At 72.1% G+C, this 55,511-nt stretch carries 58 protein-coding genes and 1 riboswitch (1 of these 59 running past the window's edge); of the genes, 39 read left to right on the top strand and 19 right to left on the bottom strand.

Going from position 1 to position 55,511, the window contains the following annotated elements:
- The 7 genes from ACIBMZ_RS27790 to ACIBMZ_RS27760 form a co-directional block, all read left to right on the top strand.
- Positions 1 to 479: the 3' portion of a histidine phosphatase family protein gene (locus ACIBMZ_RS27790; protein ID WP_396698800.1), read on the top strand. 187 nt of this gene lie to the left of the window's left edge; the window shows 479 of its 666 coding nt (coding positions 188-666); the start codon falls outside the window, past its left edge; the stop codon is at positions 477 to 479.
- 34 nt (positions 480 to 513) lie between these two features.
- The gene (locus ACIBMZ_RS27785; protein ID WP_396698799.1) at positions 514 to 1,362 is read left to right on the top strand and encodes a DegV family protein; all 849 of its coding nucleotides are present in this window, start codon (positions 514 to 516) and stop codon (positions 1,360 to 1,362) included.
- Between the two features lie 216 nt (positions 1,363 to 1,578).
- On the top strand, positions 1,579 to 2,346 hold the full coding sequence (locus ACIBMZ_RS27780) for an SDR family NAD(P)-dependent oxidoreductase (protein ID WP_396698798.1): 768 nt from the start codon (positions 1,579 to 1,581) through the stop codon (positions 2,344 to 2,346).
- Between the two features lie 1,130 nt (positions 2,347 to 3,476).
- Entirely contained in the window at positions 3,477 to 4,181 is a 705-nt protein-coding gene (locus ACIBMZ_RS27775) for a helix-hairpin-helix domain-containing protein (protein WP_396698844.1), read from the top strand.
- A complete protein-coding gene (locus ACIBMZ_RS27770; RefSeq protein ID WP_396698796.1) occupies positions 4,178 to 6,553 on the top strand; it encodes a ComEC/Rec2 family competence protein in 2,376 nt (791 codons plus the stop codon). Before ACIBMZ_RS27775 ends, ACIBMZ_RS27770 begins: the two co-directional genes overlap by 4 nt.
- Positions 6,554 to 6,673: 120 nt before the next feature.
- Entirely contained in the window at positions 6,674 to 7,657 is a 984-nt protein-coding gene (gene holA / locus ACIBMZ_RS27765; protein ID WP_396698794.1) for a DNA polymerase III subunit delta, read from the top strand.
- Positions 7,654 to 8,199: a hypothetical protein gene (locus tag ACIBMZ_RS27760; protein WP_396698792.1), complete on the top strand. Its 546-nt coding sequence runs from the start codon at positions 7,654 to 7,656 to the stop codon at positions 8,197 to 8,199. The genes holA and ACIBMZ_RS27760 overlap by 4 nt, the downstream gene beginning before the upstream one ends.
- Positions 8,200 to 8,286: 87 nt before the next feature.
- Here the strand turns inward: ACIBMZ_RS27760 and rpsT are convergent, their stop codons facing one another.
- Positions 8,287 to 8,553, bottom strand: coding sequence for a 30S ribosomal protein S20 (gene rpsT, locus ACIBMZ_RS27755; RefSeq protein WP_117229515.1), 267 nt, complete (start codon positions 8,551 to 8,553; stop codon positions 8,287 to 8,289).
- Between the two features lie 146 nt (positions 8,554 to 8,699).
- The gene (locus tag ACIBMZ_RS27750) at positions 8,700 to 9,686 is read right to left on the bottom strand and encodes a phosphotransferase (protein WP_396698790.1); all 987 of its coding nucleotides are present in this window, start codon (positions 9,684 to 9,686) and stop codon (positions 8,700 to 8,702) included.
- 85 nt (positions 9,687 to 9,771) lie between these two features.
- On the opposite strand from ACIBMZ_RS27750, the gene ACIBMZ_RS27745 reads away from it, so the two are divergent.
- From ACIBMZ_RS27745 to ACIBMZ_RS27710, 8 genes are all read left to right on the top strand, one after another.
- On the top strand, positions 9,772 to 10,305 hold the full coding sequence (locus ACIBMZ_RS27745) for a DUF4240 domain-containing protein (protein WP_396698788.1): 534 nt from the start codon (positions 9,772 to 9,774) through the stop codon (positions 10,303 to 10,305).
- A 102-nt stretch (positions 10,306 to 10,407) separates the two neighbouring features.
- Complete coding sequence (gene lepA, locus ACIBMZ_RS27740) at positions 10,408 to 12,285, top strand: translation elongation factor 4 (protein WP_396698786.1); 1,878 nt, start codon at positions 10,408 to 10,410, stop codon at positions 12,283 to 12,285.
- 192 nt (positions 12,286 to 12,477) lie between these two features.
- On the top strand, positions 12,478 to 12,768 hold the full coding sequence (locus tag ACIBMZ_RS27735) for a GlsB/YeaQ/YmgE family stress response membrane protein (RefSeq protein ID WP_350699747.1): 291 nt from the start codon (positions 12,478 to 12,480) through the stop codon (positions 12,766 to 12,768).
- Positions 12,769 to 13,096: 328 nt separating this feature from the next.
- Positions 13,097 to 13,381 (top strand): GlsB/YeaQ/YmgE family stress response membrane protein, encoded by a 285-nt coding sequence (locus tag ACIBMZ_RS27730; protein WP_396698784.1) that lies wholly within the window; start codon positions 13,097 to 13,099, stop codon positions 13,379 to 13,381.
- A 193-nt stretch (positions 13,382 to 13,574) separates the two neighbouring features.
- Complete coding sequence (locus ACIBMZ_RS27725) at positions 13,575 to 14,861, top strand: sugar ABC transporter substrate-binding protein (protein WP_396698782.1); 1,287 nt, start codon at positions 13,575 to 13,577, stop codon at positions 14,859 to 14,861.
- Complete coding sequence (locus ACIBMZ_RS27720) at positions 14,858 to 15,844, top strand: carbohydrate ABC transporter permease (protein WP_396698780.1); 987 nt, start codon at positions 14,858 to 14,860, stop codon at positions 15,842 to 15,844. The genes ACIBMZ_RS27725 and ACIBMZ_RS27720 overlap by 4 nt, the downstream gene beginning before the upstream one ends.
- 107 nt (positions 15,845 to 15,951) lie before the next feature.
- Entirely contained in the window at positions 15,952 to 16,773 is an 822-nt protein-coding gene (locus ACIBMZ_RS27715) for a carbohydrate ABC transporter permease (RefSeq protein ID WP_396698842.1), read from the top strand.
- Between the two features lie 21 nt (positions 16,774 to 16,794).
- Positions 16,795 to 17,439 carry an MOSC domain-containing protein gene (locus ACIBMZ_RS27710; RefSeq protein ID WP_396698778.1) on the top strand — a complete coding sequence of 215 codons (645 nt, stop codon included), beginning with the start codon at positions 16,795 to 16,797 and terminating at the stop codon, positions 17,437 to 17,439.
- 136 nt (positions 17,440 to 17,575) lie between these two features.
- On the opposite strand, the gene ACIBMZ_RS27705 is transcribed toward ACIBMZ_RS27710, so the two are convergent.
- From ACIBMZ_RS27705 to ACIBMZ_RS27695, 3 genes are all read right to left on the bottom strand, one after another.
- Positions 17,576 to 18,481 (bottom strand): phytanoyl-CoA dioxygenase family protein, encoded by a 906-nt coding sequence (locus ACIBMZ_RS27705; protein WP_396698776.1) that lies wholly within the window; start codon positions 18,479 to 18,481, stop codon positions 17,576 to 17,578.
- A gap of 219 nt (positions 18,482 to 18,700) precedes the next feature.
- Positions 18,701 to 19,558 carry a hypothetical protein gene (locus ACIBMZ_RS27700; RefSeq protein WP_396698774.1) on the bottom strand — a complete coding sequence of 286 codons (858 nt, stop codon included), beginning with the start codon at positions 19,556 to 19,558 and terminating at the stop codon, positions 18,701 to 18,703.
- 109 nt (positions 19,559 to 19,667) lie between these two features.
- Positions 19,668 to 20,456: an enoyl-CoA hydratase-related protein gene (locus tag ACIBMZ_RS27695; RefSeq protein ID WP_396698772.1), complete on the bottom strand. Its 789-nt coding sequence runs from the start codon at positions 20,454 to 20,456 to the stop codon at positions 19,668 to 19,670.
- A gap of 20 nt (positions 20,457 to 20,476) precedes the next feature.
- Between ACIBMZ_RS27695 and hemW the strand changes: the two genes are divergently transcribed.
- Positions 20,477 to 21,700 carry a radical SAM family heme chaperone HemW gene (gene hemW, locus ACIBMZ_RS27690; RefSeq protein ID WP_396698770.1) on the top strand — a complete coding sequence of 408 codons (1,224 nt, stop codon included), beginning with the start codon at positions 20,477 to 20,479 and terminating at the stop codon, positions 21,698 to 21,700.
- A 20-nt stretch (positions 21,701 to 21,720) separates the two neighbouring features.
- Here the strand turns inward: hemW and ACIBMZ_RS27685 are convergent, their stop codons facing one another.
- Positions 21,721 to 22,371 carry a DUF4870 domain-containing protein gene (locus ACIBMZ_RS27685; protein ID WP_396698768.1) on the bottom strand — a complete coding sequence of 217 codons (651 nt, stop codon included), beginning with the start codon at positions 22,369 to 22,371 and terminating at the stop codon, positions 21,721 to 21,723.
- Between the two features lie 209 nt (positions 22,372 to 22,580).
- On the opposite strand from ACIBMZ_RS27685, the gene hrcA reads away from it, so the two are divergent.
- From hrcA to ACIBMZ_RS27630, 11 genes are all read left to right on the top strand, one after another.
- Positions 22,581 to 23,603, top strand: coding sequence for a heat-inducible transcriptional repressor HrcA (hrcA, locus tag ACIBMZ_RS27680; protein ID WP_396698766.1), 1,023 nt, complete (start codon positions 22,581 to 22,583; stop codon positions 23,601 to 23,603).
- Between the two features lie 73 nt (positions 23,604 to 23,676).
- The gene (gene dnaJ, locus ACIBMZ_RS27675; RefSeq protein ID WP_396698764.1) at positions 23,677 to 24,822 is read left to right on the top strand and encodes a molecular chaperone DnaJ; all 1,146 of its coding nucleotides are present in this window, start codon (positions 23,677 to 23,679) and stop codon (positions 24,820 to 24,822) included.
- 1 nt (position 24,823) lies between these two features.
- Entirely contained in the window at positions 24,824 to 25,558 is a 735-nt protein-coding gene (locus ACIBMZ_RS27670) for a 16S rRNA (uracil(1498)-N(3))-methyltransferase (RefSeq protein ID WP_396698762.1), read from the top strand.
- A 71-nt stretch (positions 25,559 to 25,629) separates the two neighbouring features.
- The gene (locus tag ACIBMZ_RS27665; RefSeq protein ID WP_396698760.1) at positions 25,630 to 25,992 is read left to right on the top strand and encodes a histidine triad nucleotide-binding protein; all 363 of its coding nucleotides are present in this window, start codon (positions 25,630 to 25,632) and stop codon (positions 25,990 to 25,992) included.
- A gap of 29 nt (positions 25,993 to 26,021) precedes the next feature.
- Positions 26,022 to 27,368, top strand: coding sequence for a serine hydrolase domain-containing protein (locus ACIBMZ_RS27660; RefSeq protein ID WP_396698840.1), 1,347 nt, complete (start codon positions 26,022 to 26,024; stop codon positions 27,366 to 27,368).
- Between the two features lie 224 nt (positions 27,369 to 27,592).
- On the top strand, positions 27,593 to 28,651 hold the full coding sequence (locus tag ACIBMZ_RS27655) for a PhoH family protein (RefSeq protein WP_396698758.1): 1,059 nt from the start codon (positions 27,593 to 27,595) through the stop codon (positions 28,649 to 28,651).
- 15 nt (positions 28,652 to 28,666) lie between these two features.
- Positions 28,667 to 29,140, top strand: coding sequence for an rRNA maturation RNase YbeY (ybeY, locus tag ACIBMZ_RS27650; protein WP_396698756.1), 474 nt, complete (start codon positions 28,667 to 28,669; stop codon positions 29,138 to 29,140).
- Positions 29,116 to 30,522, top strand: a complete 1,407-nt coding sequence (locus tag ACIBMZ_RS27645) for a hemolysin family protein (protein ID WP_396698754.1) — start codon at positions 29,116 to 29,118, stop codon at positions 30,520 to 30,522. Before ybeY ends, ACIBMZ_RS27645 begins: the two co-directional genes overlap by 25 nt.
- The gene (locus ACIBMZ_RS27640) at positions 30,515 to 30,892 is read left to right on the top strand and encodes a cytidine deaminase (protein WP_396698752.1); all 378 of its coding nucleotides are present in this window, start codon (positions 30,515 to 30,517) and stop codon (positions 30,890 to 30,892) included. The genes ACIBMZ_RS27645 and ACIBMZ_RS27640 overlap by 8 nt, the downstream gene beginning before the upstream one ends.
- Positions 30,893 to 30,968: 76 nt before the next feature.
- Positions 30,969 to 31,856, top strand: a complete 888-nt coding sequence (gene era, locus ACIBMZ_RS27635) for a GTPase Era (protein WP_396698750.1) — start codon at positions 30,969 to 30,971, stop codon at positions 31,854 to 31,856.
- 171 nt (positions 31,857 to 32,027) lie between these two features.
- On the top strand, positions 32,028 to 33,278 hold the full coding sequence (locus tag ACIBMZ_RS27630) for an acyltransferase (protein WP_396698748.1): 1,251 nt from the start codon (positions 32,028 to 32,030) through the stop codon (positions 33,276 to 33,278).
- Here the strand turns inward: ACIBMZ_RS27630 and ACIBMZ_RS27625 are convergent.
- Positions 33,265 to 34,128 carry a DUF4097 family beta strand repeat-containing protein gene (locus tag ACIBMZ_RS27625; protein ID WP_396698746.1) on the bottom strand — a complete coding sequence of 288 codons (864 nt, stop codon included), beginning with the start codon at positions 34,126 to 34,128 and terminating at the stop codon, positions 33,265 to 33,267. The two genes, ACIBMZ_RS27630 and ACIBMZ_RS27625, sit on opposite strands and share 14 nt — an antisense overlap.
- Positions 34,129 to 34,254: 126 nt before the next feature.
- Between ACIBMZ_RS27625 and recO the strand changes: the two genes are divergently transcribed.
- The 3 genes from recO to ACIBMZ_RS27610 all read left to right on the top strand — a co-directional run bounded on the left by recO (position 34,255) and on the right by ACIBMZ_RS27610 (position 36,201).
- Complete coding sequence (gene recO / locus ACIBMZ_RS27620; RefSeq protein ID WP_396698744.1) at positions 34,255 to 35,097, top strand: DNA repair protein RecO; 843 nt, start codon at positions 34,255 to 34,257, stop codon at positions 35,095 to 35,097.
- Between the two features lie 77 nt (positions 35,098 to 35,174).
- Entirely contained in the window at positions 35,175 to 35,951 is a 777-nt protein-coding gene (locus ACIBMZ_RS27615; protein ID WP_396698838.1) for an isoprenyl transferase, read from the top strand.
- 67 nt (positions 35,952 to 36,018) lie between these two features.
- Positions 36,019 to 36,201 (top strand): hypothetical protein, encoded by a 183-nt coding sequence (locus ACIBMZ_RS27610; RefSeq protein ID WP_396698742.1) that lies wholly within the window; start codon positions 36,019 to 36,021, stop codon positions 36,199 to 36,201.
- 132 nt (positions 36,202 to 36,333) lie between these two features.
- On the opposite strand, the gene gndA is transcribed toward ACIBMZ_RS27610, so the two are convergent.
- From gndA to ACIBMZ_RS27590, 4 genes are all read right to left on the bottom strand, one after another.
- Entirely contained in the window at positions 36,334 to 37,779 is a 1,446-nt protein-coding gene (gene gndA, locus ACIBMZ_RS27605; protein ID WP_396698740.1) for an NADP-dependent phosphogluconate dehydrogenase, read from the bottom strand.
- A 362-nt stretch (positions 37,780 to 38,141) separates the two neighbouring features.
- A complete protein-coding gene (locus tag ACIBMZ_RS27600) occupies positions 38,142 to 38,942 on the bottom strand; it encodes an energy-coupling factor transporter transmembrane component T family protein (RefSeq protein WP_396698738.1) in 801 nt (266 codons plus the stop codon).
- Positions 38,939 to 40,402 (bottom strand): ABC transporter ATP-binding protein, encoded by a 1,464-nt coding sequence (locus tag ACIBMZ_RS27595; RefSeq protein WP_396698736.1) that lies wholly within the window; start codon positions 40,400 to 40,402, stop codon positions 38,939 to 38,941. Before ACIBMZ_RS27595 ends, ACIBMZ_RS27600 begins: the two co-directional genes overlap by 4 nt.
- 71 nt (positions 40,403 to 40,473) lie before the next feature.
- Positions 40,474 to 41,064 (bottom strand): ECF transporter S component, encoded by a 591-nt coding sequence (locus ACIBMZ_RS27590; protein ID WP_396698734.1) that lies wholly within the window; start codon positions 41,062 to 41,064, stop codon positions 40,474 to 40,476.
- 68 nt (positions 41,065 to 41,132) lie between these two features.
- A riboswitch (TPP riboswitch) is annotated at positions 41,133 to 41,238 on the bottom strand.
- 199 nt (positions 41,239 to 41,437) lie between these two features.
- Between ACIBMZ_RS27590 and ACIBMZ_RS27585 the strand changes: the two genes are divergently transcribed.
- From ACIBMZ_RS27585 to ACIBMZ_RS27565, 5 genes are all read left to right on the top strand, one after another.
- A complete protein-coding gene (locus ACIBMZ_RS27585) occupies positions 41,438 to 42,508 on the top strand; it encodes a permease (RefSeq protein ID WP_396698732.1) in 1,071 nt (356 codons plus the stop codon).
- Positions 42,505 to 43,284, top strand: coding sequence for a TIGR03943 family putative permease subunit (locus tag ACIBMZ_RS27580; protein ID WP_396698730.1), 780 nt, complete (start codon positions 42,505 to 42,507; stop codon positions 43,282 to 43,284). Before ACIBMZ_RS27585 ends, ACIBMZ_RS27580 begins: the two co-directional genes overlap by 4 nt.
- A gap of 10 nt (positions 43,285 to 43,294) precedes the next feature.
- Positions 43,295 to 44,125: an alpha/beta fold hydrolase gene (locus tag ACIBMZ_RS27575; protein ID WP_396698728.1), complete on the top strand. Its 831-nt coding sequence runs from the start codon at positions 43,295 to 43,297 to the stop codon at positions 44,123 to 44,125.
- 133 nt (positions 44,126 to 44,258) lie between these two features.
- Complete coding sequence (locus ACIBMZ_RS27570) at positions 44,259 to 45,008, top strand: sugar isomerase domain-containing protein (RefSeq protein ID WP_396698726.1); 750 nt, start codon at positions 44,259 to 44,261, stop codon at positions 45,006 to 45,008.
- An 89-nt stretch (positions 45,009 to 45,097) separates the two neighbouring features.
- Positions 45,098 to 45,598: a DUF6328 family protein gene (locus ACIBMZ_RS27565; protein ID WP_396698725.1), complete on the top strand. Its 501-nt coding sequence runs from the start codon at positions 45,098 to 45,100 to the stop codon at positions 45,596 to 45,598.
- 182 nt (positions 45,599 to 45,780) lie between these two features.
- On the opposite strand, the gene ACIBMZ_RS27560 is transcribed toward ACIBMZ_RS27565, so the two are convergent.
- The 7 genes from ACIBMZ_RS27560 to ACIBMZ_RS27530 form a co-directional block, all read right to left on the bottom strand.
- The gene (locus tag ACIBMZ_RS27560) at positions 45,781 to 46,395 is read right to left on the bottom strand and encodes a hypothetical protein (RefSeq protein WP_396698723.1); all 615 of its coding nucleotides are present in this window, start codon (positions 46,393 to 46,395) and stop codon (positions 45,781 to 45,783) included.
- 70 nt (positions 46,396 to 46,465) lie between these two features.
- Positions 46,466 to 46,861 carry a Fur family transcriptional regulator gene (locus ACIBMZ_RS27555; RefSeq protein ID WP_396698721.1) on the bottom strand — a complete coding sequence of 132 codons (396 nt, stop codon included), beginning with the start codon at positions 46,859 to 46,861 and terminating at the stop codon, positions 46,466 to 46,468.
- A 129-nt stretch (positions 46,862 to 46,990) separates the two neighbouring features.
- Positions 46,991 to 47,290, bottom strand: coding sequence for a metalloregulator ArsR/SmtB family transcription factor (locus tag ACIBMZ_RS27550; RefSeq protein WP_350699805.1), 300 nt, complete (start codon positions 47,288 to 47,290; stop codon positions 46,991 to 46,993).
- 37 nt (positions 47,291 to 47,327) lie between these two features.
- Positions 47,328 to 48,197, bottom strand: a complete 870-nt coding sequence (locus ACIBMZ_RS27545) for a metal ABC transporter permease (protein ID WP_396698718.1) — start codon at positions 48,195 to 48,197, stop codon at positions 47,328 to 47,330.
- The gene (locus ACIBMZ_RS27540) at positions 48,194 to 48,958 is read right to left on the bottom strand and encodes a metal ABC transporter ATP-binding protein (RefSeq protein WP_396698716.1); all 765 of its coding nucleotides are present in this window, start codon (positions 48,956 to 48,958) and stop codon (positions 48,194 to 48,196) included. Before ACIBMZ_RS27540 ends, ACIBMZ_RS27545 begins: the two co-directional genes overlap by 4 nt.
- The gene (locus tag ACIBMZ_RS27535; protein ID WP_396698714.1) at positions 48,955 to 49,980 is read right to left on the bottom strand and encodes a metal ABC transporter substrate-binding protein; all 1,026 of its coding nucleotides are present in this window, start codon (positions 49,978 to 49,980) and stop codon (positions 48,955 to 48,957) included. Before ACIBMZ_RS27535 ends, ACIBMZ_RS27540 begins: the two co-directional genes overlap by 4 nt.
- Before the next feature lie 54 nt (positions 49,981 to 50,034).
- A complete protein-coding gene (locus ACIBMZ_RS27530) occupies positions 50,035 to 50,292 on the bottom strand; it encodes a hypothetical protein (RefSeq protein ID WP_396698712.1) in 258 nt (85 codons plus the stop codon).
- A 29-nt stretch (positions 50,293 to 50,321) separates the two neighbouring features.
- Here ACIBMZ_RS27530 and ACIBMZ_RS27525 point away from each other — a divergent pair, with 29 nt between their 5' ends.
- From ACIBMZ_RS27525 to ACIBMZ_RS27515, 3 genes are all read left to right on the top strand, one after another.
- Positions 50,322 to 50,663 carry an antibiotic biosynthesis monooxygenase family protein gene (locus ACIBMZ_RS27525; protein WP_396698710.1) on the top strand — a complete coding sequence of 114 codons (342 nt, stop codon included), beginning with the start codon at positions 50,322 to 50,324 and terminating at the stop codon, positions 50,661 to 50,663.
- A gap of 235 nt (positions 50,664 to 50,898) precedes the next feature.
- Entirely contained in the window at positions 50,899 to 51,408 is a 510-nt protein-coding gene (locus ACIBMZ_RS27520; RefSeq protein WP_396698836.1) for a hypothetical protein, read from the top strand.
- 113 nt (positions 51,409 to 51,521) lie between these two features.
- Positions 51,522 to 52,901 carry a glycine--tRNA ligase gene (locus tag ACIBMZ_RS27515; RefSeq protein WP_396698708.1) on the top strand — a complete coding sequence of 460 codons (1,380 nt, stop codon included), beginning with the start codon at positions 51,522 to 51,524 and terminating at the stop codon, positions 52,899 to 52,901.
- Positions 52,902 to 53,045: 144 nt separating this feature from the next.
- On the opposite strand, the gene ACIBMZ_RS27510 is transcribed toward ACIBMZ_RS27515, so the two are convergent.
- Positions 53,046 to 54,035, bottom strand: coding sequence for a type IV toxin-antitoxin system AbiEi family antitoxin domain-containing protein (locus ACIBMZ_RS27510; RefSeq protein ID WP_396698706.1), 990 nt, complete (start codon positions 54,033 to 54,035; stop codon positions 53,046 to 53,048).
- A 179-nt stretch (positions 54,036 to 54,214) separates the two neighbouring features.
- On the opposite strand from ACIBMZ_RS27510, the gene dusB reads away from it, so the two are divergent.
- On the top strand, positions 54,215 to 55,384 hold the full coding sequence (gene dusB / locus ACIBMZ_RS27505) for a tRNA dihydrouridine synthase DusB (RefSeq protein ID WP_396698704.1): 1,170 nt from the start codon (positions 54,215 to 54,217) through the stop codon (positions 55,382 to 55,384).
- Positions 55,385 to 55,511 lie beyond the last annotated feature (127 nt).

Below are 55,511 nucleotides of genomic sequence, written 5' to 3'. Positions count from 1 at the left end.
CCGGTGCGCTGTCCGCGCTGACCGGTCTGCCGGTACGCTCCGACGCCCGACTGCGCGAACGCCACTTCGGCCGTTGGCAGGGCCTCCTGCTCGCCGAGGCGTCGGCACAGTTCCCGGCGGAGTTCGCCCGCTGGCGGGCCGGTGACCCCGACCCGGGCGCGGAGATCGAACCGCTGGGCGAGCTGGGCAAGCGGATGGGCACCGCCCTCCAGGAGCTCGCCGACGACCTGGCCGGCCGGACGATCGTCGTGGCCACCCACGGCGGTGCCGCCCGGCAGGGCTGCGGCCAACTCCTCGGCTGGGAGCCGAGCGTGCTGCGCGCCGTCGGCGCGCTGCGCAACTGCCACTGGACCGAGCTGCGGCACGACGCCGACCGTGGCTGGCAGATGCGGACACACAACGTCGGCGCGGTCGACGTACCGCCGGTCACCCCCGGCGGCACCGCATCCGCCCGGCCCGGCTCCGCCGAAGCGGTCTGACGCCGCACCACGCCGATCGGCTACCGTGCCGGGCATGCCCGTCGCGGTCGTGACCGACTCCACCGCCTATCTGCCGCCCGAGCTGGTGCCCGCGCACCAGCTCACGGTGGTGCCACTGACCGTGGTGCTCAACGGGGTCGAGGGGCTGGAAGGCGTCCAGACCTCCCCGGCGGACGCCACCCGGGCGTTGAGCGCCCGACGGGTCGCGGTGAGTACGTCCCGTCCGTCCCCGGAACAGTTCGTCCGGACGTACCGGCGGCTGCTGGACGCCGGTGCGGACGGCGTCGTGTCGGTGCACCTGTCGGCGGGGCTCTCCGGCACCGTGGAGGCCGCCGACCTGGCCGCCGCAGAGTTCGGTGACCGGGTGACGGTGGTGGACAGCCGCTCCTGCGGCATGGGCCTCGGCTTCCCGGTGCTCGCCGCCGCCCGCGCCGCCCAGGGCGGTGCCGACCTGGCCGACGTACGCGCCGAGGCCGTCGCCGCGATCGACCGCACCACCATCTACTTCTATGTCGACACCCTGGAGTTCCTGCGCCGGGGCGGCCGGATCAACGCGGCCGAGGCACTGCTCGGCACGGCACTGTCGGTCAAACCGATCCTCTACATGCCGGACGGCGTCATCGTGTTGTGCGACAAGGTGCGCACGGCCAGCCGTGGCCTGGCCCGCCTGGTCGACCTGGCCGTCGAGGCGGCCGGGGATGCGGAGATCGACCTGGCCGTGCACCACCTGGCCGCACCCCAGCGCGCCGAGACCCTGCTCGACGCGCTCACCACCCGGTTGGGTCCGCGCCTGCACGACACGTACGTCTCCGAGGCCGGTGCCGCCGTCGCCGCCCACGCCGGCCCCGGCCTGGCCTGCGTCGTCACCCACCACCGCCCCTGACCCCCCTGCGTCGTCCTCAGCACGGTCCCGTGCGTCGCTGTGCTGCGTTGCCTGTGTGCGTTGCCTGTGCGGGCGGCCCGCTGTTCTGGGCGCCGATCATGGAGTTGTGGTCCGTACTCCGTGCTTGTCTGTCCTGGTCTGCCGGTGCCATAAGTCGCTGATCGACGGGGTGAGTGCGGGGATGCGGAAAGATGGGTGGGGGTGGGAGGAGGGCGGATGTCCTGTGTGGTGACCGGTGGTGGGCGCGGGGTCGGGCGGGGGATCGTGGAGCGGCTGCTCACCGCGGGTGAGACGGTCGTCGTCGTCGAGCGCGACGGCGACGCGGTGTCCTGGGTGGAGCGTCATGCGGAGAACGGGCGACTCATGGCGGTGGTCGGTGACGCGGCCGACGAGGGCGTCGCCGGGCGCGCGGCCGACCTCGCCGAACGAGCCGGGCCGCTCACCGGCTGGGTGAACAACGCGGCGGTGTTCCGGGACGCGTCCGTGCACGACGCCCCCGTCGGCGAGGTGGTCGACCTGATCACCCGCAACCTGCGCCCCGCCGTGGTCGGCGCGGCCACCGCGGTACGCCGATTCCTGGCCGCCGGCACCGAGGGCGCGATCGTGAACGTCTCCTCCCACCAGGCTGCTCGACCGGTGCCCGGCTGCCTGCCGTACGCCACGGCGAAAGCCGCCATCGAGGGGCTGACCCGCGCGCTCGCGGTCGAGTACGGCCCGCGCGGCATCCGGGCGAACACGGTCGCCCTCGGCTCGGTGACCACCGAGCGGCACGAGGCGTTCATGGCCGCCCAGACGCCGGAGCAGACCGGACGGATCGAGGCGGAGCTGCACCGCCTGCACCCGGTGGGCCGGATCGGCCGACCTCAGGACGTCGCCGACGTGGTGGCGTTCCTGCTGTCCCCGGCGGCGGGTTTCGTCACCGGAGTCACGCTGCCGGTCGACGGCGGACGCGCGGCGCTCGGCCTCGACCCGGAATCCCGCTGACCCGGGGCGGCCCACGCACGACTATCGGCCGCCCGCCGCCCGCCGCCCGCCGCCCGCCGCCTGCCGCTCCTCACCGATGGACCGTGCACGCCCGTACAAGCGTGAAGGTCACGCTCGATCCCGGATCGAGTGGTATCCGAGCGCGACGATGACCACTCGATCCGGGATCGAGCGTGATCTTGCGGTGGAGGCGACAGCATGGGCCTGAGCAAGGCGGTTGGCAGGCCCGATCTGGCCGCGATGCGGGTGCCGACACCGACGCGGCGGGCACCAGCGCGAGCAGCAGAAGGCAGGCCCCTGCGGTGGGTACACGACGAAGTCCCCAGCCTCGGGCTGGGGGCTTTCGGTGGCTCGGGTGTCAGCCGACCGGGCCGATCCGCTTCGCCGACTCGGCGAAGCCCCGCCAGGCGGCCGGGCCGACGTGCAGGGTGCCGCCGTCACCGCGCTGGTGACGATGACGAAGGAGCCGTCGAGACCGGCGTACGGCCCCGACCGACCTCGGAACGACCTGTATCCGGACGTGCGGCAACTCGGCCTACGACAGCCGGGCGTCCAATCGCTCACGACCGGGTCCATGCGGTGGATCAATCGACCGATCGGCCCCGATGGCGGTACAGCCTGGAAGCATCCTCGGTCCGGTGCGTCCGGCCATAGCACGAACGATGCTTGATCAGGCGGTTGTCCACAGCCGACCGGTTGTCCACAGCCGGGGCGATTGACTGCGGCACGCGTCGGGCTCGCCGTCCTAGCCTCGCGCCGTGTCCAACGACGACGAGGAGACGGCGGTCCGGGATCGCCTGTGGCGGCTGATGTCCGGCACGGCAGCGCACGCTGCCGACCTGCCCACCGATCGACCGTCACCGGCAGGTCGTGAGGTCGGCCTGATGTCGCCGGGCGACACCGGCCCGGACTCCGACGACTTCGCACCGGCCTCGTCGTCCCCGTGGCGCGGACCGACGGAGTGGCCGACCGTTTCGCTACCCGTGCACACGTCCGCTGCCCTCAGGTATTCGGCGGACACCGGAACCAGCGTCACCGGTCCGCAGCGGCCTCCGTCGACGCCCTCCGCCACCGTGGTCGCCGATCCGTACCTTGCCTCGGAGCGAACCGGCCGGTCGGGTGCCACGGCGATGCCGGCGGACACCGACGCGACCCCTGCACCGTCCCGACTGCCGGGTCCCGGGGCGTTCGATCCCGGGCGGCGCGGGGTCCGGGTGCTCGCCGTGGTCGCCGTTCTGGTCGTGGTCGTCGCCGCCGGCTGGGCGTGGCGGTCCCGTCCGCAGGTCGAGCCGGTCGTCACCGTCAGCGGTCCGAGTGGGGCCGCCGACGTCGACCCGTCCGGTCCACCCGGTGACGAGCCGATGACCGACCCGTCGGCCGTACCCGCCGGTGAGGTGGTCGTCGCCGTGGCGGGCAAGGTGCGTCGGCCGGGTCTGGTGCGGCTCCCGGCCGGGGCGCGGGTGGCCGACGCCGTGGAGGCGGCCGGTGGGGCGCTGCCCGGGGTGGACGTGGCGATGCTGAATCCGGCCCGCAAGGTGACCGACGGCGAGTTGGTCGTGGTCGGCGTACCGCCGCCGACGCCAGCCGCCCCGGCACCCGGCGTCCCGGCACCCGGCGCCGCCGTGCCCGGTGCGGAATCCGGCGGACGGGTGAACCTGAACACCGCCACGCTCGCGCAACTCGACGGGCTGCCCGGAGTGGGACCGGTGCTCGCGCAGCGGATCATCGAGCACCGCGAGCAGCGCGGCGGCTTCCGCGCCGTCAGCGACCTGCGCCAGGTCAACGGCATCGGCGACGCCCGGTACGAGGAGCTGAAGGACCTGGTGACGGTGTGACCGCCGACGCGAGGGTGCCCGATCTCCGGCTGGCCGGACTGGCCGTGGCGGCCTGGCTCACCGCCCTGGCCGGGCTACACCTCACCGCTGCGCGGGCACTGCTGGTGGCCGTGCTGGCGGCGGCGGTGGGCGTACTGGTCGCGGTGCACCTGCTCGGGTTCGCCGGGCGGCAGGGTGCCCTCGCCCGACGCTACGGCTGGACCGTGGTGGCGGTGTTGATCGGGGTCGTCTGCGGGGGCGCGGCCACCTCGGCCCGACTGGCGGTGCGGGACGCCGGCCCGTTGCGTGCCCTGGTCGACGACGGCGGGCAGGTCAGCGCGGAGTTGACGGTCCGGGACGATCCTCGGGCACTACGCGGCGGCATCGTCGGTCGCCCACCGACTTTGCTGGTGTCGGCCCGGTTGGTGACCGTCACCGGCCCGGCGGGGCACCGGGTCACCACGCCGGCCCGGGTGCTGGTGCTCGCCGACGACCCTGCCTGGCGCGGACTGCTGCCCGGGCAACGCATCACGGCCGAGGGCCGCCTGACCGAGCCGCGCGGCGGTGACCTGACCGGCGCGGTGCTGCTGGCCGAGGGCGCACCCGTCCGGCTCGGGTCGGCGTCGGTGCTGCAACGAGCCGCCGGGGTGCTGCGGGCCGGGCTGCAACGCGCCTGCGCGCCGCTGCCCGACGACCCGGGTGGCCTGCTGCCCGGCCTGGTGGTCGGTGACACCAGCGAACTGCCCGACACGGTCGAGGAGGACTTCCGGGCCACCGGCATGACGCATCTCAACGCCGTCTCCGGTTCCAACGTCGCGATCGTGGTGGGAGCGGTGCTGTTGGCCGCACGCTGGGCCCGTGCCGGTCCGACTCTGGCCGTCGTACTCTGCGGGCTCGCTCTGGTGGGCTTCGTCATCCTGGTCCGACCCTCACCGAGCGTGGTGCGGGCGGCGACGATGGGGGCGATCGGACTCGCCGCGCTGGCCACCGGCCGACCCCGGGCGGCGGTGCCGGCCCTCGCCGCCGGAGTGGCGGTGCTGGTACTCGTCGACCCCGACCTGGCCGGGGACGCCGGTTTCGCGCTGTCGGTGCTGGCGACCGGTGGTCTGCTGCTGCTCGCGCCACGGTGGCGCGACGGATTGCGTCGACGGGGCGTACCGGCGGGGGCGGCCGAGGCGCTGGCGGTCCCGGCCGCCGCGCAGTTGGCCTGCTCCCCGGTGATCGCCGGCCTGTCGGGCACGGTCAGTCTGGTCGCGGTCCCGGCGAACCTGCTCGTCGTGCCCGCGATCGCTCCGGCCACGGTGCTCGGGGTGCTGGCCGCGACGATCTCGCCGGTCTGGCCGGCCGGTGCCCAGGCCGTCGCCTGGCTGGCGCACTGGCCGGCGTGGTGGCTGGTGCTGGTGGCCCGCCACGGGGCCCGCGTTCCGGCCGGCAACCTGCCCTGGCCGGGCGGGGTGTCCGGAGCGCTGCTGCTGGCGGCGCTGACCGTGGCCCTGCTGGTGGCGGTGCGGCGACCGGTGGTGCGCCGCCTGGTGGCGGTGCTGACCGCCGCCGTCGTGGTCGGCACCCTGCCGGTGCGGGTGGCGGCACCGGGCTGGCCGCCGAAGGGGTGGGTGGTCGTCGCCTGCGCGGTCGGTCAGGGCGACGTCGTGCTGCTGCCGGTGGCGGCGGGACGCGCCGTCGTGGTCGACGCCGGACCCGATCCGGCGGCGGCGGACGCCTGTCTGCGGAGACTCGGCGTACGGCGGGTGCCGCTCCTGGTGATCAGCCACTTCCACGTCGACCACACCGGGGGAGTGGCCGGGGTCTTCCGGGACCGTCGGGTGGACACGGTGGTCACCCCCCGCTGGCCGGAGCCGGAGATGGGGCGGGACCTGGTGCACGACACCGCCGCCGCGCACGGTACACCCCTGGTGGCCGCCCCGGCCGGATGGCGGTACCGGGCGGGCGCGGTCGACCTGGTGGTCCTCGGTCCGCCCTATCCCATGCGGGGCACCAGGTCGGACCCGAACAACAACTCGTTGGTGCTGCGGGCCACCGTGGCCGGGGTGCGGATCCTGCTCGCCGGGGACGCGGAGACCGAGGAGCAGCAGGCGTTACGGGAGCATCTGCCGCCGGACGGGCTGCGGGCGGAGGTGTTGAAGGTCGCTCACCACGGGAGCGCGTACCAGGATCCGGCCTTTCTGGACGCGATCGCCCCGGCGGTGGCGTTGGTGCCGGTGGGCGCGGGGAACACCTACGGGCACCCCAACGAGGCCGTCCTGGCCCGGTTGAGTCGGGGTGGGGCGCGGGTGCTGCGGACCGACCGCGACGGGGACGTCGCCGTGGTGGTCGGTCCGTCCGGGCTGGCGGTGGTGGCGGGGGGAGTGGACCTGACCAGGGCCAACCGATGAGCGAATCCGACTTATGGAGAAAGAAGGCTAATTGTATATATGTCTGGATTTGCGCTGAGTGCGGGGTCTGCCAGCACAGTACCCACGAGCAGACTGGACCTCGCCGCAGAGCGTGCGAGTATGGGCGGCGTGACCGCCGCCAATGCCGCTCCCATTGTGCTCGTCCTCGGTGACGAGGAGCTGCTCGCCACGCGTGCGGTGACCGAAACCGTCGCCGCCGCCCGCGCCGCCGACCCGGGTGCGGACGTGCGCGAGTACCAGGCGGGCCAGCTCACCGTGGGCGAGATCGACGAGATGCTGAGCCCGTCGCTGTTCGGTGGGCGACGCGTGCTGGTGCTGCGGTCCGGCCAGGACGCCCGCAAGGATCTGACCGCGGCCCTGCTGGCGTACGCGAAGAATCCCGACCCCGAGGTGCAACTCGTCGTCCAGCATCTCGGCGCTGCCAAGGGCAAGGCGTTCGCCGACGGGCTGAAGGCGGCCGGTGCGCAGGTGCTGCCCGCCACCAAGCTCAAGGGACACCGCGATCGGGTGGCCTTCGTGCGGGACGAGTTCCGGCGGGCGGGTGGGCGCTGCACCGACGACGCGGCCGAGGCGCTGATCGCGGCGGTCGGCAATGACCTGCGGGAACTCGCGGCAGCCTGCTCGCAGCTCATCGCCGACACGGACGGCAAGGTCGACGCCGACACCGTCTCCCGCTACTACCGTGGCCGGGTCGAGGTGAGCGGCTTCACCGTCGCCGACGCCACCATGGTCGGCGACCTGCCCGCCGCGCTGGAGGCGCTGCGCTGGGCCCTGCACGTCGGAGTCGACCCGGTGCCGATCGCGGACGCCCTCGCCGACGGGATCCGCACCGTGGCCCGGGTCGCCTCGGCCGGACGGGGTAGCCCGTTCCAGCTCGCCAGCAGTCTGGGCATGCCGCCGTGGAAGGTCGAAAGGGCCCAGCGGCAGGCCCGGGGCTGGACGCCGGACGCTCTGGTCGAGGCCATGCGGGCGGCGGCCGAGTGCAACGCGGCGGTGAAGGGCGGCTCCGACGACCGGGCGTACGCGCTGGAGAAGGCCGTCTTCTCGGTGGCCGCCGCGCGCCAGCAGGGCGGCGCCAGATGAGCGGAGCCCTCCGTGGCTCCTGGGCCACGATCCCGGCCGACGAGGAGCGGTACCGACCGCTCTACGCCCGGGTGCTCGGGCTGCGGGTCGTCAACCCGGGCGGGGTGCTCTGCTTCCTCTTCTTCGAGGGGGCGATCGCGTTGGCCGCCCTGCTCGTGCTCGCCGAGTTGGTGAAGTGGTGGGCGGTACTGGTGCTCCCGGCGGCGGTGGCCGTCATGGTCAAGCTCAACGACCTGGTGGCGGCCGTGGTGGTCCGCTCCGCGGCGGCCGTACCCGAGCAGGAACGCGACCGGTTCCGACGGCAGATGGCACCGGCGGTCGGGCGGGCCCGGGTCGACTGGCTGCCGCACACCGTGCCCGGCGTGGTGCTCCGGTCGGAGCCGCTGCCCACCGTCGACCCGTCGTCGGCGTCGCGGCCGTCCGGGCCGACCGCACCCACCCTGCGTCCGGCCCGCCCGGGCGACACGCAGACCACGCCACCCCCGGACGTGTCGAAGAAGGTGCCCGGACGCCGCCACCGCCCCGCCGAACCCGGCTCCTGAACCAAGCAGGGCCCTCATCGGGCGGGGACGTGCGGAAAGCCCCGAGGCAGTGCCCCGGGGCTCTCCGTCAGATCTGAGGTCGCTGACTCAGGCAGCGAGCGACGTGACGCGCTTGGCGATCGCCGACTTGCGGTTGGCGGCCTGGTTGGCGTGGATCACGCCCTTGCTGGCGGCCTTGTCCAGCTTGCGCGAGGCGTCCTGCATGAGGGTGGTGGCCTTCTCGACGTCACCGGCCTCAGCGGCCTCGTGGAACTTGCGGATGGCGGTCTTCAGCGACGACTTGACCGACTTGTTCCGCAGCCGGCGCTTCTCGTTCTGCCGGTTGCGCTTGATCTGGGACTTGATGTTCGCCACGCGACAGCCTCGTCTTGATAGCTCGGGTTGGTCAGCTTGTGCGCGCGACGAGCATGCGTCATCGCTGCGCGAAAAGCCAGGTTACCAGGTCGGTCGGCACGGGCCAAAACAGCCCTCGCGGGCAGGTGCCGTGCGACCGGGGTCGGTCAGGCCCAACCCTGCCGACGGGCCAGCCAGTCGAGCGCCTGTTCGCCGGTCCACCGCTGGTGCGTCGGCAGGTGGGCCGACGCGGTCGGCGGTGCCGCCGCAGCGGCGGTGAGGTGGTAGCCGGACAGGGCGGCCAGGGTCACGTCGAGCGCGTCGTCGGGTGCGTCGGCGACGGTCGGGTGGGCGGCGAAGAGGACGTCGACGTCGGGGCCGGAGGCGTACCCGGTGATCAGCAGGTTGACCAGGTCGAACCAGGCCGGGCCGTGGCACAGCCAGGTCCAGTCGCAGAACCAGGCGGTGCCGGTCGCGTCGATCAGGACGTTGTCCGCCCGCAGGTCACCGTGGGTCAGCGTGGTCGTGGCGGCGGCGTACCGGGGGAGCCGGGACTCCAGCGCGGCGAGGTCGGCGATCCGGCCACGCAGCGGTTCGGGCAGCGGCGGTACCGGTTCCCGCCCGGCGGCGACCTCGCCCCACCAGAGGATGTCGTCGCGGGCGAGGTCGGCGAGCCGGGGCAGCCCGAGGGCGAGCAGGTCGGGCGACGGGTCGGCGAGCGCGGCGGCGAGGTCGGCGTACCCGGCGAGGGTGTCGGCCAGTTCGACCGGGTCCCAGGGCAACTGGGGGAGGCGGCCGTGGATCGGTTCCAGACAGAGCGCGTACCAGTCGGCCTCGAACAGCGTCCAGCGCAGGCGCGGGGCGGGGAGACCGGCGGGCAGGCGGGCGAGGATGGCGGCCTCGCGGGCGTACCAGTCGACCAGGTGTGGTTGCTCGACGCGGGACGCGGCCTTGACGAAGGCGCTGCCGCCGTCGCCGGTGCGCAGCACCGCGGCGAAGCCCCGGGTGAAACCGGCACCGGCGGTCTCGGCGGCGACGACCGGAGCGCCGAGCCGCTCCGACAGTGCGGCGCGGACCGCCTCCGGCAGCGTGTGCCACGGCGGGCGTTGGGCGGTCGCGTGGTACGGCACGGGCGGCGGGGCCGGGTTGCTCACCCGACCATGCTGCCCGGTCCGGCCCCGTCGTCGTGCTCCGCGCGCCGCAGACCCCTGTCCCAGGGGTCTGCCAGACTGCCGGGTCATGAGGACCGACGACTTCTGGCAGCTGATCGACCGGGCCCGCGCCGGTGGCGGGGCGGCGGACGCCGTCGCCGTCCGCGCCGTCGCGCTGCTCGCCGCCCGCGACCCGGAGGAGATCGTCGGGTACGCGCAGCACCAGCGGCGGGTGCTCGCCGCCTCCCACCGGGTCGACCTGTGGGGCGCCGCGTACCTGATGAACTACGGTGCCTCGGACGACGGCTTCGAGTATTTCCGGGGCTGGCTGATGACGCGGGGCCGGGAGGTCTTCGCCCGCGCGGTCGCCGACCCGGACTCGCTGGCCGAGTTGCCGGAGGTCCGGGCGGCCGCACTCAGCGGCGAGGAGTTCCAGTGCGAGGACATGCTCGCTGTGCCGTGGGACGCGTACCGCAAGGCGACCGCGTCCGATCTGCCGGTGGTGCGTGAGGCGGCGCGGACGCCGGACCTGAACGACATGTGGGACTTCGACGACTCCGACGAGGCCCGGCGGCGGCTGCCCCGGCTGGCCGCCCTCTTCGTCGAGCCGCCGCCGGAGTGAGTCCGGGTTCGCCCGCGCGGCGGTCGTCCGCCGGGGACGTGGGAGCATAGAGGGGGCCGGCGGTGCCGGCCCGCTCACGTCAGCCGACCAGAACGGACCGCTGTGCCACCGACGCTCGATCCCGGCGCGAACGCTCCTGGTGCCACCGACCCGGCGCGGATCAGGAACTTCTGCATCATCGCCCACATCGACCACGGAAAGTCGACCCTGGCCGACCGGATGTTGCAGCTCACCGGTGTGGTCGACCCACGGCAGATGCGCGCGCAGTACCTCGACCGGATGGACATCGAGCGCGAACGCGGCATCACCATCAAGAGCCAGGCCGTCCGCATGCCGTGGACCATCCGCGAGGGCGAGCGGTCCGGCGAACAGGCCGTGCTCAACATGATCGACACCCCGGGCCACGTGGACTTCACCTACGAGGTGTCCCGCTCGCTGGCCGCCTGCGAGGGTGCGATCCTGCTGGTCGACGCCGCGCAGGGCATCGAGGCGCAGACGCTGGCCAACCTCTACCTGGCGCTTGAGAACGATCTGCACATCATTCCGGTGCTCAACAAGATCGACCTCCCGGCCGCGCAGCCGGAGAAGTACGCCGAGGAGTTGGCGCACCTGATCGGTGGCGACCCGGCGGACTGCATCAAGGTCTCCGGCAAGACCGGTGAGGGCGTGCCGCACCTGCTCGACGAGATCGTCCGGCAGTTCGTGCCGCCGGTCGGCGACGCGGAGGCCCCGGCCCGTGCGATGATCTTCGACTCGGTGTACGACGTCTACCGGGGCGTGGTCACCTACGTCCGGGTGGTGGATGGGCGGATCAGTGCCCGGGACCGGATCAAGATGATGTCCACCGGCGCCGTCCACGAGTTGCTGGAGATCGGCGTCATCTCGCCGGAGATGGTGAAGTCCGAGGCGCTCGGGGTCGGCGAGGTCGGCTACCTGATCACCGGTGTGAAGGACGTCCGGCAGTCCCGGGTCGGTGACACGGTCACCATCAACGGCCGGCCGGCGGACGAGCCGCTCGGCGGCTACAAGGACCCGAAGCCGATGGTCTACTCCGGCCTGTACCCGATCGACGGGTCGGACTACCCGGCGCTGCGGGACGCGCTGGACAAACTCAAGCTCAACGACGCCGCCCTCACCTACGAGCCGGAGACCTCCGGCGCGCTCGGCTTCGGGTTCCGCTGCGGCTTCCTCGGCCTGCTGCACCTGGAGATCATCGGGGAGCGGTTGGAGCGGGAGTTCAACCTGGACCTGATCTCGACCGCGCCGAACGTGGTCTACCGGGCCATCCAGGAGGACGGCGCGGAGATCATCGTCACCAACCCGAGCGAGTACCCGACCGGCAAGATCGCCGAGGTGTACGAGCCGACGGTGCGGGCCAGCGTGCTGACCCCGAACGACTACGTCGGTGCCGTGATGGAGTTGTGCCAGGGCCGCCGGGGCAGCCTGCTCGGCATGGAGTACCTCTCCGCCGACCGGGTGGAACTGCGCTACACGCTGCCGCTGGCCGAGATCATCTTCGACTTCTTCGACCAGCTCAAGAGCCGGACCAAGGGCTACGCCTCGTTGGACTACGAGCCCACCGACGAGCAGGCGTCCGACCTGGTGAAGGTCGACATCCTGCTGCACGGCGAGCCGGTGGACGCGTTCAGCGCGATCGTGCACAAGGACAAGGCGTACGCGTACGGGACCACGATCGCCGCGAAGCTGCGCAACCTGATCCCGCGCCAGCAGTTCGAGGTGCCGATCCAGGCCGCCATCGGCAGCCGGGTGATCGCCCGGGAGACCATCCGGGCGATCCGCAAGGACGTGCTCGCCAAGTGCTACGGCGGTGACATCAGCCGTAAGCGCAAGCTGCTGGAGAAGCAGAAGGAGGGCAAGAAGCGGATGAAGATGGTGGGCCGGGTCGAGGTCCCCCAGGAGGCCTTCATCGCGGCGCTCTCCTCCGACTCCGGCGACGGCAAGCAGGCGGGCAAGAAGTAGTCGGCGACGGGTGCCGGGCCGGTGGGTCCGGCACCCGGCCACGACGTGCGCGAATGGTGGCCGCATCGACCGGCGACATGACCGGCACGTCGGCCGGTGGTACTCCGATCGGTTTGGGAATTCGGCGTCGAGGGAACTGACTCGCCCGACAGAAAACCCCGCCGAATGACATCTTCTGCTGAGGAGGCCACCATGGAGCTCACCGTCTGGGGCATCATCACCGCACTGTTCGTGGGTCTGATCATCGGCGCGCTGGGCCGCCTCGTGGTCCCGGGCCGGCAGGACATGCCGATCTGGCTGCACATGGTCATCGGTGTCGGCGCCGCGCTGCTCGGCACTGTTCTGGCCCGTGCCGCGGGCATCGCCACGGTGACCGCCGGCATCGACTGGGCCGAGCTCCTGGTGCAGGTCGCGCTGGCTGCGATCGCCGTGGCCGTGGTGGCCGGGGTGGGCGGCCGTCGCCGTGGTGTGACCCACCGGTAACCCCCATACGCCTTCGCGGGCGCCCGGCCGTCGGCCGGGCGCCCGCTGGCGTATGGGGTAAGGAGGGGGCCCTTTCTATACACGAGGCGTTAGCAGGGGGCCCTTCCTTACCTCTCGGCACCTGCGCCGGCTGTGGCCGGGGCCGCGGTCCGCGCTGGCGGCGTCCGGCGGATCGCCCTTCCCGAGCTGCGTGAACGCACTTCTGGGTGATCTCGTGCCGTCTGGGGGCGGAACTTCGGTTTGGGGTTCGGTGGGGTCGGGAAATAGCTCTGTCGACGACAGAAAAACCACGAAAACCGTGGGAAGTCTTTTGTAAAGGAGAACGACCATGGAGCTCACCGTCTGGGGCATCATCACCGCGCTGATCGTCGGTCTGATCATCGGCGCGCTGGGGCGCCTGGTGGTGCCGGGCCGGCAGCCGATGCCGATCTGGCTGCACATGGTGATCGGCGTCGGCGCCGCTCTGCTCGGTACGGTCATCGCCCGCGCTTCGGGCTTCGCCGAGACCGCCGGCATCGACTGGCGGGAGCTCATGCTCCAGGTCCTGCTGGCCGCCGTCGCGGTGGCGCTGGTCTCCGGGGTGGGTCGCAGCCGCCGGGGTGTCACCCGGTAACAGCCGAGTCTCGAAAGGCGCCCGACCGTCGAGGTCGGGCGCCTTTCGTCGTCGTACGTCCCAATTTGCCGGTGGTGTGCCCCGTCCGCGCCGCTACGTCCTGCGATACCGTCGGGCCCGCCCACTGTCGTAAAGGAAATCTTCGTACTAGGGTGCGACGCAGAAGGTTAATGCCAGGCGGGAGGGGAGTCGCGTGAACAGGTGGAAACGGCTGGTCCCGGTCACCGCCGTGGTGGCCACGACCGCGATGGTGCTGGCCGGCTGCGGTGGCTCCGGGGACGACGCGGCCGACACCAGCAAGCTGACGGTCTGGATGATGGGCGAGGGCAGCGAGGCGCAGACCGCCTTCCTGGACGCGGTGGAGACCGAGTTCCGCACCAAACACCCCGACACCGACGTGGTCGTGCAGTACGTTCCCTGGCTGGAGGCGCCCAAGAAGTTCCAGGCCGCGCTCGCCGGGGGCGAAGGCCCCGACATCACCGAGCTGGGCAACACCGAGACGCAGGGTTGGGCGGCGCAGGAGGCACTCGCCGACGTGACCGACCGGATGAACGGCTGGGCCGAGGGCAAGGACATCCTGCCCGACCTGGTGCGCAACGCCCAGCTCGACGGACGGCAGTACGGCGTGCCCTGGTACGCCGGTGTCCGGGGCATCTACTACCGCACCGACTGGTTCGCCGAGGCCGGCGTGCAACCGCCGAAGACCTGGGACGAGCTGGTGGCGGCGGCCAAGGCGGTGCAGGCCGTCAAGCCCGACAACTACGGCATCGCCCTGCCCGGCAACTCCGAGCTGCCGTTCTACTCGTTCCTCTGGGGAGCCGGCGGTGAGATCGCCACCCAGGAGGGCGACACCTGGACCTCCGGCCTGACCTCGCCGCAGGCGCAGCAGGCGGTGAAGTTCTGGACCGAGCTGGTGACCGTGCACAAGGTCGCCCCGCCAGCCGCCGCCGGGTGGAACGAGATCGACGCGCGGACCCAGTTCGCCACCGGCAAGGCGGCGATGGCCTTCGCCGGGAGCTGGCAGCAGGGCGCAATCGCCAAGGACAACCCGGAGATCGAGAAGGTCTGGGGCACCTTCCCCATCCCGAGCCCTGACGGTCGGCCCGCGCCCGCCTTCGCTGGTGGCTCCGACCTCGCGGTCTGGCAGGACAGCCAGCGTCAGGACCTCGCCTGGGACTACCTCACCGCCCTGCTGAACAAGAAGAACGCCCAGGAGTTCGCGGACAGCCTCGGGTTCTTCCCGGTCTACTCCGACCTGGTGAGCGGCGACCGGTACGCGAATGACAAGATCATGGCGGCGTTCGCGACCACGATGCAGAACACCAAGCTCACGCCGCTCACCCCCAGGTGGGTCGAGGTCAGCCGGACCAAGACGGTGACCCAGGCGATGAACAGCTCGGTCATGAAGGGTCAGAAGACGGTCGAACAGGCCACCGCCGAAGCGGCCGCGGAGATGGAAAGCATCCTCAACGCCAAGTGACCACGCTGACCGAGATGCCGGAGGCCGCCGCCGCACGGGAGACCCCCGTGCGGCGGCGCCGCCGGGTGGACCGCCTGCCGTACCTCCTGCTGCTGCCCTGCCTGGTGATCATCGGCGTGCTGCTGCTCTGGCCGCTCGGCCAGGTGGTGGTGATGTCCTTCCACCGGCTGGACAACGTCCGTCAGTTGCGCGGGGACCGGGACTGGCCCTGGATCGGGCTGGGCAACTACACCCAGATCCTGAGCGATCCGTTCTTCTGGACCGTGCTGCGCAACACGGTGCTGTTCGCCGCGGCCAACGTGGCGCTGACGATGGTCCTCGGCACCCTGGTCGGGCTGCTGCTCAACCGGTTGGGCCGGCGGATGGCGGCGTTCGTGGCCAGTTGCGTGATGCTCGCCTGGGCCACCCCCGCGCTGACCGGCACCATCGTCTGGAAATGGATCTTCAACGACACCAGTGGACTGGTCACCTGGGCCTTCAACGCGTTGCCGGACGGGCTCTCGCAGGCGTTGTTCGGCCGCACCGACTGGACCGGGTACGGCTGGTTCAACTCCCCGCTGCTGTTCTTCGCGATCCTCACGCTGGTGGTGGTCTGGCACTCCTTCCCGTTCGTGGCGGTCAGCGTGCTGGCCGGACTCAAGAGCGTCCCGAGTGAGCTGCACGAGGCGGCCCGGGTCGACGGCGCCGGGCCGTGGCGGGTGTTCTGGCAGGTCACCGTGCCGTTGCTCCGACCGGTCTTCGGCATCCTGGTGGTGCTCTCCACGATCTGGGACTTCAAGGTCTTCACCCAGTACTACGTGCTCGCCGGGGGCACCCAGGACCGGCCCACCTTCATGCTCTCCGTCTACTCGTACGCCGAGGCGTTCTCACCCCCGCCCAAGTACGGTCTCGGCGCGGCGGTCGCGGTGATCCTCACGCTGATCCTGCTGGTCGTCACCGGGGTGTACGTGCGGATGGTGCTCAAGCAGGAGGAGGAGGCGTGACGGCCGACACGGCACCAGCCACCGGAGGTGCCCCGCGGGGCGCCGAGGCGCGTACCCCCGCGCGCCGGAGGGGGAGCGGTGGGCGGCGTGGCCGTACCGTCCGGCGGATCGCCCTCAACGGGGCCGGCCTGCTGGTGGCGATCTTCGCCGCCTTCCCGGTCTACTGGATGATCACCACCTCGCTCAAGCCGAGCAGTGAGATCTTCGCCAGCACGCCGCGCCCGCTGCCGACCGAGCCGACGCTTGAGCACTACCGCCAGATCCTCACCGGGAACCTGATCCCCGGCGTCAGCTACCTCGACTTCTTCCTCAACAGCCTGCTGGTCGCGGTGACCACGGTGGTGCTGAGCGGCCTGGTGGCCCTGCTCGCCGCCACCGCCGTGGCCCGCTTCCGCTTCACCCTGCGGACCAGCTTCCTGATCATGCTGCTGGTGGTGCAGATGATCCCGCTGGAGGCGCTGGTCATCCCGCTGTTCCTGATGATCCAGCGGCTCGGGCTCTACAACACCCTGCCCAGCCTGATCCTCACCTATCTCGGCTTCTCGCTGCCGTTCGCGGTCTGGATGCTGCGCGGCTTCGTCGCCGCCGTACCCAAGGAACTGGAGGAGGCCGCGGCCATCGACGGCGCCAACCGGGCGCAGATCTTCCGCCGGATCCTGTTCCCGCTGGTGGCACCGGGCCTGGTCGCGACCAGCATCTTCTCCTTCATCGTCGCGTGGAACGAGCTGATCTTCGCGCTGACCTTCATCAACCGGCAGGACCGCTACACGCTGCCGGTGGCGATGACCTTCTTCTTCGGGCGCGACGAGACCGCCTGGGGGCCGGTGATGGCCGCCTCCACACTGTTCACCCTGCCGGTGATCATCTTCTTCCTGCTGGTGCAGCGGCGGATGGTCTCCGGCCTGGTGGCCGGCGCGGTCAAGGGGTGAGGCGGCCGTAGGCTGGCCGGCATGACGGGGAAACTGATCTCGGTGAACCTCGCGGTGATCACCGAGGCGGCGTGGGCCGGTGACGCCAGCGGACGCAGCGGCATCGACAAGCGGCCGACCGACGGGCGGGTGACGGTACGCGCCGACGAGGTGGTCGGTGACTTCATCGGCGAACGGGCCCACCACGGCGGCCCCGACCAGGCGGTGTACGCGTACGCCACGGAGGACGCGCAGTGGTGGGCGACGGAACTGGGACGGGACGTGCCGCCGGGACACCTCGGCGAGAACCTGAGCACGCTCGGGGTGGACGTTACCGGTGCGGTGATCGGGGAGCGGTGGGCGATCGGGTCCGCGCTGTTGCAGGTGACCAAGCCCCGTACGCCCTGCCGGACGTTCGCCGGGTTCTGGGGCGTGCCGGATCTGATCAAGCGGTTCACCGTGCGCGCGGCGCCCGGGGCGTACCTGCGGGTGCTGCGGGACGGGACGGTGGGCGCCGGCGATGCGGTCGAGGTCGTGCACCGGCCGACGCACGGGGTGACCATCGGTGAGGTGTTCCGGGCGCTGAGCCTGGAGCCCGCGCTGCTGCCCCGGCTGCTGGCCGCCGACGACCTGCCCGAGCCGACCCGCGCCAAGGTGCACCGGCGGCTGCGTACGCGCACCGGCTGAGCGTCGCCCGATGCGCGTCGGGCGGTTGCGCCGCGCGGCCGGGTGGCTGCCGTGTGCGCCGTGGGTGCTGCTGGATGTAAGGAAGGGTCCCCTGCTATGCACGAGGCGTTAGCAGGGGACCCTTCCTTACATCAGGTCAGCGGAGCCAGGGGATGTTGCGGTTGAGCTGGCCGCGCTCCTTGAGCTCCTTGCGCAGCGGGATCTCGTCGTCGATGTAGCCGTCCCAGTTGATGCCCCAGTAGTTCGCGGTGTGGGTGCCCTCACCGCAGAGCTGGCGCTGCACCGGCGTGCGGTTGTTCCACCACTCGCCGTCCTTGTCGATGTGCAGCTCGTCCAGCGGGCGGATCCACCGGTAGGTGTAGCCCACGAAGAGCATCTTGCGGGTGATCGTCGACAGGTTCGTCGACCGCGAGTGCCACTGGCGGCGGTCGAAGATGAACGCGTCACCCGGCTTGGCGGTGATCTCGACGGTCCCCTCCGGGTCCGGGTTGTGCACCGAGGTGTCCGCCGGACGGGGCAGCGAGTTCCACAGGTGGCTGCCCGGGATCACCTTGGTCGCGCCGCGACCGGTCTCCGACAGGTCGGAGAGCACGTAGGCGACCTTCAGCGAGAACATCGGCCGGGGCAGGTTCGGGTCCATCGTCTCCGGGTCGGAGTTCTGCCGGTACCCGTCCTGGTGCCACCCCCAGTACGGCTTCTCCGGCTCCAACGCCGGCGGGGTGACGTCGAGGTGGTTGTGGTGCGAGTAGATGTTCCACCCGGCCAGACCCCACATGTACGGGAAGGCGATCGGGTGGGTGAGCAGCTCACCGAAGAGCTCGTCGCGCTCGAGGAAGCCGAGCAGGTGCAGGGTGCCGTCCTTGGTGGTCTTGCCCTTGGCCTTCTCCTCCTCGTACACCCGGTCGACCGCGGCCTCCAGAGCGGCCCGGTGGTCCTCGGTCAGGACGTTGCGCAGCAGGAGAAAGCCCTGCTCGTGGAACTCCTTGCGATCGACGTCGCTGATCGGTTCGTAGCCGGTCCGGTCGCCGTAGTCGAATGCCACGTCGTACCCCTCCCCAAGAGGTGAAACCAATTTCGGGCACAGGCCGCCGATCGTAACTCTCGCCGACACGCCCCGGGGAGTGCCCCGGGGCCTTCTCCCCGTCATCGCGACCCAGGGCGGCGGATCAATCACGGTTGGTCACGGTCGGGCGCGTCCGACGGGGGATAAGGGCGGATAGCCGGTTTTCGCGGTGACTGCGGGTAAGGAGATCGAGGGCTTTCAGACGTCGGCGTGGACCTCGGCGAAGACCTGCGAGTCGCTGCGGTCCTGCTCCGACAGCCGCTTCCAGGTGCCGCGCTTGGCGGTCCACTCCCGGCCGTCGAAGGTCACCCGCTTCACCCCGTGCTCCTTGGCGTGCGACACCATCCAGTGCGCGTACCGCCAGCCGGCGCGCTCGCCGTCGGCCGACGTGGTCAGCCCGGCGGGGCTCTCCACGAAGTCGCTCAGCCCCCAGTCGAGCGTCAGCCCCTCGGCCAACTTCGCGATCGCCGCCGCGCCGCGCAGCACCGGATCGCCCCCGACCGTGCAGGTGACGGCCGTGGTGGCGTTGCCGAGCAGCGCCCGGGTCAGCACCTCCGACTCGTCGGCCCACTTCTCGTACGCCTCCGGGAAGGCGGAGCGCTGCACCTTCTGGGCGGCGTCGGTGACCCGCATGTCCTCCCAGCCGCGCACCTTCTTCAGCGCCGCGTAGAACTTCCGGGACGCGTACCGGGGGTCGCTGATCTGCTCCGGTGTGCCCCAACCCTGGCTCGGACGCTGCTGGAACAGCCCCACCGAGTCGCGGTCACCGCCGGCCAGGTTGCGCAGCCCGGACTCCTGGTACGCGGTGGCCAGCGCCACCACCACCGCCCGCTCCGGCATCCTGCGCTGGGCGCCGATGGCCGCGATCGTCGCCGCGTTGGCCATCTGCTGCGAGTCCAGCGTCACCTCACCGTCGGCCTGCACCGTGCACGCCCGACTGGCGAACGGCAGCCGCAACTGCTCACCGACCTGCCGCAGGCCGAGGACGATCCCGATCACGGCGATCAGCACGAGGACCACGAAACCCGTCACGACTGCCCGAGCCCGCACCCACACCTCCCGTTATCAAGGTCCGCCAAGCGTACGTCCCGTGTCGACCGGTACGAGCGCTCCGACCGGTTTCCGGTCGCCGACATCCGGTGAGGTTCCCCGCTGCGGCCCGTCCTCACCCGTCGAGTTCGGCGACCCACCGGGGTGAACGCTTCTCCCGGAACGCGGTGACCCCCTCGATGCCGTCACCGGACAGGAAGTAGCCGGTGGACAGCGCGGACAGCTCCGCCAACTCGGCGCGCAGGTCGGTGGCGGCCGGGCGGCGCAGCAACTCCTTCGCCCCGGCCAGCGCCGTCGGGGCACCGCGCACCAGCGAGTCGAGGTAGCGCCGCACCGTGGCGTCCAACTCGTCGCCGGGCACCGCGGTGGTGACCAGGCCGATCTCGGCGGCGCGTCGGCCGTCGAAGGCGTCGCCGGTCAGGTACAGCTCGGCGGCGGCCCGAGGCAGCAGCCGGGGCAGCACCGTCGCCGAGATCACCGCCGGGATCACCCCGATCCGTACCTCGGTGAAGGCGAAGGTGGCCTCCGCCGCGCAGACCGCCAGGTCGGCCGCGGCGATCAGGCCCAGGCCGCCGGCCCGCGCCGGCCCGGCCACCCGGGCCAGCACCGGCTTCGGGCACTCCCGGACCGCCGCGAGCACGTCACCGAGCATCCCGGCGGGGACCGTCCCACTGGCGTACGCCGCCGCCGTCTCCTTCAGGTCCGCCCCGGAACAGAAGACCGGCCCGGTGTGGTCCAGCACGACCACCCGGACCGCGTCGTCGTCGACGGCGGCGGCCACCCCGGCCAGCAGTTCGGTCATCAACGGGCTGGAGAGCGCGTTGCGGTTGTGCGGGCTGTCCAGGGTGAGGGTGGTCACCCCACGGGCCGTGGCGACCCGCACGAACGCGTCGGGAGAGGTCATGTGAGGGCACACTAGTGGCCATGCCCGGCCTCCTTCCAGCAGGCGAACCCGTACCCGCCGACGGGTCGCTGCCCGTCTCCGCCCGCGCCCGAGTCGGGCACCGGGGCTTCGGGGTGTACGTGCACGTGCCGTTCTGCGCCAGCCGCTGCGGCTACTGCGACTTCAACACGTACACCGTCGAGGAACTCGGCGGCGGCGCGAGCCGGGAGGGGTACGCCGACACGGTGCTCGCCGAACTGGCACTCGCCGCGCGGGTGCTGGGCGAGACGCCACCGGGCCGGGTGGAGACCGTCTTCGTCGGCGGCGGCACCCCCACCCTGCTGCCCGCCGACGACCTGGCCCGCATCCTGGACGCGATCGACCGCACCTGGGGGCTGGCCGCCGACGCCGAGGTGACCACCGAGGCCAACCCGGAGTCGGTCGACCCGGTCTCGCTGAAGGAGCTGCGGGCCGCCGGCTACACCCGGATCTCGCTCGGCATGCAGTCGGCCACTCCCGGGGTGCTCGCCGTGCTCGACCGTCGGCACCGCGCCGGCCGTGCGCCGGCCGCCGCACTGGAGGCGCGCGACGCCGGGTTCGAGCACGTCAACCTGGACCTGATCTATGGAACTCCGGGGGAGCGGGCGGAGGACTTCGCCGAGTCGCTGGCCCAGGTCGTGGCGGCGGGCGTCGACCACGTCAGCGCGTACGCCCTGATCGTCGAGGACGGCACCCGGCTGGCCGCGCGGATGCGGCGCGGGGAACTGCCGTACCCGGACGACGACGTCGCCGCGGAGCGTTACCTGGCCGCCGAGGCCGCCCTCGGCGCGGCCGGTTTCTCCTGGTACGAGGTGTCCAACTGGGCGCGGACGCCGGCCGCCCGGTGCCGGCACAACCTGTTGTACTGGACCGGCGGCGACTGGTGGGGCCTCGGCCCGGGTGCGCACAGCCACGTCGGTGGGGTGCGCTGGTGGAACGTCAAGCACCCCCGCGAGTACGCGAGCCGGCTGGCCGCCGGTGAGTCTCCCGGACTGGCCCGGGAGGTGCTCACCGGCGGCGAGGCACACATGGAGGACGTCATGCTCCGGCTGCGGCTCGCGTCCGGGCTGCCGTTGGACGTCCTCGACGACGCCGGTCGGGCGGCCGCCACGCGGGCGGTGGCGCAGGGACTGCTCGCCGCACCCGCCCACGCGGCCGGCCGCGCCGTCCTCACGGTGCGCGGCCGGCTGCTCGCCGACGCCGTGGTGCGGGACCTGCTGCCCTGACCAACCCCTCCGGCGAGGGGTCAGCGCTTCACGAAGGCGTAGGTCATCGGGTAGCGGTAGAGGGCGCCCTCGTTGGCCTTGACCCCGGCGATGATGCCGAAGACCACCGGCACGATCCAGACCAGGAACGGCACGAAGAACAGCAGGCCGCAGGTGATCGCGGTGAGCACCCAACTGAGCAACCCGGCGATCGCCCAGGTGATCTGGAAGTTCACGGCGGCCACCGAGTGCGCCCGGACCACCGGGCTCTGCTGACCCCGGGTCATCATCGCGATCAGTGGCGCGACCCAGCCCAGCAGACCCCCGCCCACGATCACCCCGAGCGGGCCACCGAAGTGGGCGATCAGCGTCCAGGTCTTGTCGTCGTTGTTGGCGTAGCCGCCACCGGGGGGACCGTAGCCGCCCGTCGGGTACCCGACACCGGGCGCGCCACCCGGCGGGTACTCGCCCGGCGGGGGATAGCCACCCGGTGGGGGATAGCCGCCGGGCGGCGGGTAGCCGCCGGACGACGGGTGGTCACCGGGCGGGCCGTAACCGCCGGGCGGCGGGGGCTGGTCGCCGGTGGGCGGCGGATAGCCGCCGGGCGGGGGATAGCCGGGCTGGCCGGAGGAGCCCGACAGTGGAGAAGTGGGGTCGTCGCCGGACCCTGGAGGACGAGGTGGTTCAGTCATGTGGCCACGGTAGGTGCCAGCGGCAACGGACGCACCATAGCGACACCGGGGCGTGTCAACCCGTCGGCCGGTCTCCGCCACGACCGGGGCGACTTGATCATCGCGGGCAGGGGAACACCGACGTAGACTGGCACTCGCTACAGTCGAGTGCCAGAGTGTTCCTCTGGCACTCTGAGCGCTCCGGACTGACCTGCGACAGGAGGTGGGGGATGGGTCTCGACGACCGGAAACTCGCCGTGCTCCGGGCGATCGTCGAGGACTACGTCGCCACCCAGGAGCCGGTCGGCAGCAAGGCACTCGTCGAACGGCACCAACTCGGCGTCTCCCCGGCCACCGTGCGCAACGACATGGCCGTGCTGGAGGAGGAGGGCTACATCCGCCAGCCGCACACCAGTGCCGGGCGGGTGCCCACCGACCGCGGTTACCGACTCTTCGTCGACCGGCTCAGCCGGGTCAAGCCGCTCAGCCCGGCCGAACGGCGGGCGATCGAACGGTTCCTGGTCGGCGCGGTGGACCTCGACGACGTGGTGCACCGCACCGTACGCCTGCTCGCGCAACTCACCCGCCAGGTCGCCGTGGTGCAGTACCCGAGCCTGGCCCGCTCCACCGTCCGGCACCTGGAACTCGTGCCGATCTCCACCACCCGGCTGACGCTGGTGATGATCGCCGACACCGGTCGGGTCGAGCAGCGGCTGGTCGAACTGCCCGCGCCGGTCCCCGCCGACGACGTTCTGGACCTGCGCCGACTGGTCAACGAGAAGCTGGTCGGCATCCGCCTGTCCGACACGCCACCGCTGGTGCAGACACTCATCGACGAGTGCGCGCCGCACCTGCGCGCGGCCATGACCACGCTCTCCACCGTCCTGCTGGAGACCCTCGTCGAACGGCACGAGGAGCGGCTCGCCCTGGCCGGCACCGCCAACCTGGCCCGGGGCGGTCTGCTCGACTTCCAGGGGTCGCTGCGCCCCATCCTCGAAGCGCTTGAGGAGGAGGTGGTGCTGCTCAAGCTCATCGGCGAGGTCGAGCCGAGCACGCTGCGGGTCCGCATCGGCGACGAGAACCAGATCGACAACCTGCGGGCGGCGTCCGTGGTCAGCACCGGATACGGCCCGGGCGCGACCATCGTCGGGGGGATGGGCGTGCTGGGACCGACCCGGATGGACTACCCCGGAACAATCGCCACGGTGAGGGCCGTGGCACGCTACGTGGGCGAGCTGCTGGCCCAGAACTGACCAGTCAGGGCCGACGGCAGGCTGCCGCCACCGACCGGCGTAACGCGAGACGAACACGAGGACACGGAACCCAGTGGCCAGGGACTACTACGGCATTCTCGGCGTGAGCCGAGGCGCCTCCGACGACGAGATCAAGCGCGCCTACCGCAAGCTGGCGCGCCAGTTCCACCCGGACGTGAATCCGGACCCGGAGGCGCAGGAGAAGTTCAAGGACATCAACGCCGCGTACGAGGTGTTGTCCGACGACCGGAAACGGCAGATCGTCGACCTCGGCGGCGATCCGCTCGCCCCGGGCGGCGGCGGTGCCGGTGGACCGGGCGGCCCCGGTGGCGCCGGTCCCTTCGTCGGCTTCCAGGACATCATGGACGCCTTCTTCGGCGGGGCCACCGGCGCCGGGCGCGGCCCGCGACCGCGTACCCGTCCCGGGGCCGACGCGATCCTGCGGCTCGAACTGGACCTGAACGAGACCGCCTTCGGGGTCGAGGCCCCGATCACGGTCGACACCGCGGTCCTCTGCACCACCTGCACCGGGGCCGGCACCGCCGCCGGCACCCACCTGGCCACCTGCGAGGCGTGCGGTGGCCGGGGCGAGGTGCAGTCGGTGCAGCGCACCTTCCTCGGCCAGGTGGTCTCCGCCCGGCCGTGCACGGTCTGCCAGGGCTACGGCACCACCATCCCGCACCCCTGCCCCACCTGCGCCGGTGACGGCCGGGTCCGCACCCGCCGCTCGCTGACCGTGAAGATCCCGGCCGGCGTCGAGGACGGGATGCGGATCCGCCTGGCCCAGCAGGGCGAGGTCGGCCCGGGTGGCGGCACCGCCGGTGACCTCTACGTGGAGATCCACGAACGGCCGCACGACGTCTTCTCCCGCAAGGGCGACGACCTGCACTGCCGGGTCACCGTGCCGATGACCGCCGCCGCCCTCGGCACCCGGCTGACCATCAAGGCGCTGGACAGCGAGGAGCCGGTCGACGTCAAGCCGGGTACCCAGCCGGGCAGCACACTGCGGCTGCGGGCCCGGGGCGTACCGCACCTGCGCGGTGCCGGTCGGGGTGACCTCTACGTCCACCTCGACGTGCGTACCCCGACCAAGCTCGACGCCGACCAGGAGCGGATGCTGCGGGACTTCGCCAAGACCCGGGGAGAGGAGGTCGCCGAGCTGAGCAAGCAGGGCGGCTTCTTCTCCCGGATGCGCGACGCCTTCAATGGTCACGCCTGAGGTGTCCGCGCCGCTCTTCCTGGTCGAGTCGCTGCCCACCGGCGACTCGACGGTGCTCGACGGCCCGGAGGGCCACCACGCGGCCACCGTGCAGCGGCTCCGGGTCGGCGAGGAACTGCTGCTCGCCGACGGTCGGGGCGGCACCGCCGAGGCCGTGGTCACCGCCGTCGGCCGGGGCACCCTCGACCTGACCGTCACCACCCGTGGGTACGTCGACGCGGCGAACCCACGGCTGGTGGTGGTGCAGGGCATCCCCAAGGGCGACCGGGGTGAGCTGGCCGTGCAGGCGATGACCGAGACGGGCGTGGACGAGATCGTCCCCTGGGCGGCGTCCCGCTCCGTGGTGCAGTGGCGCGGCGAACGAGGCGTACGGGCCCGGGGCAAGTGGGTGGCGACCGCCCGGGAGGCGGCCAAGCAGGCTCGCCGGGCCTGGTTGCCGGTGGTGGCCGGCGCTCCCGACGAGTCCAGCACGGCGGTGGCCCGCCGGATCGCCGGTGCCGCCGCCGGCTACGTGCTGCACGAGGAGGCGAGCGACCGGCTGACCACCGTCGAGTTGCCCGACCGGGGCGAGATCGTGCTGGTGGTGGGCCCGGAGGGCGGCATCGGCCCGGCCGAGCTGACCGCCTTCCAGGAGGCCGGCGCGCAGCCGGTCCGGCTCGGGCCGTCGGTGCTGCGCACCTCCACCGCCGGAGTGGCCGCCCTGGCCGTGCTCGCCACCCGCCTGCTGCGCTGGTGACCGGGGATGTAAGGAGGGGACCCCTGCTATGCCGGAGACGTTAGGAGGGTGCCCTTCCTTACACTGCCCCGGTGAGTACTCCTGACTGCCTGTTCTGCCGGATCGTCGCCGGGGAGATCCCGGCGACCGTGGTCCGCGAGACCCCGACCACGCTCGCCTTCCGCGACATCGACCCGAAGGCGCCGGTACACGTCCTGGTGATCCCCAAGGAGCACTACGCCGACGTGGCCACCCTGGCCGCCGGTGATCCGGCGTTGGCCGGAGAGGTGCTGGCCACGGCCGCCGCGGTGGCCGAGGACGAGGGGCTGGTCGGGGACGGCTTCCGGCTGATGTTCAACACCGGCGTGTACGGCGGCCAGGAGGTCTTCCACGTGCACGCACACCTGCTGGGTGGTGCACCGCTCGGGCCGATGCTGGCCCGGAGCGTGGCGTGAGAACAACCGCCTCCGGTCGGCTGGACCGGATGGTGCGGCAGGTCCAGGCCCGGGGACGCGTACCGGCCGTGGCGGCGGCACTGCACCGGGCCGACCGCCCGCCGTGGACGTGCGTGGTCGGCGGCACCGGCAACGACACCGCGCTGGACCCGGACACCCGGTTCCGGATCGGGTCGGTGACCAAGACGTTCACCGCCGTGCTGACCCTCCAGTGCCGCGACGACGGCCTGCTCGACCTCGACGATCCGCTGGACCGGCACCTGGACCTGCCGGCACACGGCGAGTCGACCGTGCGTCGGTTGCTGTCGCACACCGCCGGCCTGCAACGGGAGCCGTACGGCGACGTCTGGGACACGTTACGGGCACCGGACACCGAGCGGCTGGTCGCCGAGTTGGCCCGGGCGGAGCGGGTACTGCCGCCCGGCCGTCGCTACCACTACTCGAACCTGGGGATGGCCCTGCTCGGCCGGCTGGTCGGCGAGGTGCGGGGCGGGAGCTGGGCCGAGGTGCTCACCGAGCGGGTACTCGCCCCGCTGGGGTTGACCGCGACCACGGTCGACCCGGGTCCCCGCGCGGCGACCGGGTTCCTGGTGGACGCGTACTCCGACGAGGCGCGCCCGGAGCCGCCGACCGACTTCGGCGCGGTCGGGCCCGCCGCGCAGTTGTGGAGCACCGCCGGTGACATGGCCCGCTGGGCCGCCTTCCTGGCCGACCCGGCGGCACTGGACCCGACCGGCGCGGTGCTCGCACCGGCCACGCTGGAGGAGATGCGCTGGCCGGTGACGGTCACCGACGAGACGTCGTGGTCGGGTGGCTTCGGCCTGGGCCTGATCCTGGTGCCGCAGGGGCAGCGGGTGGTGCACGTCGGGCACGACGGCGCGATGCCCGGGTTCCTGGCCGGCGTGTACGGCCGGCGGGGCGGCGAGGGGACTCCCGCCGCGTTCGGCGCCGCCGTCCTGGGGTCCTCCGGCACCGCCGTGGAGGTGCTGGAGCTGCCGCACCGGCTGCTCGCCGCCTCGGTCGAGGAGGATCCGGCCGACATCGTGCCGTGGCGGCCGGGTACGCCGGCCCCGGAGCACCTGCGCGGGCTGCTCGGTCGCTGGTGGGGCGAGGGTTTCGAGTACGTCTTCGGCTGGCACGACGGCACCCTGCAGGCCCGGGGCGCCGGTGACCCGTCGGAGAAGCCGCCGGCGGTCTTCACGCCGGTGCCGGAGCGGCCGGACGTGTTCCGGACGGTCTCCGGGCGGGAGGTCGGCGAGTTGCTCCGGCTGACCCGGGACTCCGCCGGTGAGGTGGTCCGGATGCACTGGGCGACGTATCGGTTCACCCGACGGCAGGAGACCTTCGACCGGTACGACTTCCGGGCCGGCGGCTGAGGATTTTTGTCCACTTGTGCACCAGTCGCCGGATGGCGCGGCGACCACTCCGCCCCGCCCCTGTGAGCAGGCGCACCCGAGGCCACGACCGGCCGTTCCCGGGGGAAATGGGCGGCGTGTCCACGCCGTCGAACCGATACGATGGAGTCAACATCCGCACGCCGTGGCAGCATGCCCGGCGCCGAGATCGAGAGCAGGTGGCGCAGGGCCCCTCGGCCCGACCTATGACCGGCACCCCACCTCCCGGCCCGCCCCGCGTGCAGACCAAGATCACGGTCCCCGACTCGAAGATCATGGTCAACCTGCTCGGCGCGGGTGACGAGATCCTGCGACTGGTCGAGCGCTCCGTGAACAGTGACGTGCACGTACGCGGCAACGAGATCACGATCACCGGTGCCCCCGCCGACAACGCCCTCGCCGAGCGGATCTTCAGCGAACTCCTCGAACTGATCGAGAAAGGCGAGACCCTGACCACAGACGCCGTCCGGCGTACCGTCGGCATGCTCGAACAGGGCGGCGCGGAGCGGCCCGCAGAGGTCCTGACGCTCAACATCCTGTCCCGGCGCGGGCGGACCATCCGCCCCAAGACGCTCGGGCAGAAGCGCTACGTCGACGCGATCGACGCGCACACCATCGTCTTCGGGATCGGCCCGGCCGGCACCGGCAAGACCTACCTCGCCATGGCGAAGGCGGTCCAGGCGTTGCAGGCCAAGCAGGTCAACCGGATCATCCTGACCCGACCGGCGGTCGAGGCGGGGGAGCGGCTGGGCTTCCTGCCCGGCACGCTCAACGAGAAGATCGACCCCTACCTGCGCCCGCTCTACGACGCGCTGCACGACATGCTGGACCCGGAGTCCATCCCGAAGCTGATGGCGGCGGGCACGATCGAGGTCGCCCCGCTGGCGTACATGCGGGGCAGGACGCTCAACGACGCGTTCATCATCCTCGACGAGGCGCAGAACACCACGCCCGAGCAGATGAAGATGTTCCTCACCCGGCTCGGGTTCGGCTCCAAGATCGTGGTGACCGGTGACGTCACCCAGGTGGACCTGCCCGGCGGGACGACCAGCGGGCTGCGCGTGGTCCGGGAGATCCTGGAGGGCGTCCAGGACGTGCACTTCGCGCAGCTCTCCAGCGCCGACGTGGTGCGGCACCGGCTGGTCGGTGAGATCGTCGACGCGTACGCCCGGTGGGACGCCGAGCGGGAGAACCAGCAGGCCCAGGGCGTGCACGCGGTGGCCGGGCGTACCGCCCAGGGCAACCGCGCCGGCCGGCGCCGCTAGACCGAGGGAAGACAGTTGTCCATCGAGATCGCCAACGAGTCCGGTGTCGAGGTCGACACCGACGCCGTGCTCGCCGTCGCCCGGCACGCGCTCGACGAGATGGGGGTCAACCCCCTCGCCGAGCTCTCCGTGCTGCTGGTCGACATCGACTACATGACCGAGCTGAACCATCGCTGGATGGGTGGCGACGGTCCCACCGACGTACTCGCGTTCCCCATGGACGAGGGCAGCGTCGACCACGGGCCGGGGGAGAACGCCGCCGCCGGTGGCGAACCGGCCCTGCTCGGTGACATCGTGCTCTGCCCGGAGGTGGCGGCGAAGCAGGCCGCGACCGCCGGGCACAGCCCCGCCGACGAGCTGCACCTGCTCACCGTGCACGGCGTGCTGCACCTGCTCGGCTACGACCACGCGGAGCCGGAGGAGGAGCGGGAGATGTTCGGGCTCCAGGCCCGTCTGCTGTCCAGTTGGCGGTCGACCCGCTCCCGGTGATGGACACTGTGCTGGCCGCGCCCGCCACCGGCCTACCCGATCTGCAACTGCTCGTCTTCGCGGCCGGGCTGGTGGTGCTCGCCGGTCTGATCGCGATGACCGAGGCGGCCCTGGCCGCGGTCTCCCCGGCCCGCGCCGCCGAACTGGCCCGCGACGGTGCCCGGGGCGCCCGTACGCTCCAGGTGGTCGCCGGTGACGTGGTCCGTCACCTCAACCTCCTGCTGCTGCTCCGGCTGCTCGCCGAGCTGACCGCCACCACGCTGGTGGCACTGGTCGCGGTGGACACCTTCGGCGCGGGCTGGCGGGCGGCACTGATCACCGCCGGGGCGATGACCGTGGTCAGCTTCGTGGTGGTCGGCGTCGGTCCGCGTACCCTCGGCCGGCAGCACGCGTACGCGGTGGGTCGCTCGGCCGCGCCGCTGGTGCGCTGGCTGGGCCGGGTGCTCAACCCGCTGGCGTCGCTGCTGATCCTGATCGGCAACGCGGTGACGCCCGGGCGAGGCTTCCGGGAGGGGCCGTTCGCCACCCAGGTCGAGCTGCGCGAACTGGTCGATCTCGCCGAGCAGCGGGGCGTGGTGGAGCACGGCGAACGGCAGATGATCCACTCGGTCTTCGCTCTCGGCGACACCATCGCCCGCGAGGTGATGGTGCCGCGTACCGAGATGGTCTGGATCGAGTCGGGCAAGAACCTGTCCCAGGCGCTCGCGCTGTTCCTGCGCTCCGGTTTCTCCCGGATCCCGGTGATCGGCGAGAGCGTCGACGACGTGCTCGGTCTCCTCTACCTCAAGGACCTGATCCGGCGTACCCAGGGCGGGGCCGCCGAGGACGCGCAGCTCCCGGTGGCCGAGCTGATGCGGCCGGCGACCTTCGTGCCGGAGTCCAAGCCCGTGGACGACCTGCTCTCCGAGATGCAGGCCGCCCGCAACCACCTGGTCATCGTGGTCGACGAGTACGGCGGCACCGGTGGTCTGGTCACCATCGAGGACATCCTCGAAGAGATCGTCGGGGAGATCACCGACGAGTACGACGTCGAGCGCCCGCCGATCGAGCAGTTGCCGGAGGGCGCGGTGCGGGTCACCGCCCGGCTGCCGGTGGAGGCGCTCGGCGAGCTGTTCGACACCGAGCTGCCGCACGACGAGGTCGAGACGGTGGGCGGACTGCTCGCCCAGGCCCTCGGCCGGGTGCCGATCCCCGGCGCCGAGGCGGAGGTGTCCGGCCTCCGGCTGATCGCCGAGGGCACCACCGGCCGCCGCAACCGGATCGACACGGTGCTGGTGCGCCGGGTCGAGCCGTCCGACACGAAGGAGAACCCGGGTGGCGAGGCGACCGCCTCCCGGGGCGACACCGACCGATCCGAGGAGAGGCTGCCCGCCGATGCCTGAGTCACCCGCCGTACCGACCGCCCGGCCCGCCGACGCCGAACTGAGCGCCGAGGACGGCAAGCTGGTCATCCTCGCCCGGGGTGCCCGGGGTCGGGTGGGTGCCGTGGAGGGCGCGGCCGTCCGGGACCAGGACGGTCGCACGTACGCGGCGGCGAGCGTGTCGCTGCCCTCGCTGACCATCACCGCGCTCCAGTTGGCGGTCGCCTCGGCGGCTGCGGCGGGCGCCACCCGGTTGGAGGCCGCCGTGGTGGTGACCGAGGCGTCCACCCTGGACGGTGCCGGCTACGCGGCCGTACGCGACCTGGCCGCCGACGCCCCGGTCCACCTCGCCGCCCCGGACGGCACGGTCCTCGGCACGGTCACCGCATGAGCGAGCGGAGTGAGCGAATCATCAGGTGCAGTGTGGTGGTGCCTCATGGCGGCGCGGAGCGTAGCGGAGTGCCGGCATGAGCGAGCGGGACTATCGGGCCGGGTTCGCCTGTTTCGTGGGGCGGCCGAACGCCGGCAAGTCCACGTTGACCAACGCGATCGTCGGCCAGAAGATCGCCATCACCTCGAACAAGCCGCAGACCACCCGGCACGTCATCCGGGCGGTGCTGCACCGGCCGGACTCGCAGTTGGTGCTGGTCGACACGCCGGGTCTGCACCGGCCGCGGACGTTGCTCGGGGAGCGGCTCAACGACCTGGTGCGGCAGACCTGGAGCGAGGTCGACGTGATCGGCCTGTGCATTCCGGCGGACGAGCCGGTCGGTCGTGGTGACCGGTTCATCACCGGGGAACTGGCCGAGCTGAAGGCGACCGTGCTCGCGGTGGTCACCAAGACCGATCTGGTCGACAAGAAGCGGCTGGCCGAGCAGTTGCTGGCCGTCAGCGAGCTGGGCGAGTTCGCGGAGGTGGTGCCGGTCAGCGCGGTCTCCGGGCACCAGGTGGACACCCTCGTCGAGGTGATGACGGGTTACCTCCCCGAGTCACCGCAGCTCTATCCGGACGACATGCTCACCGACGACCCGGAGCAGGTGCTGGTCGCCGAGCTGATCCGCGAGGCGGCGCTGGAGGGCGTACGTGACGAGCTGCCGCACTCGATCGCCGTGGTGGTCGAGGAGATGATCCCCGAGGGTCGGCTGATGAAGATCTACGCCGACGTGTACGTCGAGCGGTCGAGTCAGAAGGCGATCGTGATCGGGCATCGGGGCGCGCGGCTCAAGGCGGTGGGCACCGCCGCGCGACGGCAGATCGAGGAGCTGTTGGGCACCAGGATCTATCTCGACCTGCACGTCCGGGTGGCCAAGGACTGGCAGCGCGATCCCAAGCAGTTGCGCAAGCTGGGTTTCTGACCGACTCTGCCGCGTACCGGACGAAATGGACGACGAGCGCCGGAGTGGCTGATCGGTACCGGTCAGGCATATGGGAAGTTTCACTAAACTGCTGGGTGGTTGGTCGTTTCCGCGGCGCGCATCAGAGGGTAGGGAGGGTATGCCTCTGCCCCCGGACATAGATGCAGGCTGATGCGAAACCGTTACCTTGACCTGTTGCGTGCACTGGCCATCGTGCGGGTCGTCGTCTACCACGTCACCGGTTGGGCGTCGCTGACCGTGCTGTTCCCGGCGATGTCGGTGATGTTCGCGATGGCAGGGTCGCTGATGGCCGCCACGCTGTACCGGGTCGGCCCGGCTGCGGTGGGGCGGCGGCTGCGGCGGCTGCTGCCGTCGCTCTGGGTGGTCGCCGCGATCTTCGTGCCGGCGATGCTGTTCACCGGGCTGCCGTTGACCCCCAAGGTGTTGCTCTGGCTGTTCCCGGTCGCCGACCCACCGGCGAACTACTGGGGTGCGCTGGCGCTGAGTCCGATCTGGTACCTGCGGGACTACCTCTGGTTCGTGCTCGCCTCGCCGATCGCCATCTGGCTGTTCCGACGGTTCCCGCTGCCCACCCTGCTCGCCCCCTACCTCCTGCTGATCTCCATCGAGTTCGGCATCTACGAGAACCCGCACGGCGTCCTGCGCGAGTTCGGCCTCTACTTCGGCGCGTGGCTGCTGGGCTTCGCCCACCAGGCGGGCATGCTGCGCCGGATGGCCAACCGGGTGCTGGTGCCGGTCGTCCTGACACTCGCGGCGACCGGCGGCGCCTGGATCCTGGCCAACCCCGGTCCGCGCGGCTACGACCTCAACGACATCCCGCTCGGCAACGCCCTCTGGTCGGCCGCGTTCATCCTGGTGGCGCTCGGCCGGGCACCGTCGGCTGCCGCCTGGGTGGACCGCAACGAGGTTGTCGGGCGCGTGGTCACCGTGCTGAACCGACGGGCGCTGACCGTCTATCTGTGGCACATGGCCTTCGTGGTCGCGCTCACGCCACTGGTGGACGTGGTGGGCTGGTCGCACCAGAACCTGCTGGGCCAGGCCATCCGGGTGGTGATGGTCTTCGCCCTGGTCGGCGTGGTGACCGCCGCGTTCGGCTGGGTCGAGGACGTGGCGGCGCAGCGTCCGCCGGAGCTGATCCCCGGTGGTCGCCCGGCGTCGTCTGCCCGCGCACCCCGTCGGCCGGGTGGCACCCCGGCACCGTGCGGTCCTGCGGGGTCCGGTGGGGAGGTGCCGACCGATGGCGGCCGTCCGGGATCCGGTGGGGGAGTGCCGACCGACGACGTCCGGGCCGGCGGGGATGAGCCGGTCGGCGCCGCCCGCGCCGCCGGTGGGGCCGCCCGGCGGCGGGAGAAGTCGGTGCCGGGGCAGCGTGGGCGCGGCGACGACGTCAGCGGGACGTGACGGTGAGGTCGCCGCTGCCGGTGGCGACGTCGAGCACGGGCGTCGCGGACGGGTCGTGCGGTACGCCCAGGTCGGCCGAGCCCGAGCCGACCGTCGAGAACACCTGGTACGCACCGGCCGGCACGGTCAGCTCGACGTGACCGCTGGACGCGTGCGCGCGGGCGGAGGCGGGGCGGTCCAGTTCGACGGTGACGTTGCCGGATCGGGCCTCCGCGTCCACCTCACCACCGAGCCGGTTCGCGGTGATGTTGCCGGATCCGCTGCGGAGCACCACCGACTCCGGCACGTCGTACACCTCGATGTTGCCGGAGCCGGTCTCCACCCGGACCGGGCCGGCGGCGCCGGCCACCCGGACGTCGCCGGAGCCGACGGTGACCTCCACCGCGCCGACCCGGCTCAGATCGACCTCGCCGGAGCCGGCCTCGCCCCGCACGCTGACCCCCTCACCGGTGGTGATCTCGTAGGAGACGCTGCACCGGTTGCCGCAGGAGGTGTCCAGGACCAGTTCGGTGCCGGTGATCTCGTACGACGTCTGCGGTTGGTTGCCCTGGTAGCGCACCACGCGCTTGATGCGGACGCCGTCCACCCCGCCGTCGGCGCGGACCATCACGTCACCGGAGCCCGGCAGCACCCGGATCGCGGTGATCCGGGTGGCCTCGGTGTTGTCGAAGTCCAACCGGCCGAAGGAGAGGTTGTCACACCCGGCGAGCACGATCAGGGTGGTGGCCGCGACGGCCGCCACGACACCCCGGCGAGCGGTGGCGTTCGGCCGCGCGGTGGCGGCCGGCGGTGGGGCGGCCGGCGGTGGGGCGGCGGACCGGCGCGCCGGGGTGGTCAGGTGCAGAGCCATGCCGAGCACGCTACGTCCGGTGCCGGGCGGCGCACATCGGGGTAAGACGGCCTCTCGACCCCGAGCCGACCCTGAGATCCGACCCGGGGGCGAACCCGAACTCCGGCGGGGAGGGAGAATGACGCGATGGCCGGGTACCGCCGACAGCTCTACCGCGACGACGCGGTGGTGCTGCGTGTGCAGAAACTCGGCGAGTCGGACCGGATCATCACCCTGCTCACCCGGCGGCACGGTCGGCTGCGCGCGGTCGCCCGGGGGGTACGCCGCACCACCTCGAAGTTCGGCGCCCGGCTGGAACCCTTCGGCCACGTCGACCTGCAACTCGCCGGTGACCCCAAGGGTGAGCTGGGCAGTTCGCTGCACAGCGTCAGCCAGGTCGAGGGGATCGACCTGTACGGCAAGCGGTTCCTCGGTGACTACCCCCGCTACACCGCGGCCAGTGCCATCGCCGAGACCGCCGAACGCCTCACCCCGGTGGAACGGGAGCCGTCGCTGCGGCTCTTCCAGCTCACCCTGGGTGCGTTGAAGGCGCTGGCCGAGGGCAGCCACGCGACGACGCTGGTGCTCGACGCGTACCTGCTGCGCGGCATGGCGTTGGCCGGTTGGGCACCGGCGTTGACCGCCTGCGCGGTCTGCGGCACCCCGGGGCAGCACCGGTCGTTCTCCGTACCCGCCGGAGGCGCGGTCTGCCCGGACTGCCGCCCGCCCGGCGCGTCCCATCCGGCCCCGGCCACCATCGACCTGATGTCCGCCCTGACCACCGGTGACTGGCGGGTCGCCGACGCCACCGAGAACGGCGTACGCCGGGAGTGCAGCGGACTGGTCGCGGCGCACCTGCAGTGGCACCTGGAGCGCGCGCTACGCTCGCTGCCGCTGGTGGACCGGGGCGGCCCGGCCACCGGCACGGTCCGACCCGGCGGTGGGCGTGCCGGGGCGGCCCCGCCGCGCGACCCGGCCGGCGAGGGCTGACGCCCGACCGGGCGTCGATGGAGTCGAGCAGGGAGAGCCGAGTGATCCGATCCACCAGGGCCGACCGGCGCGCGCCGGTGCCGCCGACGCCGCACCCGTCGGGCGCCCGACCTCCGGCGCTGCCGTCGGAGGCGGTGCCCCGGCACGTCGCCGTGGTGATGGACGGCAACGGCCGCTGGGCCAAGGAGCGCGGGCTGCCCCGCACCAAGGGCCACGAGGCGGGGGAGTTCTCCCTCTTCGACACCGTCGAGGGCGCCATCGAGCTGGGCATCCCCTACCTGTCGGCGTACGCCTTCTCCACCGAGAACTGGCGGCGCTCGCCGGACGAGGTGCGCTTCCTGATGGGCTTCAACCGGGACGTCATCCGCCGTCGTCGGGACCAGCTCGTCGACCTCGGCGTACGGGTGGTCTGGTCGGGTCGGGCCGGACGGTTGTGGAAGAGCGTCATCTCCGAGTTGCAGACCGCCGAGGAGATGTCCCGGGGGAACTCGACGCTGACGCTCCAGTTCTGCGTCAACTACGGTGGGCAGGCGGAGATCGCCGACGCCGCCGCCGCGATCGCCCGGGACGTGGCCGCCGGTCGGCTGGACCCGGGCAAGGTCAACGAGAAGACCGTCGAGCGCTACCTGTACCACCCCGAGGTGCCCGAGGTGGACCTGTTCCTGCGCCCCTCCGGCGAGCAGCGCACCTCGAACTTCATGCTCTGGCAGAGCGCGTACGCGGAGCTGGTCTTCCTGGACACGCTCTGGCCCGACTTCGACCGCCGCCACCTGTGGTACGCCTGCGAGCTGTACGCCCAGCGGGACCGCCGCTTCGGCGGCGCGCTGCCCAACCCGGTGGCCCCGACCGGCTGACGCTTAGCGACCGGTCGGACTGGGTATCAGTGTCGTCAGCAGCCACTGACGGAGGTGAACCCACATGATGCGCAAGCGCGTAGCCCAGTGGGCGGTGATGGCCGTTGCGGTTCCGTTGGCGGCCGCCGGTGCCCGCCGGCTCAGCCACTCGATGGAATCCCGGCGAGGCCCGTCCCGGGCCAGTCGCCTGCTCACGCAGGGGGCGGACCTGATCCGCCCGCAGAAGGCCCGGCGTCGCCGTTTCTTCTGACCTACACAGCGCCGCCCCTGCCGCCGAACGTGGCGGCAGGGGCGGCGTCGTGCGGGTGTGCGGGCAAGGAGGGGTCCCCTGCTAACGCCTGGTGCATAGCAGGGGACCCTTCCTTACATCAGGTCCTTACGGTCAGGCCGGCGTCTCGGCGCGGTCGGGGGTGGCCCACAGGGTGTGGAAGGAACCGTCACGGTCGACCCGACGGTAGGTGTGCGCGCCGAAGTTGTCCCGCAGACCCTGGATGAGCGCGGCCGGGAGACGCTGCGCGCGCAGCGCGTCGAAGTAGGCCAGCGACGAGGCGAACGCGGGTGCCGGCACGCCGGCCCGGGCCGCCTCGGCCACCACGCGCCGCCAGCTTGGCACACCGTCGCGCACGGTGTCCGCGAACCACGGCGCGACCAGCAGCGTGGGCAGCTCCGGCTGCTCGTCGTACGCCTGCTTGATCCGGTCCAGGAAGCGGGCCCGGATGATGCAGCCGCCCCGCCAGATCTTCGCCGTGCCGCCGAGGTCGATGTTCCAGTCGTACTCGGCGCTGCCGGCACGGATCTGGTCGAAGCCCTGCGCGTACGCCACGATCTTGGAGGCGAGCAGCGCCCGACGTACGTCCTCGATGAACGCCTCGCGGTCGCTGACCTGCCACTTCTCCCCGGAGTCCGGGAACGCCCGCACGGCGGCCTCACGCTGGTCGACGTGGCCGGACAGCGACCGGGCGAACGTCGCCTCGGCGATGCCGGTGATCGGGATGCCCAGGTCCAGGGCGATCTGGACGGTCCACCGGCCGGTGCCCTTCTGCTCGGCCCGGTCCTGCACCACGTCCACGAACGCCTCACCGGTGGCCGCGTCGGTGTGCGCCAGCACGTCGGCGGTGATCTCGATCAGGAAGGACTCCAGCTCACCGGAGTTCCACTCCCGGAAGATCTCCGCGAGCTCCGACGGGGTCGCGCCCAGGCCGGCCCGCAACAGGTCGTACGCCTCGGCGATGAGCTGCATGTCGGCGTACTCGATGCCGTTGTGGACCATCTTCACGAAGTGCCCGGCACCGTCCGGTCCGACGTGCTCGCAGCAGGACTCGCCGTCGACCTGCGCGGCGATCTTCTCGAAGATCGGTCCGAGCTTGCGGTACGACTCGGCCGACCCACCCGGCATGATGCTCGGCCCCCAGAGGGCGCCCTCCTCGCCGCCGGAGACACCGGTGCCGACGAAGTGCAGGCCCTTGGTCCGCAACGCCTCCTCCCGGCGACGGGTGTCGGCGAAGTGCGCGTTACCGCAGTCGATGATGATGTCGCCCTCTTCGAGCAGCGGCACCAACTCGTCGATCACCGCGTCGGTGGGACCGCCCGCCTTGACCATGATGATCACCGCGCGGGGACGCTCCAGCGCGGCCACGAAGTCCGCCAGGGACTCCGTCGGGACGAACGTGCCCTCGTCGCCGTGCTCCGCCACCAGCGACCGGGTCCGCTCCGGCGAGCGGTTGTGCAACGCCACGGTGAACCCGTTGCGAGCCAGGTTCCGGGCCAGGTTGCGGCCCATCACCGCCAGCCCGGTCACACCGATCTGCGCCGTAGCCCGATCCGCCATCCTCGTCGCCACCTTCCGCCGTCTACCTGTAGTGCTGCGACGGTATCGCGGCCGGACCCGGTACCGCTCCGTCCCCCCACCGCTGGTCATCAGGTGGTCGCATAGCGCACGCCACCGGGGGCGTCGACAATTCGGATGCGTTCCTCGTACCGGCCGGATAGCGTCCGGGACATGCGCTACTGACACCCGCTTCATCGAGCCGGTCCGCCGCGCCGAGGCAACGGTTTCAGTTCCGGCCGCGGGCAGCGTGCCGGAGCGGTCCGGCAGTACGCCTTCCGGCGGAGGTGAGCGACCGGGTCGCCGTACGGGGTGGGTGGATCTGTCGTCCCAACGACGACAGATCCACCCATCCCCGTCGCGGCTCAGCCGATCAGCGGGCGGAAGGTGCCGAGTGCGACGCTGACGCCCAAGGCGGTGACGGCCAGCGCCGTCGCGACGACGACCAGCAGCCAGTCGGCCGCACCGAAGTGCTGCCGGCGGGCGACGGTACGCGGCACTCCGGCGTCGAAGCCGCGCGCGTCCATCGCGACCGCCAGCCGGGTGCCTCGGCGGATCGCCCCGACCAGCAGCGTGAACGCGGTGGACACGAAGAGCCGTAGCTTCGCCACCGGGTTGCGGCCCGCCTCCACGCCACGTGCCCGGCGGGCCATCACGATCATCTGCCACTCCTGCCCGAGCAGCGGCAGCAGCCGGAACGCCGCCAGCGCGCCGATCGCGAACCGGGCCGGTGCGCGGGCGTTCTGCACAAGGGCGTCGGCCAGGTCGGTCGGATCGGTGGTGGCGAAGACGATCACGCCGGGCAGGGCCACCGCGAACAGGCGCAGCACCAGGCCGAGCGCGGTGAGCAGCACCGTCGAGGTGACCACGACCGGTCCGGCGTCGAGCAGTACCCGGCCGGAGCGGTCCGCGGCGAAGAGCACCAGCGTGACCAGGACGCCCACGGCGGCGACCAGCAACGGCCACACCCGACGGAACAGCACCCGGTAGCGCACCCCGAACAGCGGTAGGACCGCCAGCTCGATCGTGATCGCGATCGCCGGTGCGACCGGGTCCAGCGTCGCCAGCAGCGGAAACGCGAACAGCAGCGCCGCCGCCAGCTTGGCCACCGGATTCCGCCGGGCCAGCGGCGCGTCCGGCCGGGCGACCGGTTCGAGGTCGATCATCGGTACCCCGCCGCAGAAGAGGTCGACGGCGGGGCACCGGGCGGCGGTGCGGGCGTCAGCGTCAGCGTCCGGTCGGCGAGCGCGGCGACGAACTCGGTGTCGTGGGTGACCGTGACCAGGGCGTGGCCGTCGTCGCGTAGCTCGGCGAACAGGTCGACCAGCTCCCGCCAGGTGCGCCGGTCCTGGCCGAAGGTGGGCTCGTCGCAGATCACCAGCCGGGGCGCGGTGGCCAGGGCGGTCGCCACGCTCAGCCGCCGCGCCTCGCCGCCGGAGAGGGTGTACGGGTTCGCGCCGGCCAGCCGGTCCAACCGCAGCCGGTGCAGCAGCTCGTCGACGCGTCGGCGCACCTCCGTCTCGGCGGCACCGGTACGCCGGGGGCCGAGCGCCAGCTCGTCGAAGACCGTACCGGTGACGAACTGGTGCTCCGGGTCCTGGAACACCGAGCCGATCCGGCGGGCCAGTGCGGGTGCCCGCCACCGGTGCGGTGGCGTACGGGCGTCGGCCCCGGCCAGCTCGACGCCGGCCATCAGGCGCCCGGTGCCCGGCTTGAGCAGCCCGCCGAGCAGCACCGCGAGGGTGGACTTGCCGGCACCGTTGGGGCCGAGCACGGCGAGGGCGGTACCGGCGCGTACCGCCAGGTCGGTGGGGGCCAGTCGGGGTGGACGGCCGAGCCGGTCGGCGGTGAGCAACACCTCGCCGGGCCCGGTGGTGGCCCGGCGGGGCGGGATCCGGTGGCCGGGTACCCAGACGCCGTCGGCGGCGAGGGCGTCGCCGTGGGCGGCGAAGACGGCCTCCGGTGGGCCGTCGACGCGGACGCCGCCACCGGGGTCGAGCACCACCACCCGGTCGACCAGCGGCAGGGCGTCGGCCACCCGGTGTTCGACCAGGATCAGAGTGGTGTCGCCGTCGAGCGCGCGGGAGACGGCGGTGCGGACCAGGTCGGCTCCGGCCGGGTCGAGGTTGGCGGTGGGCTCGTCGAGCAGCAGCAGGTCGGGGCGGAGCGCGAGCACTCCGGCCAGGGCGAGCCGCTGCTGTTCACCGCCGGAGAGCGCCGCGGTGGGACGGTCCCGGGGGTACGGGAAGCCGACCCGCCGCAGCGCCTCGTCCACCCGGGGCCAGATCTGCCCGGCGGGTACGCCCCGGTTCTCCAGCCCGAACGCGACGTCGTCGCCGCTGCGGGCCATGACGAGCTGGGACTGCGGATCCTGGAAGACGATGCCGACCCGTTCGCGGGTCTCGGCCGGTGCCCGACCGTCGATCTCGATGGTGCCCTCCCGCTCACCGGAGTCCTCCGGCAGCAGTCCGGCCAACGCGGCGAGCAGGGTGCTCTTGCCGGCGCCGGAGGGCCCGAGCAGCAGCACCCGCTCGCCGCGCCGTACCCGTAGGTCCACGTCGCGGATCGCCCAGGCGCGCCGCCCGGCGTGGCGCCAGCCGAAGCCGCGCAGCCGCACCTCACCCATCTGTCACCCCCGCTGTCCGATCCCGACCCTCGGCCCGGTGGAGCCGGTCGGACCGGCTCCACCGGGCGAGGTCAGACCAGGTTCCGTTCGCGTCCGGCGGGGAAGCGGTCCAGGACACCGGTGCCGGCGAGCGCCCTGGTCAGCGCGTAGCCACCGGCACCGGCGACCACGGTGGCACTGAGCACGGTGAGCAGCGCGTACGGGATGCGGTAGGTGCCCAGTTCGTAGGCGGCGTTCCAGGCGAAGAAGTCGAACAGGGCGGCACCGAGGCCGGTCAGCGCACCGGCGAGCAGTGCCGTCGGCAGCCGGAACGAGCGGTACCGGAAGGCGGCGAAGGCCAGTTCCGCACCGAGTCCCTGGAGCAGGCCCTGGACGATGGTGATGCCGCCCCACTCGGCACCCAGCAGCGCGGAGACGGTGGCGGCGACCGCCTCGCAGAACAGTGCGGCACCCGGCTTGCGGATCACCAGTCCGCCGAGCACCGCCGGGACCAACCAGACGCCGTACATGACGGCCTGGCTGGCCGGGAAGAAGGCGAAGGCCGGGTCGACCGCCCGCCAGAGCAGGCCCCAGGCCCAGAAGATGACACCGAAGCCGACGGCGATCACCGCGGCCACGACGATGTCCACGGTGCGCCATCGAGTGGTGGTCGGTTGGCTCATGAGTGCTCCCAGTCCAGTGTCGAACCAGGCAAGACGCACGCCGCGTCCGGCGTGGCCGGGCGTGGCGGGCTGGAGGTGGACCGAACTCCCTGCGCTGGCATTACCCAGATCAGGTACGGAGGGTCTGCGGGCGGACCCGCACTCTCAGCGCTGTGCGCTCCCCTGTCGGAGGTGGTGTTGTCCCGCCGACGCTAACACCTTCGAAGATCGACGGACAATGTGATCTACGCAGGTCATGCCGGGTACCGACGACGGGCGTTCCGGCGGTGGTCGGCGCGCGCGGGAACCCGCCCGGTTTCGTGACATCCATCGACGTCATCGGCTCCGGACGGTAATCTCAGGCCGCCGATCCACTTGGCCGAGAGGCGACAGGGTGAGCACAGACACGGACCATGCCGCGCCGGCCGGTGATCCGGAGGGCCGTCCGACGGGCGTGGCCACCGAGGAGCGTCCGGCCCGACCGGGCGGTGGCGAGCCGCCCCGGCGCTGGCTCGGTGACCGGATCGGCTCGGTGGAGATCCTCGCGGGCCTGCTGGTCCTGCTGATCATCTTCCGTGATCCGTTGGCCGGGGCGTTGGACGATCCCCGGATCCAGACGTGGACCACCGTGTTCGTCTCGATCATGGTGCAGGCGGTGCCGTTCCTGGTCTTCGGCATCCTGCTCTCCGCCGTGATCGCGGTCTTCGTACCCCGGTCGTTCTGGGCCAAGGCGCTGCCCCGGCACCCGGCGCTGGCGGTGCCGGCGGCCAGCGCGGCCGGCGTGGTGCTGCCGGGCTGCGAGTGCGGATCGGTGCCGATCGCGGGCTCGCTGATCCGTCGGGGCGTCACCCCGGCGGCGGCGCTGGCGTTCCTGCTGGCCGCACCGGCGGTCAACCCGATCGTGCTGGTCGCCACCGCCGTAGCCTTCCCCGACAACCCCGAGATGGTCCTCGCCCGGGGGGTCGCCAGCCTGGTCGTGGCAATGATCATGGGTTGGCTCTGGCTGCGGCTCGGTCGGACCGAGTGGATCAGGATGCCGCGCCGCCCGGAGTTGGACGACCCCCGGCGGAGCCGGGCCTTCTGGGCCGCCGTCCGGCACGACGTCACCCACGCCGGTGGCTTCCTGGTGCTCGGCGCGATGGCCGCCGCCAGCATCAACGTGCTGGTGCCGGAGCGCTGGCTCCAGACCCTGGCGGACAACGCCTGGCTGTCGATCCTGGCGCTGGCGCTGCTCGCCGTCCTGCTCTCGCTCTGCTCCGAGGCGGACGCCTTCGTCGCGGCCTCGCTGTCGCAGTTCTCCCTCACGTCCCGACTGGTCTTCCTGGTGGTGGGGCCGATGGTCGACCTCAAGCTGATCTCGATGCAGGCCGGTGTCTTCGGCCGGCGGTTCGCCTTCCGGTTCGCCCCGGCCACGTTCGCGGTCGCCCTGCTGGTGGCCACCGGAGTCGGGATGGTGCTGCTGTGAACCGACAGGCACAGGCGGTGATCCTGCTGCTGCTGGGTGGGGCGGTGATCCGGGCCAGCGTCACCGACCTCTACCTGCGCTACGTCAAGGAGGGCCTGCGCCCGTTCCTGATCGCCGCCGGTCTGCTGCTGGTGGTCGCCGCGGTGATGACGCTCTGGTACGAACTGCGGCCCTCCGTGCCCCGGGCGATGGCCCCGACCGGCGGCGGGTCCACCGGTCCGGCAGGCGATGCCGCGCCGGAGCCGGCCGACCACGACGAGCACGACGGCCACGGCCACCACGAACCCCGGGTCGGCTGGCTGCTCATCCTGCCCGTGCTCGGGCTGCTGCTGGTGGCCCCACCGGCGCTGGGGTCGTACGCGGCGGGGCAGGCCGGCACCGCGCTGAACGCCCCCCGCGAGTCCGACTACCCGCCGCTGCCGGAGGGCGATCCGGTGCAGGTCAGCGTGCTCGACTACGCCTCCCGGGCGCTGTTCGACCGGGGCGCGTCGATCGGCGACCGGCGGGTGGTCCTCACCGGCTTCCTCGCCACCGGCGCCGGTGGCGAGCCGATCCTGGCCCGGATGGTGCTCTCCTGCTGCGCCGCCGACGGGCGGCCGATCAAACTCGGGCTCACCGGTGACGTGCCGATCGGGCTGCCCAACGACAGTTGGGTCGAGGTGGTCGGCCGCTACAGCGACCGGATCGGCCGGGACCCGGTCAACGACGCCGAGATCCCGTACCTGGAGATCGAGTCGTGGCGACAGGTGCCGGTGCCCAAGCGCCAGTACGAGTAGCGTTCCGGGCATGCACGTCGACGCCCGAGGACTGCGGTTCGAGATCCACCCCGGTGGCCCCGAGTCGGGCGAGCCGGTGCTGCTGCTGCACGGCTTCCCGCAGAACTCCGGCGAGTGGGACGCGGTGACGCCCGTCCTGCACGGCGCGGGCCTGCGCACGTACGCGCTGGACCAGCGGGGCTACTCGCCGCAGGCACGGCCGAGCGAGGTGGCGGCGTACCGGCTGGGGGAGCTGGTCGCCGACGCGGTGGCGGTGCTCGACGCGCTCGGCGTGCGGCAGGCGCACGTGGTCGGCCACGACTGGGGCGCCATCGTCGCCTGGGCGCTCGCCGCCGGCCACCCCGACCGGGTGCGTACGCTGACCGCGGTCTCCGTGCCGCACCCGGCCGCCATGGCGCACGCGCTGGCCAACGACCCGCAGCAGAAGGCGCGCTCGGCGTACATGCTGCTGTTCCGGCAGGCGGGCGTGGCCGAGAAGACGCTGCTCGCCCTCGACGCGCTCGGGTTGCGGCGGCTGTTGCGCGACGTCGGCGACGACGCCCGGGTGGCCGCGTACGCCGATCCGCTGCGCGAGCCGGGCGCGCTCACCGCGGCGCTGAACTGGTATCGCGCGATGTCCCGCGCCGAGCTGGCGGCGGTCGGCCCGGTGTCGGTGCCGACCACCTTCGTCTGGAGCGACCGCGATGCCGCCATCGGACGGACCGCCGCGCAGGCCTGCGCCGCACACGTGAGCGGCGACTACCGCCTCGTCGAGCTGTCCGGCGTCAGCCACTGGATCCCGGACGAGGCACCGACGCCGCTGGCCGAGGCGATCCGGTCCCGCGCCCGCCCGACCGCCTGACTTCTGCCGGTGTCGTAGCGGGAGCGCCGCGTCGGCCTCGGACCGTCCGGACCGACCGGCAGGACGGCCGGGCCGTGCGGGAAGCTGGGTGGGGTCGTCGGGCGGCGGCGATCCGAGGGAGGCGGGAGAGAGCATGACGCTGAGTGCCGAGGGCTACCTGGCCGAGGTGACCGCGACGATGACCCGGGTGGCGGGCAGCCAGCGGGAGCAGGTGGCCCGGGCGGCCGACCTGATCGCCGAGGCGATCCGCGCCGACGGGGTGGTGCACGCCTTCGGCACCGGTCACTCGGAGGCACTGGCGATGGAGATCGCCGGCCGGGCCGGCGGGCTGGTGCCGACCAACCGGATCGCCCTGCGGGACCTGGTGCTGCACGGTGGAGAGCCGGCCGACGCGCTGGGCCCGAAGCTGGAACGGGACCCGTCGGTCGCGCACCGGCTCTACGACCTCGCCCCGATCGGCCCGCGTGACGTCTTCGTGCTCGCCTCGAACTCGGGCGTGAACGGGGCGATGGTGGAGTTCGCCTCGCTGGTCGTGGCGCGGGGCCACCCGCTGGTGGCGATCACCTCGGCGCAGCACTCGGCCCGGATGGAGTCCCGGCACCCGTCCGGACGCAAGCTCGCCGACTTCGCCGACGTGGTGCTGGACAACGGTGCCCCGTACGGCGACGCGACCCTGCCGCTGCCGTCCGGCGGCGCGGTGGGGGCGGTCTCCTCGATCACGGCGGCGTTGCTGGCGCAGCAGATCGTGGTCGAGGTGGTGGCCCGGCTGGTGGCCGCCGACGAGCAGCCGCCGGTCTACCTGTCGGCCAACATCGCCGGGGGCGACGCGCACAACGATGCCCTGGAGGCCCGTTACGCAGGGCGGATCCGGCGCGGTTCCTGAGTCGGTTTCGGGTGGTGCACGGCGGGGCATCTGCGTTCCGCCGGTCGGGGGTGCCGACCGGGTGGAGCGTGTTCCCTCGGAGGTTCGCGGTGTCGAAGGAGACCGAGAAGCAGCGGTGGCAGCGGAACTTCGCTGACCTGCTTCAGGAGTTGCGGGTCGCGCAGACCGGCGTACAGATCCTCTTCGCCTTCCTGCTCACCCTGCCGTTCAGCAACGGCTTCACGCGTACCACGGAATTCCAGCGGGACGTCTACGTGGTCGCGCTGATCGCGGCGGCCGGTGCCACCGCGATGATCATCTCGCCGGTCGCGTTCCACCGGGCTCTGTTCCGGCAGGGCCGCAAGCCGGAGCTGGTGCAGTTCGCCCACAAGATGGCCAGCGCCGGTCTCGCCTTCATGCTGGTCGCGATGGTCAGCTCGGTGCTGCTGATCACCGACTTCGTGCTCCCCCGGCCGATCGCCTTCCTGCTCAGTGCGGTCACCGGCCTGTGGTTCCTCACGTTCTGGGTGATCCTGCCGTTCAGCCGCCGCAACTGGGGCGACGACGACATCGACGACGAGGAGGACCCGAGCGGTCTCTCCCCGGGCTGACCTTGCGGGTCTGGACCGACCATCCCTGGGCAGCCCCCTGGCCCCCTGGCCCCCCCCGCCCCCCTGGCCCCCCCACCGCCCCCACCTTCGCCGCGTTGATCAAGAGGTTTTGGTCATGACTCGTCGGCGCGGACGGCGCAAACCTCTTGATCAACCCGGCGTGGGGTGGGGGTGGGGTGGGGTTAGGGGTGGGGGTGGGGGTCGTGTAGACCGAGGCGGCGGAGTTCGAGGGCGGCCAGAGCGTTGACGGTGGTGTCGTCGCCGCGCCGCCACGCCTCGGCGACGTCGGGGGAGATCCGGGTGAGCTTGCGTAGCGGCTGACCGGCCAGGGCACGCAGGGCCAGCAGGTCCCGACCGGCGGGCGCGGCGGCCAGCGCCGCCGCCGAACCGGCTCGCCGCATCCAGCGCACCCGCAGCGGCAGCCAGCCGAACAGCACCAGACCCAGCGGCACGATGAGCAGCCCGACGGCCAACGCCAACGCCAACTGGTCGACCAACTCCTGCTGGTCCCGCCCGGCCTCGGCGAGCGAACGGGCCGCACCGGCCGCCCGCTCGAACGGGCCGGTCAGTTCGTCGCCCACCAACGGCACCCGGCCGACCTTGCCGCCCGCGTCGGCCAGGTTGTCGGCCAGTCCGCCGCCGGCCCCCTCCAGCTTCTGCCCGGGTACGGCCAGCTTCTGCACCAGATCGTGCAGCCAGAGCGCACCCCGGATCGCCGCGTACACCCAGGCGACGACGAGTAGATCGGTGAGGAACTGGCGCAGCGCGGTCGGGAAACGATCAGCGTAGATCTTCACGCCGGACAGCGTGCCACGCTCGGACGTGTCGGGCACTCCCACGGACGCCCGATCCTGGGCGCAGGCGGGATCAGCGGGCGCAGTCCGGGCAGGTACCGAAGATCTCCAGGGTGTGGCTGACGTCGGTGAAGCCGTGCTGGGCGGCCACCCGGTCGGCCCAGTTCTCCACCGTCGGCCCGGCCACCTCGACCGTCCGCCCGCAGGCCCGGCAGACCAGATGGTGGTGATGACCCTCGCTGCACCTGCGATAGAGGTGCTCGCCACCGGGCGGGCGCATCACGTCGATCTCGCCCGCGTCGGCCAGACCCTGCAACGTCCGGTAGACCGTGGTCAACCCGACCCGCTCGCCGCGGTCACGCAGCATCGCGTGCAGGTCCTGGGCGCTGTGGAAGCCCTCCAACTCGGCCAGCAACGCGCTCACCGCCGACCGCTGGCGGGTGTTGCGGACCACCGCACTCTCGCTCATGCCGACCCTCCGCTCCGCTGCGTGCCGGCATTTGTGCTGGGTCTGATGATTCGCTCGCATGGCTCGCTCATGCCGACCCTCCGCTCCGCCGCGTGCCGGTGTTTGTGCTGAACCTGATGGAGCACTCGCTCATGATTCCTCCCCGGCATGGCTGACCGCGTCGGCGACGATGTGCGCGACATGCTCGTCGACCAGGGCGTACGCGATCTCCCGGCCACGTCGGGAACCGCGTACGACGCCGGCCCCGCGCAGCACCCGCAGGTGCTGGGAGACCAACGGTTGCGCGACGCCGAGTTTATCCACCAGCTCGTGCACGCAGCGCTCGCCGTCGGCCAGCTCGCTGACGATGGCGAGCCGGATCGGCGCCGAGAGGGCGCGCAGGAGCTCGCTGGCACCCTCGAAGGCGTCATAGCCGGATCCGCTGGTCACCCTGCAACGGTAACCAATACCGAAGCCGAACCCGTGATCAGGACCGGCTGAGCACCACCTCGTGTGGTTCCGGATCGGGCGTGGGCTGCGGTCGGGAGCGGCGGAGTCGACGCCAGGCGGCGGCCAGCAGGGTGACCACCACGAACGAGGCGATCGCGAGGACCACCACCGAGGCGCCCGGCGCGGTGTCGGCGAGCGCCGCCATCCAGATGCCCGCACCGGCGGCGAACAGGCCCAGCGCCATGGCCGCCGTCATGGTGCTGCGGAACCCCCGGGTGACCTGCTGGGCGGTGGCCACCGGGACGACCATCAGCGCACTGATCAGCAGGACGCCGACGGCCCGCATGGCGATCGTGACGGTGATCGCGGTGGTGATCGCCAGCAGCAGGTTGAGCGCGCGTACCGGCAGCCCGGAGACCCGGGCGTACTCCTCGTCGTGGCAGACCGCGAACAGCGCGGGGCGCAGCGCCAGCATCGCGGCCAGCACCGCCACGCCGAGTACCGCGATGGTGACCAGGTCGTCGCGGGAGGTCGTGGTCAACGCACCGAAGAGGTACGCGTTCAGGTTGGCGCTGGTGCTGTCGGAGAGCCCCACCAGCACCACGCCACCGGCGATGCCGCCGTAGAACAGCAGCGCCAGCGCCAGGTCGCCGGAGGTGCGACCGCGTTCTCGGATCAGCTCGATGGCGATCGCCCCGATGGTGGCCGCGATCACCGCCATGATCACCGGGGAGGTCTGGAACAGCAGGCCGGCACCGACGCCGGTGAGCGCCACGTGTCCGATGCCGTCGCCGATCAGGGCGAGTCGCCGCTGCACCAGATAGATGCCGAGCGCCGGGGCGGCCAGCCCGATGATCAGCGCGCCGATCAGGGCGCGCAGCATGAATTCGTACTGGAAGAGACTCACCTTGTGCTCCACATGCCGGCGGGCTCCTCGGGGCCGTGCGGATGCACGTGGTCGTGGTCCGGCTCCGCGTGGTGCCCGGCCGGGTCCGGGACCGCGCCGTCGTGCGCGATCTGCCCCTGGTGTACGACGATCGCGCGGCTGATCAGCGGCCGGAGCGGGCCCAGCTCGTGCGCGACGAGCAGGACCGTGCCGCCGTCGTCGACGAAACCGCGCAGGGCCGCGGCGAACGCCTCCTGGCTGGCCGCGTCCACCCCCGCCGTGGGTTCGTCGAGCACCAGCAGTTCCGGGCGTCCGGCCAGGGCGCGGGCGATCAGGGTGCGTTGCTGCTGCCCGCCGGAGAGCGTGGAGACGGGGTCCTTGGCCCGGTCGGCGAGGCCCACGGCGCGCAACGCCTCCGCCACCGCCTCCCGGTCGGCCCGGCCGGGCGGACGCAGGATGCCGCGGCGGGCCAGCCGGCCGGAGGCGACCACCTCGGCCACGGTGGCCGGTACGCCGCTGCCCGCGCCGAGCCGCTGAGGCACGTAGCCGAGCCGCTGCCACTGCCGGAACCGGCGTACCCGGTGACCGAAGAGGATGACCGACCCGGCGGTGAGCGGGACGAGCCCGAGCACGGCGCGGATCAGGGTGGACTTGCCGGAGCCGTTGGCGCCGAGGATCGCGACCACCTCGCCGGTGGTCACGGTCAGGGACACGTCGCGGAGCACGGGGCGGCCGTCGTAGCCGACCACCCCGTGCTCCACGGTGATGACGTCAGGTGTCACGAGCAGCTCAACGCCGTCCTCAAGGTCTGCAGGTTGGTGCGCATCACCGAAAGGTAGTCCCCGCCGTTGTCGGCGGACAGACCCTCGATCGGATCGAGCACCGCGGTCTGGGCGCCGACCTCCTTGGCGATGGTCTCGGCGACCTTCGGGCTGACCAACGTCTCGAAGAAGATCGTGGTGGCGCCGTGTTCCCGCGCCTCCTCGGTCACCGCGGCCAGCCGCTGCGGCGACGGCTCGTCCTCGGGGGAGAGGCCGGTGATGCCGATCTGCTCCAGCTCGTACTTCTGCGCCAGGTAACCGAACGCGGTGTGGCTGACCACGATCTCCCGCCGCTGGCAGGTCTTCAGGCCCTCGCTGAACTCGGTGTCCAGCTTCTCCAGCTCGGTGCGCAGGGCGCCCGCCCGCTGGGTGTACTCGCCGGCCCGGTCCGGATCGACGGCACCGAGGCGTTCGGCCAGCTTGTCGCCGATGGTGGCCAGCCGGGTCGGGTCCAGCCAGACGTGCGGGTCCTTGGCACCGTCCGAGGTCTCCTCGGCGTGCTCGGCCGCGTCGGCCGGCTTCTTCTCGTCGTGGTCGTGACCGTGGTCGTCGTCCTCGTGACCGTGGTCCTCGTCGCCGTGGCTGTGGGTGTGGCCACCGGCGGCGGCGTCGAGCAGCGGCTCCACGGTCGCCACGTCGAAGGCGCGGTCACCGCCGTTCTGGTCGATCGCCTCGTCCACCGCGGGCTGGAAGCCGTGCAGGAAGATGATCAACTCCGCCTCGCTGATCTGACCGACCTGCCCCGGGTTCAGCTCCAGGTCGTGCGGCTCGGCGCCGGGGCGGGCCAGGTTCGTGACCGCCACCGCGTCGCCGCCGATCTGCTCGGCCAGGAACTGCAACGGATAGAACCCGGCCACCACGTCGATCCGATTCGGGTCGGCACCGGCCGGGCTGTCCTCGGTCGAGCAGGCGGTGAGGCCACCCAGGGCGAGCAGGGCGGCCGTGGCGGTGGCCAGAGCGCGCGGAGCGGTGCGGTAGGTCATGACACCGACTCTCCGCGACAACGACAATGATTGTCAAAAACGCATGAGTGCATGTCAGAGCAGCTTCACCAGGCCGACGGTGATCAGCAGGGTGAGCGCCAGCAGCCGGATGGCCCGCGTCGGCGGGGTCTGCACCTGCCAGGTCGTCACCAGCAGCGTGGCCAGAGCGGCGGCGATCGCCAACGTCAGCAGCCCGCCGATCACTCCCGGCGCGAAGAACGCGACCAGCATCAGGAACAGGGTGATCAGGAACACCGTCGTCGGGTTGGCCCGGGCCAGCCGCTCGTGGATCCCGCGCTGCGTACGCTGCATCCCACAGACTCTACGAGGAGGGGGAACCGGTGCTGGTGACCAACCGGTTCGTGGTCGAGGAAGACGCCGCCGAGGACTTCGCCGGCCGGGCCCACGCGGCCCTCGCCGCGCTCGCCGCCCGGCCCGGCTACCTGCGGGGACAGCTCGTCCGGGCACTGGACGACCCGCGCCACTGGTGCCTGGTGACGGAGTGGGAGTCGGTGGGCACCTACCGCCGGGCGCTCGGTGGTTTCGACGTCAAGGTCACCGCCGTCCCGCTGCTCGCCGAGAGCATCGACGAGCCGTCCGCGTACGAGCCGCTGGCGACTGCGGCGCCCGGCGGGGACGTGGTGGTGGCCGCCAGCGATCGTGCTGCGGGTCCTTACCGGTGAGCCGCCGGGCACTACGCTGGCTTCCATGACCGCTCCCGGACCGGCAGCCCCACCACCGCACCAGCCGCTGCCCGGCCAGCAGGGACCTCAGGCCCCGGGCGACCCCGGTCGGCCGTCGGCCCCGTCCGGCGCGCCGCCCACCGGCGGCCCCGGCGTGCCCCCGCCCACCGGTGCTCCCGGCCTCCCACCGCCGCCCGCCGGTACGCCCGGCGTGCCGCCTCCCGGTACGCCCGGCGTGCCGCCCGCGCCGTCCGGCGGATCGGACCCCGGCACCCCGGAACCTCCGGCCGGGCCCGGCGTGGCCCCGCCGTTCGCGGCACCACCGACCGAAGGCGGCCGTACCCGGCTCTGGCTCGGCCTCGGCGCCGGTGCGCTGGCACTGGTGCTGTGCTGCGGTGGCGGCGGAACGGCCGTGGTCGGCCTGCTCGTCAGCGGGGTGCAGGCGATCGACGAGCAGGGGCGCACGGTTTCCGGCGACTACTACCGGGCGCTCGCCGACGGCGAGTTCGGCCGGGCCTACGACCAGCTCTGCGAGGACGCCCGACGCCGCGAGTCCCGGCAGGAGTTCGAGCGCCGGGCGGCGGCCGAACCGCAGATCTCCTCCTACCGGGTCGGCCAGGTGGACACCACCACGCTGACCGTGCCGGTGGACGTGACCTTCAGCGGCGGTGGGCAGGAACGTCAGCAGGTCGTGCTCCAGCAGGACCAGCAGACCGGTGGCATGGAGGTCTGCGGAGTCAACTGACCGCCCGCAGGTAATGTGCTGGGTCCGGGGCGGGCGGGGTCGTACCGTGGTCCCGGACCGTTCGATTCATCCCACCGTGTCCCCGCCGACCGCCAGTCGGCGTAGGAGGAAAAATGCCAGCCGACCGTATCGACGCCGTCGTCAGCCTCGCCAAGCGTCGAGGATTCGTCTTCCCCTCCAGCGAGATCTACGGAGGCACCCGGTCGGCGTGGGACTACGGTCCGCTCGGCGTGGAGCTCAAGGAGAACGTCCGCCGGCAGTGGTGGAAGACCATGGTCCAGCAGCGGGACGACGTGGTGGGTCTGGACTCCGCGGTGATCCTCTCGCGTGACGTGTGGGCCGCCTCCGGTCACCTGGACGCCTTCGTCGACCCGCTGACCGAGTGCCAGTCCTGTCACAAGCGGTTCCGCGCCGACCACCTGGAAGAGGCGTACGAGGCCAAGCACGGCAAGCCGCTGGCCGCCCTGACGGAGCTGAACTGCCCCAACTGCGGCAACAAGGGCACCTTCACCGAGCCGCGGATGTTCAACGGCCTGATGAAGACCTACCTCGGCCCGGTGGAGAGCGACGAGGGTCTGCACTACCTGCGGCCGGAGACCGCCCAGGGCATCTTCGTCAACTACAAGAACGTCGAGACCGTCGCCCGCAAGAAGCCGCCGTTCGGCATCGCGCAGACCGGCAAGTCGTTCCGCAACGAGATCACCCCGGGCAACTTCATCTTCCGCACCCGCGAGTTCGAGCAGATGGAGATGGAGTTCTTCGTCGAGCCCGGCACCGACGAGCAGTGGCACGAGTACTGGTTGCAGGAGCGCTGGAACTGGTACATCGACCTCGGTCTGGCCGAGGAGAACCTGCGGTTCTACGAGCACCCGCAGGAGAAGCTCTCGCACTACTCGAAACGCACCGTCGACATCGAGTACAAGTTCCGGTTCGGCGGCACCGAGTTCGCCGAGCTGGAGGGCATCGCCAACCGCACCGACTTCGACCTGTCCACGCACAGCAAGCACTCCGGCGTCGACCTGTCGTACTTCGACCAGACCAAGCAGGAGCGCTGGGTCCCGTACGTGATCGAGCCGGCCGCCGGCCTCACCCGCGCGGTGCTGGCGTTCCTGCTGGAGGCGTACGACGAGGACGAGGCGCCGAACACCAAGGGCGGCGTGGACAAGCGCACCGTGATGCGCTTCGACCCTCGGCTGGCACCGGTGAAGGTGGCGGTGCTGCCGCTGTCCCGCAACGAGGCGCTCTCGCCCAAGGCCAAGCAGCTCGCCGCCGACCTGCGCAAGCGCTGGGTGGTCGAGTTCGACGACTCGCAGGCGATCGGCCGCCGCTACCGTCGGCAGGACGAGATCGGCACGCCGTTCTGCGTGACGGTCGACTTCGACACGCTCGACGACAACGCGGTGACCGTCCGGAACCGGGACACCATGTCCCAGGAACGGATCGCGCTGGACCAGGTCGAGCGCTACCTGATCGACCACCTCCCCGGCTGCTGACGTGTTAGGAAGGGCACCCTGTTAACGCCTGGCGTATAGCAGGGGGCCCTTCCTAACACCGCCTGTGCCGGAGCGCCGCCTGTGCCGGAGCGCCGCCTGTGCCGGAGCGCCGCCTGTGCCGGAGCGCCGTCCGGCCAGGCACCGTCAGCCGTGCACCTCGCCGCTGGGTGGCATCGGCGTCGTCGGCACGTCGATGCGTAGCCGGACGGTGGGACCGAGGCCACGCCGGGACTCGTACGCCTCCTCCACCGAGCGCCGTACCCGGTGCGGCTCGCGCCGGATCTGGGCCGGCGTGAAGTGCAGCACGAGGACTCCGAGTCGGCTCAACTCGTTGTGCCGGTCGAGGGTGCGTGCCCAGTCACCGGGGCGAAAGTGGTACTCCTGCGAGTCGACCTCCAGCGCCACCGCCGCATCCGGCAGGTAGCCGTCCGGCGTCGGGACCGCCCGGCCCGCCGTGTCCCGTAGCCGGGGATTCCAGAGGATCTCCGACAGCACCGTGCTCGCCGCGAGGCAGTCCCGTAGGTCGGCCTCCGGCGCCGACCGCACACCGTGCACCACCTCTGCGAACGCCGTCCGGATCAGCGCCGTGCGGCTGCGCCGGGCCCGACGGATCTCCTCGTCCAGGGCGGCGAGGTCCGCGTACCCCCGCTGCACGGCCTCGGCGACGACGGCCCGCACCGGACGGAGTTGCCGCAGCCCGCGTGCCGCGTCGACCACCGCGCGGGCCGGCGAGCAGACCGGGTAGAGCGGCGTGGCGCGGGCGCTGCCGTCCAGGGCGAGGGCGCGCGAGATCTCCGCGAAGCCGGCGGACGTGCGACGCACGTGATGCGGCACGACGAGTTGGACGGCGTCGGTGCGCGGGCTCTGCCGGAAGCCGTACCAGATCAGTGCGGCCAGGCCGGTCACCTGTGCCTCGGCCCCGGCGTAGAGCGCCGCCGAGATCCGCCGCTGCTCGTCGGTCAGGACGCCGGTGACCAGGGCGTACGTCGCGGGCAGTACCCGCTGCCACAGGCCGCGTCGCGCCTGCCGGTAGAGGTACATGTCGTCGAATCCGGCGGCGAGCAGTTGCGCGCGGCTGACGATCTGCTGCTGGTGTTCGGCGAGGTCGGCGAAGTGGGGAGGGAGGCTGCGCATGTCGGACAGCATCGATCGCGATCTCGTACCGTGGGTGCTCTTCGGTCGGGCCTGTGGACAGCCGCCGGGCCTGTGGACAACCCCGCCGGGCGGCTGGCGATGTGGTATGCGTCGCGTTAGCAGGGGTCCCCTGCTATGCACGAGGCGTTAGGAAGGGCCCCTTCCTTACACTTGGGTGCGTGCCGACAACCGCTCCCGTCCTGCGCCCGCTGACCATCGGGCCGCATCAGGTGTGGCCGCCGGTCGTGCTGGCACCGATGGCCGGCATCACCAACGTCGGCTTCCGCCAGCTCTGCCGCGAACAGGGCGGCGGCATCTACGTCTGCGAGATGATCACCACGGTGGCGGTGGTCGAGCGGAACCCGAAGACACTGCGCATGATCGCCTTCGGTGCGGACGAGAGCCCGCGCAGCCTCCAGCTCTATGGCACCGACCCGGAGACCACCGCCGCCGCTGTGCGGATCGTGGTCGAGAAGAACCTCGCGGACCACATCGACCTGAACTTCGGCTGCCCGGTACCGAAGGTCACCCGCCGGGGCGGTGGCGCGGCCCTGCCGTGGCGGCGTCGGCTCTTCGCCCGTCTGGTGCGGGCCGCGGTGGACGCCGCGTCACCCGCCGGGGTGCCGGTCACCGTGAAGATGCGCAAGGGCATCGACGACACCCACCTGACGTACGTCGAGGCGGGCCTCGCCGCGCAGGACGCCGGGGTGGCCGCAGTCGCACTGCACGGGCGTACGGCCGCGCAGCGGTACTCGGGCACCGCGGACTGGGACGCGATCGCCACCCTGAAGCAGGCGCTGGACGTACCGGTGCTCGGCAACGGTGACATCTGGGAGGCAGACGACGCGCTGCGGATGGTCGCGCACACCGGCGTGGACGGGGTGGTGATCGGTCGCGGCTGTCTCGGTCGGCCGTGGCTCTTCGCCGACCTGGAGGCCGCCTTCGACGGTCGCGCCGAGCGCCGACTGCCGAACCTCGGCGAGGTGGCGACGACCATGCGGCGGCACGCCGAGCTGTTGGTCGCGCAGTTCACCGCCGGAGCCCGCAACCCGGCCCGCGGCGAGCGGGACGGCTGTACCGACTTCCGCAAGCACGTCGCGTGGTACCTGAAGGGCTTCCCGGTCGGCGGTGAGCTGCGCCGCGCGTTGGCCATGATCGAGAGCCTGGCCCAGCTCGACGACCTGCTCGGCAAGCTCGACCCCGGGGTGCCGTTCCCGGTGGAGACGCTCGGTCAGCCCCGTGGCCGGACCAACTCCCCGGGCAAGGTCTTCCTGCCCGACGGCTGGCTGGCCAGCCGCGACGACGACACCGTTCCCGAGGGCGCCGAGCTGGACGACTCCGGCGGCTGAGCCCGCCGCACCCGCGCCCGGCGGCGGTCGCCGTGGACGCGGGGGTGCGGGTGTGGGTGTTAGGAGGGGTCCCCTGCTATGCGTGAGGCGTTAGGAGGGGGCCCTTCCTTGCGTGTGTGGGCGGCCG

The organism is Micromonospora sp. NPDC049900, assembly GCF_044461025.1.
Lineage (GTDB): Bacteria > Actinomycetota > Actinomycetes > Mycobacteriales > Micromonosporaceae > Micromonospora.
This window is presented reverse-complemented; position numbering and strand designations above follow the sequence as displayed.

Bases quoted from the DNA above. Each gene is read 5' to 3' on its own strand.
- ACIBMZ_RS27600 (WP_396698738.1), bottom strand. From the start codon at position 38,942: ATGATCGACCTCGAACCGGTCGCCCGGCCGGACGCGCCGCTGGCCCGG.
- ACIBMZ_RS27630 (WP_396698748.1), top strand. From the start codon at position 32,028: ATGCGAAACCGTTACCTTGACCTGTTGCGTGCACTGGCCATCGTGCGG.
- ACIBMZ_RS27655 (WP_396698758.1), top strand. From the start codon at position 27,593: ATGACCGGCACCCCACCTCCCGGCCCGCCCCGCGTGCAGACCAAGATC.
- ACIBMZ_RS27745 (WP_396698788.1), top strand. From the start codon at position 9,772: ATGAGGACCGACGACTTCTGGCAGCTGATCGACCGGGCCCGCGCCGGT.
- era (WP_396698750.1), top strand. From the start codon at position 30,969: ATGAGCGAGCGGGACTATCGGGCCGGGTTCGCCTGTTTCGTGGGGCGG.
- hemW (WP_396698770.1), top strand. From the start codon at position 20,477: ATGCCCGGCCTCCTTCCAGCAGGCGAACCCGTACCCGCCGACGGGTCG.
- ACIBMZ_RS27575 (WP_396698728.1), top strand. From the start codon at position 43,295: ATGCACGTCGACGCCCGAGGACTGCGGTTCGAGATCCACCCCGGTGGC.
- ACIBMZ_RS27760 (WP_396698792.1), top strand. From the start codon at position 7,654: ATGAGCGGAGCCCTCCGTGGCTCCTGGGCCACGATCCCGGCCGACGAG.
- ACIBMZ_RS27780 (WP_396698798.1), top strand. From the start codon at position 1,579: ATGTCCTGTGTGGTGACCGGTGGTGGGCGCGGGGTCGGGCGGGGGATC.
- holA (WP_396698794.1), top strand. From the start codon at position 6,674: ATGGGCGGCGTGACCGCCGCCAATGCCGCTCCCATTGTGCTCGTCCTC.
- ACIBMZ_RS27530 (WP_396698712.1), bottom strand. From the start codon at position 50,292: ATGCAGCGTACGCAGCGCGGGATCCACGAGCGGCTGGCCCGGGCCAAC.
- ACIBMZ_RS27555 (WP_396698721.1), bottom strand. From the start codon at position 46,861: ATGAGCGAGAGTGCGGTGGTCCGCAACACCCGCCAGCGGTCGGCGGTG.
- gndA (WP_396698740.1), bottom strand. From the start codon at position 37,779: ATGGCGGATCGGGCTACGGCGCAGATCGGTGTGACCGGGCTGGCGGTG.
- ACIBMZ_RS27625 (WP_396698746.1), bottom strand. From the start codon at position 34,128: ATGGCTCTGCACCTGACCACCCCGGCGCGCCGGTCCGCCGCCCCACCG.
- ACIBMZ_RS27785 (WP_396698799.1), top strand. From the start codon at position 514: ATGCCCGTCGCGGTCGTGACCGACTCCACCGCCTATCTGCCGCCCGAG.
- ACIBMZ_RS27710 (WP_396698778.1), top strand. From the start codon at position 16,795: ATGACGGGGAAACTGATCTCGGTGAACCTCGCGGTGATCACCGAGGCG.
- ACIBMZ_RS27735 (WP_350699747.1), top strand. From the start codon at position 12,478: ATGGAGCTCACCGTCTGGGGCATCATCACCGCACTGTTCGTGGGTCTG.
- ACIBMZ_RS27570 (WP_396698726.1), top strand. From the start codon at position 44,259: ATGACGCTGAGTGCCGAGGGCTACCTGGCCGAGGTGACCGCGACGATG.
- ACIBMZ_RS27610 (WP_396698742.1), top strand. From the start codon at position 36,019: ATGCGCAAGCGCGTAGCCCAGTGGGCGGTGATGGCCGTTGCGGTTCCG.
- ACIBMZ_RS27515 (WP_396698708.1), top strand. From the start codon at position 51,522: ATGCCAGCCGACCGTATCGACGCCGTCGTCAGCCTCGCCAAGCGTCGA.
- ACIBMZ_RS27695 (WP_396698772.1), bottom strand. From the start codon at position 20,456: ATGACCTCTCCCGACGCGTTCGTGCGGGTCGCCACGGCCCGTGGGGTG.
- ACIBMZ_RS27775 (WP_396698844.1), top strand. From the start codon at position 3,477: ATGCCGGCGGACACCGACGCGACCCCTGCACCGTCCCGACTGCCGGGT.
- ACIBMZ_RS27510 (WP_396698706.1), bottom strand. From the start codon at position 54,035: ATGCGCAGCCTCCCTCCCCACTTCGCCGACCTCGCCGAACACCAGCAG.
- ACIBMZ_RS27660 (WP_396698840.1), top strand. From the start codon at position 26,022: ATGGTGCGGCAGGTCCAGGCCCGGGGACGCGTACCGGCCGTGGCGGCG.
- hrcA (WP_396698766.1), top strand. From the start codon at position 22,581: ATGGGTCTCGACGACCGGAAACTCGCCGTGCTCCGGGCGATCGTCGAG.
- ACIBMZ_RS27590 (WP_396698734.1), bottom strand. From the start codon at position 41,064: ATGAGCCAACCGACCACCACTCGATGGCGCACCGTGGACATCGTCGTG.
- ACIBMZ_RS27640 (WP_396698752.1), top strand. From the start codon at position 30,515: ATGCCTGAGTCACCCGCCGTACCGACCGCCCGGCCCGCCGACGCCGAA.
- ACIBMZ_RS27730 (WP_396698784.1), top strand. From the start codon at position 13,097: ATGGAGCTCACCGTCTGGGGCATCATCACCGCGCTGATCGTCGGTCTG.
- ACIBMZ_RS27685 (WP_396698768.1), bottom strand. From the start codon at position 22,371: ATGACTGAACCACCTCGTCCTCCAGGGTCCGGCGACGACCCCACTTCT.
- ACIBMZ_RS27535 (WP_396698714.1), bottom strand. From the start codon at position 49,980: ATGACCTACCGCACCGCTCCGCGCGCTCTGGCCACCGCCACGGCCGCC.
- recO (WP_396698744.1), top strand. From the start codon at position 34,255: ATGGCCGGGTACCGCCGACAGCTCTACCGCGACGACGCGGTGGTGCTG.
- ACIBMZ_RS27595 (WP_396698736.1), bottom strand. From the start codon at position 40,402: ATGGGTGAGGTGCGGCTGCGCGGCTTCGGCTGGCGCCACGCCGGGCGG.